The 51994-nt window shown below is 66.6% G+C and carries 46 protein-coding genes and 1 pseudogene; 26 read left to right on the top strand and 21 right to left on the bottom strand.

The genetic code is table 11. From position 1 onward, the window contains the following. The first annotated feature begins 316 nt into the window (after nucleotides 1-316). From lpxD to AC5P7S_RS14980, 8 genes are all read left to right on the top strand, one after another. Complete coding sequence (gene lpxD, locus AC5P7S_RS15015; protein WP_095378988.1) at nucleotides 317-1339, top strand: UDP-3-O-(3-hydroxymyristoyl)glucosamine N-acyltransferase; 1023 nt, start codon at nucleotides 317-319, stop codon at nucleotides 1337-1339. Beyond that, nucleotides 1336-1794: a 3-hydroxyacyl-ACP dehydratase FabZ gene (gene fabZ / locus AC5P7S_RS15010; RefSeq protein ID WP_005415845.1), complete on the top strand. Its 459-nt coding sequence runs from the start codon at nucleotides 1336-1338 to the stop codon at nucleotides 1792-1794. The genes lpxD and fabZ overlap by 4 nt, the downstream gene beginning before the upstream one ends. Nucleotides 1795-1810: 16 nt before the next feature. Beyond that, nucleotides 1811-2602 carry an acyl-ACP--UDP-N-acetylglucosamine O-acyltransferase gene (gene lpxA / locus AC5P7S_RS15005; protein WP_005415844.1) on the top strand — a complete coding sequence of 264 codons (792 nt, stop codon included), beginning with the start codon at nucleotides 1811-1813 and terminating at the stop codon, nucleotides 2600-2602. A gap of 53 nt (nucleotides 2603-2655) precedes the next feature. Further along, on the top strand, nucleotides 2656-3858 hold the full coding sequence (gene lpxB / locus AC5P7S_RS15000; RefSeq protein WP_231109109.1) for a lipid-A-disaccharide synthase: 1203 nt from the start codon (nucleotides 2656-2658) through the stop codon (nucleotides 3856-3858). Further along, the gene (gene rnhB, locus AC5P7S_RS14995) at nucleotides 3855-4514 is read left to right on the top strand and encodes a ribonuclease HII (RefSeq protein WP_005415842.1); all 660 of its coding nucleotides are present in this window, start codon (nucleotides 3855-3857) and stop codon (nucleotides 4512-4514) included. The genes lpxB and rnhB overlap by 4 nt, the downstream gene beginning before the upstream one ends. A gap of 237 nt (nucleotides 4515-4751) precedes the next feature. Next, a complete protein-coding gene (gene dnaE, locus AC5P7S_RS14990) occupies nucleotides 4752-8339 on the top strand; it encodes a DNA polymerase III subunit alpha (RefSeq protein ID WP_095378990.1) in 3588 nt (1195 codons plus the stop codon). A gap of 56 nt (nucleotides 8340-8395) precedes the next feature. Further along, the gene (locus AC5P7S_RS14985) at nucleotides 8396-9265 is read left to right on the top strand and encodes a YajG family lipoprotein (RefSeq protein WP_095378992.1); all 870 of its coding nucleotides are present in this window, start codon (nucleotides 8396-8398) and stop codon (nucleotides 9263-9265) included. A gap of 113 nt (nucleotides 9266-9378) precedes the next feature. Then, entirely contained in the window at nucleotides 9379-10338 is a 960-nt protein-coding gene (locus AC5P7S_RS14980) for an acetyl-CoA carboxylase carboxyltransferase subunit alpha (RefSeq protein ID WP_019659134.1), read from the top strand. A 275-nt stretch (nucleotides 10339-10613) separates the two neighbouring features. Here the strand turns inward: AC5P7S_RS14980 and AC5P7S_RS14975 are convergent, their stop codons facing one another. After that, nucleotides 10614-11069 carry a CopD family protein gene (locus AC5P7S_RS14975; RefSeq protein ID WP_053497082.1) on the bottom strand — a complete coding sequence of 152 codons (456 nt, stop codon included), beginning with the start codon at nucleotides 11067-11069 and terminating at the stop codon, nucleotides 10614-10616. A gap of 187 nt (nucleotides 11070-11256) precedes the next feature. On the opposite strand from AC5P7S_RS14975, the gene AC5P7S_RS14970 reads away from it, so the two are divergent. Further along, nucleotides 11257-11847: a class I SAM-dependent DNA methyltransferase gene (locus AC5P7S_RS14970; protein ID WP_095378995.1), complete on the top strand. Its 591-nt coding sequence runs from the start codon at nucleotides 11257-11259 to the stop codon at nucleotides 11845-11847. Nucleotides 11848-11940: 93 nt separating this feature from the next. Continuing rightward, a complete protein-coding gene (locus AC5P7S_RS14965; protein ID WP_053497077.1) occupies nucleotides 11941-13248 on the top strand; it encodes a polyhydroxyalkanoate depolymerase in 1308 nt (435 codons plus the stop codon). Between the two features lie 109 nt (nucleotides 13249-13357). Here AC5P7S_RS14965 and AC5P7S_RS14960 read toward each other — a convergent pair whose 3' ends face one another. After that, nucleotides 13358-14347, bottom strand: coding sequence for a sensor domain-containing protein (locus AC5P7S_RS14960; RefSeq protein ID WP_005415835.1), 990 nt, complete (start codon nucleotides 14345-14347; stop codon nucleotides 13358-13360). Further along, the gene (locus AC5P7S_RS14955; RefSeq protein WP_021203665.1) at nucleotides 14344-14709 is read right to left on the bottom strand and encodes a PadR family transcriptional regulator; all 366 of its coding nucleotides are present in this window, start codon (nucleotides 14707-14709) and stop codon (nucleotides 14344-14346) included. Before AC5P7S_RS14955 ends, AC5P7S_RS14960 begins: the two co-directional genes overlap by 4 nt. A gap of 136 nt (nucleotides 14710-14845) precedes the next feature. On the opposite strand from AC5P7S_RS14955, the gene AC5P7S_RS14950 reads away from it, so the two are divergent. Then, nucleotides 14846-15748 carry a peptidylprolyl isomerase gene (locus AC5P7S_RS14950; protein ID WP_095378998.1) on the top strand — a complete coding sequence of 301 codons (903 nt, stop codon included), beginning with the start codon at nucleotides 14846-14848 and terminating at the stop codon, nucleotides 15746-15748. Nucleotides 15749-16329: 581 nt separating this feature from the next. Here the strand turns inward: AC5P7S_RS14950 and AC5P7S_RS14945 are convergent. Then, nucleotides 16330-17202, bottom strand: a complete 873-nt coding sequence (locus AC5P7S_RS14945; protein ID WP_095379002.1) for a DMT family transporter — start codon at nucleotides 17200-17202, stop codon at nucleotides 16330-16332. A 115-nt stretch (nucleotides 17203-17317) separates the two neighbouring features. Here AC5P7S_RS14945 and AC5P7S_RS14940 point away from each other — a divergent pair, with 115 nt between their 5' ends. Both AC5P7S_RS14940 and AC5P7S_RS14935 read left to right on the top strand, forming a co-directional pair. Next, nucleotides 17318-18262 carry a LysR substrate-binding domain-containing protein gene (locus AC5P7S_RS14940; RefSeq protein WP_005415832.1) on the top strand — a complete coding sequence of 315 codons (945 nt, stop codon included), beginning with the start codon at nucleotides 17318-17320 and terminating at the stop codon, nucleotides 18260-18262. 68 nt (nucleotides 18263-18330) lie between these two features. After that, nucleotides 18331-18624, top strand: a complete 294-nt coding sequence (locus AC5P7S_RS14935) for a hypothetical protein (protein WP_005415831.1) — start codon at nucleotides 18331-18333, stop codon at nucleotides 18622-18624. A gap of 31 nt (nucleotides 18625-18655) precedes the next feature. On the opposite strand, the gene AC5P7S_RS14930 is transcribed toward AC5P7S_RS14935, so the two are convergent. Both AC5P7S_RS14930 and AC5P7S_RS14925 read right to left on the bottom strand, forming a co-directional pair. Then, the gene (locus tag AC5P7S_RS14930) at nucleotides 18656-19471 is read right to left on the bottom strand and encodes a DUF4349 domain-containing protein (RefSeq protein ID WP_005415830.1); all 816 of its coding nucleotides are present in this window, start codon (nucleotides 19469-19471) and stop codon (nucleotides 18656-18658) included. Further along, nucleotides 19468-19824 (bottom strand): GFA family protein, encoded by a 357-nt coding sequence (locus AC5P7S_RS14925; RefSeq protein ID WP_053497067.1) that lies wholly within the window; start codon nucleotides 19822-19824, stop codon nucleotides 19468-19470. Before AC5P7S_RS14925 ends, AC5P7S_RS14930 begins: the two co-directional genes overlap by 4 nt. A 112-nt stretch (nucleotides 19825-19936) precedes the next feature. On the opposite strand from AC5P7S_RS14925, the gene AC5P7S_RS14920 reads away from it, so the two are divergent. Both AC5P7S_RS14920 and AC5P7S_RS14915 read left to right on the top strand, forming a co-directional pair. Further along, nucleotides 19937-21745, top strand: a complete 1809-nt coding sequence (locus AC5P7S_RS14920; protein WP_095379004.1) for a DUF885 domain-containing protein — start codon at nucleotides 19937-19939, stop codon at nucleotides 21743-21745. A 144-nt stretch (nucleotides 21746-21889) separates the two neighbouring features. Then, nucleotides 21890-22888 carry a polysaccharide lyase gene (locus AC5P7S_RS14915; RefSeq protein ID WP_095379007.1) on the top strand — a complete coding sequence of 333 codons (999 nt, stop codon included), beginning with the start codon at nucleotides 21890-21892 and terminating at the stop codon, nucleotides 22886-22888. Nucleotides 22889-22897: 9 nt separating this feature from the next. On the opposite strand, the gene agp is transcribed toward AC5P7S_RS14915, so the two are convergent. After that, nucleotides 22898-24166 carry a bifunctional glucose-1-phosphatase/inositol phosphatase gene (gene agp / locus AC5P7S_RS14910; RefSeq protein WP_242441389.1) on the bottom strand — a complete coding sequence of 423 codons (1269 nt, stop codon included), beginning with the start codon at nucleotides 24164-24166 and terminating at the stop codon, nucleotides 22898-22900. Between the two features lie 502 nt (nucleotides 24167-24668). Between agp and AC5P7S_RS14905 the strand changes: the two genes are divergently transcribed. The 4 genes from AC5P7S_RS14905 to AC5P7S_RS14890 all read left to right on the top strand — a co-directional run bounded on the left by AC5P7S_RS14905 (nucleotide 24669) and on the right by AC5P7S_RS14890 (nucleotide 27642). Beyond that, nucleotides 24669-24842 (top strand): hypothetical protein, encoded by a 174-nt coding sequence (locus AC5P7S_RS14905; protein WP_170944953.1) that lies wholly within the window; start codon nucleotides 24669-24671, stop codon nucleotides 24840-24842. A gap of 85 nt (nucleotides 24843-24927) precedes the next feature. Continuing rightward, nucleotides 24928-25629: a hypothetical protein gene (locus AC5P7S_RS14900; protein ID WP_141239394.1), complete on the top strand. Its 702-nt coding sequence runs from the start codon at nucleotides 24928-24930 to the stop codon at nucleotides 25627-25629. After that, nucleotides 25607-26584, top strand: coding sequence for an LpxL/LpxP family acyltransferase (locus AC5P7S_RS14895; RefSeq protein WP_095379010.1), 978 nt, complete (start codon nucleotides 25607-25609; stop codon nucleotides 26582-26584). The genes AC5P7S_RS14900 and AC5P7S_RS14895 overlap by 23 nt, the downstream gene beginning before the upstream one ends. Beyond that, nucleotides 26518-27642, top strand: a complete 1125-nt coding sequence (locus tag AC5P7S_RS14890) for a TraB/GumN family protein (protein WP_095379013.1) — start codon at nucleotides 26518-26520, stop codon at nucleotides 27640-27642. Before AC5P7S_RS14895 ends, AC5P7S_RS14890 begins: the two co-directional genes overlap by 67 nt. 58 nt (nucleotides 27643-27700) lie before the next feature. Here AC5P7S_RS14890 and smrA read toward each other — a convergent pair whose 3' ends face one another. Together smrA and AC5P7S_RS14880 are read right to left on the bottom strand one after the other, a co-directional pair. Next, nucleotides 27701-29533 carry a multidrug efflux ABC transporter SmrA gene (gene smrA, locus AC5P7S_RS14885; RefSeq protein WP_095379015.1) on the bottom strand — a complete coding sequence of 611 codons (1833 nt, stop codon included), beginning with the start codon at nucleotides 29531-29533 and terminating at the stop codon, nucleotides 27701-27703. A gap of 155 nt (nucleotides 29534-29688) precedes the next feature. Then, on the bottom strand, nucleotides 29689-31251 hold the full coding sequence (locus AC5P7S_RS14880) for a serine hydrolase (RefSeq protein ID WP_065177449.1): 1563 nt from the start codon (nucleotides 31249-31251) through the stop codon (nucleotides 29689-29691). Nucleotides 31252-31361: 110 nt separating this feature from the next. Between AC5P7S_RS14880 and AC5P7S_RS14875 the strand changes: the two genes are divergently transcribed. Together AC5P7S_RS14875 and AC5P7S_RS14870 are read left to right on the top strand one after the other, a co-directional pair. Then, the gene (locus tag AC5P7S_RS14875; protein WP_049417273.1) at nucleotides 31362-31805 is read left to right on the top strand and encodes a VOC family protein; all 444 of its coding nucleotides are present in this window, start codon (nucleotides 31362-31364) and stop codon (nucleotides 31803-31805) included. After that, on the top strand, nucleotides 31802-32674 hold the full coding sequence (locus AC5P7S_RS14870; RefSeq protein ID WP_095379018.1) for a DUF72 domain-containing protein: 873 nt from the start codon (nucleotides 31802-31804) through the stop codon (nucleotides 32672-32674). Before AC5P7S_RS14875 ends, AC5P7S_RS14870 begins: the two co-directional genes overlap by 4 nt. Here the strand turns inward: AC5P7S_RS14870 and AC5P7S_RS14865 are convergent. Beyond that, a complete protein-coding gene (locus AC5P7S_RS14865; RefSeq protein ID WP_095379021.1) occupies nucleotides 32595-33209 on the bottom strand; it encodes a Pr6Pr family membrane protein in 615 nt (204 codons plus the stop codon). The genes AC5P7S_RS14870 and AC5P7S_RS14865 overlap by 80 nt on opposite strands. 79 nt (nucleotides 33210-33288) lie before the next feature. Between AC5P7S_RS14865 and AC5P7S_RS14860 the strand changes: the two genes are divergently transcribed. Next, nucleotides 33289-34236, top strand: a complete 948-nt coding sequence (locus AC5P7S_RS14860) for a DMT family transporter (RefSeq protein WP_005415820.1) — start codon at nucleotides 33289-33291, stop codon at nucleotides 34234-34236. Nucleotides 34237-34266: 30 nt separating this feature from the next. Here AC5P7S_RS14860 and AC5P7S_RS14855 read toward each other — a convergent pair whose 3' ends face one another. The 6 genes from AC5P7S_RS14855 to AC5P7S_RS14830 form a co-directional block, all read right to left on the bottom strand. Beyond that, a complete protein-coding gene (locus AC5P7S_RS14855; RefSeq protein WP_095379023.1) occupies nucleotides 34267-35427 on the bottom strand; it encodes an AAA family ATPase in 1161 nt (386 codons plus the stop codon). A gap of 117 nt (nucleotides 35428-35544) precedes the next feature. Beyond that, the gene (locus AC5P7S_RS14850; RefSeq protein WP_069138010.1) at nucleotides 35545-36615 is read right to left on the bottom strand and encodes a GGDEF domain-containing protein; all 1071 of its coding nucleotides are present in this window, start codon (nucleotides 36613-36615) and stop codon (nucleotides 35545-35547) included. 133 nt (nucleotides 36616-36748) lie between these two features. After that, nucleotides 36749-37471 (bottom strand): pseudouridine synthase, encoded by a 723-nt coding sequence (locus tag AC5P7S_RS14845; RefSeq protein WP_005408708.1) that lies wholly within the window; start codon nucleotides 37469-37471, stop codon nucleotides 36749-36751. Between the two features lie 34 nt (nucleotides 37472-37505). Beyond that, entirely contained in the window at nucleotides 37506-39170 is a 1665-nt protein-coding gene (locus tag AC5P7S_RS14840; protein ID WP_095379025.1) for a sensor domain-containing diguanylate cyclase, read from the bottom strand. 108 nt (nucleotides 39171-39278) lie between these two features. Next, nucleotides 39279-41702, bottom strand: a complete 2424-nt coding sequence (locus AC5P7S_RS14835) for a putative bifunctional diguanylate cyclase/phosphodiesterase (protein ID WP_095379027.1) — start codon at nucleotides 41700-41702, stop codon at nucleotides 39279-39281. A gap of 218 nt (nucleotides 41703-41920) precedes the next feature. Further along, nucleotides 41921-43867 (bottom strand): DEAD/DEAH box helicase, encoded by a 1947-nt coding sequence (locus AC5P7S_RS14830; RefSeq protein WP_095379030.1) that lies wholly within the window; start codon nucleotides 43865-43867, stop codon nucleotides 41921-41923. 269 nt (nucleotides 43868-44136) lie between these two features. On the opposite strand from AC5P7S_RS14830, the gene AC5P7S_RS14825 reads away from it, so the two are divergent. Continuing rightward, nucleotides 44137-44358, top strand: a complete 222-nt coding sequence (locus AC5P7S_RS14825) for an RNA-binding S4 domain-containing protein (RefSeq protein WP_014036469.1) — start codon at nucleotides 44137-44139, stop codon at nucleotides 44356-44358. 11 nt (nucleotides 44359-44369) lie between these two features. On the opposite strand, the gene ubiM is transcribed toward AC5P7S_RS14825, so the two are convergent. The 4 genes from ubiM to AC5P7S_RS14805 all read right to left on the bottom strand — a co-directional run bounded on the left by ubiM (nucleotide 44370) and on the right by AC5P7S_RS14805 (nucleotide 47811). After that, nucleotides 44370-45548 carry a 5-demethoxyubiquinol-8 5-hydroxylase UbiM gene (ubiM, locus tag AC5P7S_RS14820; protein ID WP_095379032.1) on the bottom strand — a complete coding sequence of 393 codons (1179 nt, stop codon included), beginning with the start codon at nucleotides 45546-45548 and terminating at the stop codon, nucleotides 44370-44372. Nucleotides 45549-45627: 79 nt separating this feature from the next. Continuing rightward, the gene (locus AC5P7S_RS14815) at nucleotides 45628-46017 is read right to left on the bottom strand and encodes an MAPEG family protein (protein WP_095379034.1); all 390 of its coding nucleotides are present in this window, start codon (nucleotides 46015-46017) and stop codon (nucleotides 45628-45630) included. An 11-nt stretch (nucleotides 46018-46028) separates the two neighbouring features. Beyond that, nucleotides 46029-46589 carry a DUF4019 domain-containing protein gene (locus tag AC5P7S_RS14810; protein WP_095379036.1) on the bottom strand — a complete coding sequence of 187 codons (561 nt, stop codon included), beginning with the start codon at nucleotides 46587-46589 and terminating at the stop codon, nucleotides 46029-46031. A 58-nt stretch (nucleotides 46590-46647) separates the two neighbouring features. Beyond that, nucleotides 46648-47811 carry a COG3904 family protein gene (locus AC5P7S_RS14805; RefSeq protein WP_065177460.1) on the bottom strand — a complete coding sequence of 388 codons (1164 nt, stop codon included), beginning with the start codon at nucleotides 47809-47811 and terminating at the stop codon, nucleotides 46648-46650. A gap of 422 nt (nucleotides 47812-48233) precedes the next feature. Here AC5P7S_RS14805 and AC5P7S_RS14800 point away from each other — a divergent pair, with 422 nt between their 5' ends. From AC5P7S_RS14800 to AC5P7S_RS14790, 3 genes are all read left to right on the top strand, one after another. Then, complete coding sequence (locus AC5P7S_RS14800; RefSeq protein WP_095379038.1) at nucleotides 48234-49712, top strand: DNA-3-methyladenine glycosylase 2; 1479 nt, start codon at nucleotides 48234-48236, stop codon at nucleotides 49710-49712. Then, nucleotides 49709-50200, top strand: a complete 492-nt coding sequence (locus AC5P7S_RS14795; RefSeq protein ID WP_095379041.1) for a methylated-DNA--[protein]-cysteine S-methyltransferase — start codon at nucleotides 49709-49711, stop codon at nucleotides 50198-50200. The genes AC5P7S_RS14800 and AC5P7S_RS14795 overlap by 4 nt, the downstream gene beginning before the upstream one ends. A 398-nt stretch (nucleotides 50201-50598) precedes the next feature. Continuing rightward, a complete protein-coding gene (locus AC5P7S_RS14790) occupies nucleotides 50599-51849 on the top strand; it encodes an alkaline phosphatase family protein (RefSeq protein WP_065197076.1) in 1251 nt (416 codons plus the stop codon). A 29-nt stretch (nucleotides 51850-51878) separates the two neighbouring features. On the opposite strand, the pseudogene AC5P7S_RS14785 reads toward AC5P7S_RS14790, so the two are convergent. Further along, nucleotides 51879-51994, bottom strand: a pseudogene (locus tag AC5P7S_RS14785) (IS110-like element ISStma4 family transposase); the annotation flags it as partial.

The following is a 51994-nucleotide window of genomic DNA, read 5'->3' as shown; positions in this document are numbered from 1 at the left end:
GCCCGAGCGACTCGGCCAACTCCACGGCTTGGTGCTTGAACTCATCGGTATAGCTACGACGGGTGATACGGGACATAAGGGACCTCCAAGTGCGATCAAAGTATCGCTTCTTGGCGTCCGCTGACGGGGGGCCAGATCAGTGAGCCGCATGGATGCGGCGACCAAGGCTACATGGACGTACTTGCGCCGCCCCCCGCAGCCCCGCCCCGTCCGACCCAGCCCATGACACTGGCTCTGCCGGCCGTGAGGGGCCCTGCCGTTGGCTGCATATGCCCCACCGCATGACCGAAATGGCGCCACACGTTAAACTCCCGCCGTGAATACTCCCACCTACACCGCCCAGCAACTCGCCGAGCAGTTCGGCCTGCAGGTCCATGGCGATCCCGCTACCGCCATCCATGGCGTGGCTACCCTCGCACATGCCGGTCCTGGCCAGCTGACCTTCCTTGCCAACCCCCGCTATCGCGTCCAGCTGGCCGACAGCCGGGCTTCGCTGGTGGTCCTGCGTGCCGATGACGTCGACGCCGCCCCCGGCGCCGCGCTCGTCGCCAAGGACCCGTACACCGCATTCGCCAAGATTGCCGCGCTGTTCGACATCGCGCCGACCCGCCCGCCGGGCATCCATCCCAGCGCAGTGATCGATCCCAGCGCCCAGGTCGCCGCCAGCGCCCATATCGGCCCGTTCGTCTCGGTCGGTGCGCGCAGCGTCGTCGGTGAGAACTGCATCATCGGCACCGGCAGCGTGATCGGCGAGGACTGCAGCCTGGATACCGGCTGTGAGCTGATCGCCCGCGTGACCCTGGTCACCCGGGTCACGCTGGGCAAGCGCGTGCGCGTGCATCCCGGTGCCGTACTCGGCGCCGATGGCTTCGGCCTGGCGATGGACGCCGGCAAGTGGATCAAGGTGCCGCAGCTCGGCGGCGTCCGCATCGGCGATGACTGCGAGATCGGCGCCAACACCTGCGTCGACCGTGGTGCGCTGGAAGACACCGTGCTGGACGAAGACGTGCGCCTGGACAACCTGGTGCAGATCGCGCACAACGTGCAGATCGGCGCGCACTCGGCCATTGCCGGCTGCACCGGCATCGCCGGCAGCGCCAAGATCGGCCGCTACTGCCTCCTCGGCGGCCACGTTGGCGTGGTCGGCCACCTCGAGATCTGCGACAAGGTCGTGATCACCGGCAAGTCGGTGGTCCGCAACTCCATCCATGAGCCGGGCGAGTATTCGTCCGGCACCCCATTGACCGACAACCGCACGTGGCGCAAGAACGCCGCGCGCTTCAAGCAGCTGGACGCATTGGCTCGCCGCGTTCTGGCTGCTGGCAAGGAGAAAGAATGAACGATTCGCTGCAGCTTCCGATCGACGTCTGCCAGATCCAGGAACTGCTTCCGCACCGCTACCCGTTCCTGCTGGTGGACCGGGTGCTTGAACTCGACGTCGAGGCCAAGCGGATCCTGGCGCAGAAGAACGTCAGCATCAACGAGCCGTTCTTCCAGGGCCACTTCCCGGGCCGCCCGATCATGCCCGGGGTGCTGATCATCGAAGCGCTGGCGCAGGCTGGCGGCGTCATGACCCAGCTCACGCTCGGCCGCGATGCGCAGTCCAAGCTGTTCTACATGGTCAAGGTGGAAAACGCCCGCTTCAACAAGCAGGTCGTGCCCGGTGACGTGCTGATGCTGGACGTGCAGATGAAGCGCCTGATCCGCAACATGGGCTGGTACTACGGCGAAGCCAAGGTCAACGGCGAAGTCGTCGCGTCGGCCGAGGTCATGTGTGCCGGCGCCAAGGGCTGATCCACTGGAGGCAGCAATGACTGACAACGCACCGCGGATCCACCCTACCGCCGTCATCGACCCGGCCGCACGCCTGGCTGACGATGTTCAGGTGGGCGCCTTCACCCTGATCGGCCCCGACGTTGAAATCGGTGCCGGCACGGTGGTGGGCCCCCATTGCAGCATCCACGGCCCGACCCGGATCGGCCGCGACAACCGCTTCGTCGGCCATGCCGCGATCGGTGGCGAGCCGCAGGACAAGAAGTTCGGCGGCGAGCGCACCGAACTGGTGATCGGCGATCGCAACGTGTTCCGCGAGTTCGTCACGCTCAACCGTGGCACCGGCGGCGGCGGCGGCATCACCACCATCGGCAACGACAACTGGATGCTGGCCTACACGCACGTGGCACACGACTGCCATGTCGGCAACTTCTGCGTGTTCTCCAACAACACCACTCTGGCTGGCCACGTGACCGTGGGCGACTACGTGATCATCAGCGGCTTCGCCGGTGCCCACCAGTTCTGCCGCATCGGCGCGCATGCCTTCCTCGGCATGGGCGCGCTGACCAATGGTGACGTACCGCCGTTCACCATGGTCGGCACCGATTCGCTGGGACGCCCGCGTGGCATCAACAGCGAAGGCCTGAAGCGGCGCGGCTTTGACGCTGACCGCATTTCGGCCATCAAGCGTGCGTACCGCACGCTGTACGTCGCGGGCCTGCCGCTGGCAGAGGCCAAGGTGCAGCTGACCGAACAGGCGCGTGACAGCGACGACGTGAAGGCGATGCTGGACTTCATCGAGCACGCCGAGAGGCCCCTGCTGCGATGAGCAGCTCGACCGGCCAGGCGCCGGCCGGCGCCGCGGTGATCCCGCTGGCCTCGATGGCCGGCAGCGTTCCCGCGCAGCGGGTGCTCAGCGAGCGCCCGTTGCGGATCGCGCTGGTTGCCGGCGAAGCCTCCGGCGACCTGCTCGGTGCGGGCCTGGTGCGTGAACTGAAGGCACGCTTCCCGAATGCCGAGTTCGCCGGTATCGGCGGCGATGCCATGCGCAGCGCCGGCTGCCAGACCTGGCACGATGCCAGCGAGCTGGCGGTGATGGGCCTGACCGAAGTGCTGCGCCACCTGCCGCGCCTGCTCAAGCTGCGCTCGGCGTTCCGCCAGCGTGCGCTGGACTGGCAGCCGGACGTGTTCATCGGCATCGACGCCCCCGACTTCAACCTGGGCATCGAGCGCTGGCTGAAGCAGCGTGGCGTGCGCACCGTGCATTACGTCAGCCCGTCGGTCTGGGCCTGGCGCGAAAAGCGCGCCGAGAAAATCGGCAGCAGCGCCGACCTGGTGCTGTGCCTGTTCCCGATGGAGCCGCCGATCTATGCCCGGCACGGCATCGACGCGCGCTTCGTCGGCCACCCGATGGCCGATGACATTCCGCTGCAGGGCAACCGCGAGGAAGCACGCGCCGCGCTCGGCCTGCCGGCCTCGGCCAAGGTGCTGGCGGTGTTGCCGGGCAGCCGCCTCGGCGAGATCTCGCGCCTGGGCGAACCGTTCTTCGAAGCCGCCTGGCAGGTCTCCGAACGCATTCCGGGCCTGCATGTGGTGGTGCCTGCCGCCAACCCGGCCTGCAGGCAGCTGATCGAAGAACAGCTGTCGCGCTCGGCGCTGCCGGTGGCCTACTCGCACGTGCTTGACGGCCAGGCGCGCAACGCGATGATCGCCGCCGACGTGGTGGTGCTGGCCTCCGGCACCGCGACCCTGGAAGCCATGCTGGTGAAGCGGCCGATGGTGGTCGGTTACCGCGTCAACGAACTGACCTATCGACTGGTCAAGGCGCTTGGCCTGATCAAGGTCGACCGCTTCGCCCTGCCCAACATCCTGGCCGGCCAGGACCTGGCACCAGAGCTGATGCAGCATGACTGCACGCCGGACAGGCTGGCCGCGGCCATCCAGCAGTGGTTCGACCACCCGCAGCGGGTGATCGACCTGCAGGACACTTATGTGCGCCTGCACGAGCGACTGCGACGCAACGCCTCGGCGCGTGCCGCCGATGCCGTCGGCGAGCTGCTGATGCGCGACCAGGCGCAGGCATGAGCCGCCGCCACGCCGCAGCAGCAAGCCTGGCCCTGTTCGACGGTACGGCAGTGGTCGAGCCGGAGCGCCTGGTCGCCGGTGTCGACGAGGCCGGGCGTGGCCCGCTGGCCGGGCCGGTGGCGGTGGCGGCGGTGGTATTCGATCCGTCACGGCCACGGATCAACGGCCTGGATGATTCCAAGCAGTTGACCGCTGCCCGCCGCGAGCAGCTGCATGACCGCATCGTCGAGCGCGCCCTGGCCTGGCATGTGGTGCTGGTGGACGTGGACACCATCGACCGCCTGAACATCTACCAGGCCACCCTGCAGGGTATGCGTGACGTCGTTGCAGCGGTCGCCCACGTGGCCGGCTTCGCCCGCATCGACGGCAACGTGGTGCCCAAGGGCCTGGTACTGCCGGCGCAGGCGCTGGTCGGCGGCGATGGCATCGACCGCGCGATCATGGCCGCCTCGATCCTGGCCAAGGTCTCGCGCGATCGCTACATGCAGGACGTGCACGCCCGCCACCCCCAGTATGGGTTCGAGCAGCACAAGGGCTATGGCACTCCGGCCCACCTGGCCGCCCTGCGCGAGCACGGCCCCTGCGTGGAGCACCGGCGCAGCTTCGCCCCGGTGCGCGAGTGCCTGGAAGCGCCGGCTGTCGCGGCCATCGCCTGAGCCTGCTGGCGTTGTAGCGCCGAGCTCATGCTCGGCAGCTGTGGACAGCCGAGCATGGGCTCGGCGCTACAGAAGGCGGCCTCCCGCACGCCTGAATCCGGCGCCACGCCGTGCCCCTGTCAAGCCTTGTGGCAACCCCCTGCCCTCGCTACCCTGACCGGGCATTCCAGCGCTTCCCGACCCCGGCGACGAACCTCCGTCAGCACCCGGGGCCCGCGCGCTCCAACCTGGTCCGGCATGTCCAACTCCCGCTTCGTACATCTCCACGTCCACACCGAGTTCTCGCTGGCGGACTCGACCATCCGCGTGCCGGCCAAGCCGGACCAGGCGGACCCGAAGAAGGCCAAGCAGGCCAACCTGCTGTCGCGCTCGGTGGAGCTCGGCCTGCCCGCGCTGGCGGTGACCGATCTCAACAACCTGTTCGCCCTGGTCAAGTTCTACAAGGCCGCCGAAGGCGTGGGCATCAAGCCGATCGCCGGTGCCGACGTGCTGATCGCCGAGGAAGGCCAGGACCCGTGGCGGATGACCCTGCTGTGCCGCGACCGCGAGGGCTACCTGAGCCTGTCGCGGTTGCTGACCCGCGCCTGGATGGAAGGCCATCGCCCGGAAGGCGGTGTGGCCATCCACCCGGACTGGCTGAAGGCCGGCAACGCCAACCTGTTCGCGCTGGCCGGACGGCAGAGCCTGGCCGGGCGCCTGGCACTGGACGGCAAGCATGAACTGGCCGAGCAGCAGCTGGCCGACTGGCAGCGCGTGTTCGGCGATGGCCTGCACCTGGAGCTGACCCGTACCGGCCGCGAGGGCGAGGAAACCTTCAACCAGTTCGCGCTGATGGCCGCTGGCCAGCGCGGCCTGCCGGTGGTGGCCAGCAACGACGTGCGCTTCCTGTCGCCGTCGGATTTCAGCGCGCACGAAGCGCGCGTGTGCATTTCCACCGGCCGCGTGCTGGACGATCCCAAGCGCCCGCGCGAGTACAGCGACCAGCAGTACCTGAAGTCGGCCGAGGAGATGTGCGCGCTGTTCGCCGACATCCCCGATGCGATCGACAACACGCTGGCGCTGGCCGAGCGCTGCAACATCGAGATGCGGCTGGGCACCTACTTCCTGCCCAACTACCCGGTGCCCGACGACGAGACCCTGGACACCTGGATCCAGAAGATGTCGCGCGATGGCCTGGAAGAGCGCCTGGAGAAGAATCCGCTGGCGCCGGGCAAGACCCGTGAGGAGTACTTCGAGCGCCTGGAGTTCGAGCTCAACACCATCATCAAGATGGGCTTCCCCGGCTACTTCCTGATCGTGGCCGACTTCATCCAGTGGGGCAAGAACCAGGGCATCCCGATCGGTCCCGGCCGTGGTTCGGGTGCCGGCTCGCTGGTGGCGTGGGCGCTGAAGATCACCGACCTGGACCCGCTGCCGTACAACCTGCTGTTCGAGCGATTCCTGAACCCGGAACGCGTGTCGATGCCCGACTTCGACATCGACTTCTGCATGGACCGCCGCGACGAGGTGATCGACTACGTCGCGCGCAAGTACGGGCGCGAGCGCGTCAGCCAGATCATCACCTACGGCACCATGGCCGCAAAGGCGGTGGTGCGCGACTCCGGCCGCGTGCTCGGCTTCCCGTATGGCCTGGTCGACGGTGTTTCCAAGCTGATTCCCAACATCCTGGGCATCCACCTGAAGGATGCGCTGGGCAAGGGCAAGGAAGGCCCCAGTTCGGAAATGGCGTCGCCGGAACTGATCCAGCGCTATGAGACCGAGGACGATGTCCGCGACCTGATCGACCTGGCGCTGCAGCTGGAAGACCTGACCCGCAACGCCGGCAAGCACGCCGGTGGCGTGGTGATCGGGCCCGAGCCGTTGAGCGAGTTCTGCCCGCTGTACGCCGAACACGACGAAAATGGGCTCGGCAAGAATCCGGTCACCCAGTTCGACAAGAACGACGTGGAAGAAGTGGGCCTGGTGAAGTTCGACTTCCTCGGCCTGCGCACGCTGACCATCATCGACTGGGCGGTGAAGGCGATCAACAAGCGCCACGAACGCGCGGGCATTCCGCCGGTCGACATTGCCGCGATCCCGCTCGACGATGCGCCCACCTACAAGGACATCTTCGCCAACGGCAACACCGGCGCGGTGTTCCAGTTCGAATCCTCGGGCATGCGCCGCCTGCTGAAGGACGCGCGCCCCGACCGCTTCGAAGACCTGATCGCGCTGGTGTCGCTGTATCGCCCCGGCCCGATGGACCTGATTCCCTCCTTCAACGCGCGCAAGCACGGCCAGGAAGAGATCATCTATCCCGATCCGCGCACCGAAGCGATCCTGAAGGACACCTACGGCATCATGGTGTATCAGGAGCAGGTGATGCAGATGGCGCAGATCGTCGGCGGCTACTCGCTGGGCGGCGCTGACCTGCTGCGACGCGCGATGGGCAAGAAGGTGCCGGCGGAAATGGCCAAGCACCGCGAGATCTTCCGCGAAGGTGCAGCCAAGGGCGGCGTCGATGGCCCCAAGGCCGACGAAATCTTCGACCTGATGGAGAAGTTCGCCGGCTATGGCTTCAACAAGTCGCACGCCGCTGCATACGCACTGGTCAGCTACCAGACCGCCTGGCTGAAGCGCCATTACCCGGCCGAGTTCATGGCGGCCACGCTGTCTTCGGACCTGGACAACACCGACAAGGTGGTCGGCTTCCTCGACGAGGTGCGCAACCTCGGCCTGACCGTGCTGCCGCCGAAGGTGAACCAGTCGGCCTTCATGTTCGAAGCGGTCACACCGGACACGATCCAGTACGGTCTGGGCGCGATCAAGGGCGTCGGCCAGGGCGCCTGCGAAGCGGTGGTCGAGGAACGACTGAAGGGCGGACCGTTCAAGGATCTGCTGGACTTCTGCACCCGCGTCGGCTCGGCCAAGCTCAACCGGCGCACGCTGGAAGCGATGATCAACTGTGGCGCGCTCGATGAGCTCGGCCGCAACCGTGCCTCGCTGATGCTGCAGCTGCCGGAAGTGATCAAGGCCACCGACCAGATGGCACGCGAGCGTGCGTCCGGGCAGAATTCGCTGTTTGGCGGGCCCGATCCGAGCACCGTTTCGATCCAGCTGGACCTGCCGGAAGCCGAAGAATGGCCGCTGCTGCAGCGCCTCAACGGCGAGCGCGATACGCTGGGCTTCTACCTCAGCGGCCACCCGTTCGATCCCTGGCGCGACGATGTGCGCGATCTGGTAGGCAACGACCTGGGTTCGGTGGAGAAAATCTGGAGCGCCAACAGCGGCGGCGGTGGCGGCGAGAAGCGCTGGCGCCCGGAAGTGCAGACCGTGCTGGCCGGCCAGGTGGTCGGCGTGCGCCGCAAGGGCGAAAGCCAGATTTTCATCCAGCTGGAGGACGGTCGCGGCCGGGTGGAGTGCAGCGCGTTCTCCGATGCGATGGCCGAGTTCGGCCACCTGATGACCAAGGACCGCATCCTGGTGGTGAAGGGTGGCCTGCGTGAGGACGAATTCAACGGCGGCTTCGCGTTGCGCATCCGCCAGTGCTGGGACTTCGACGAAGTGTGCGCCAACTACGCCACGCGGCTGTCGCTGCGCCTGGACCTGCGCCAGCAGCGCCCGGTCTGGGAGCGCATCAATGCCCTGCTCGACCGCCATCGCCCGGGGCGCACGCCGCTGCGCCTGGACCTGCTGCTGAAGGGCCCGCACGGCGGTGTCGCCGGCATGCTGGATGTCTCCGGGCAGAGCGCAGTGCGCATCGATTCCAAGCTGATGGAGGCGCTGCGCGCCGACCCGGCCGTACGTACGCTGAAGGTGCGCTACAGCCCGCCGTGGGCCAGCTGATGCTGGCTGCTTCGTGTTCCTGTTTTTCCCGTTCCAGTCATCAAGGACGATCGCCAATGAAGACCCTGCTGTTCCCGTTCGTTGCCGCACTGGCGCTGGCCGCCTGCTCGCCGTCGAAGATCGAGTTCCAGATCGACAACCCGACCGACACGCCGCTGGCGCTGAGCATCGACGGCCAGGACCTGCCGGTGGCCGCGCACGGCTCACGCCCGGTTTCGCTGGCTGTGGGCGAGCATCGCCTGCACACCGACACGCTCGGCGATGTGCGCTTCATCGTCTACGTCGATGGCCGCGGCGGCCTGATCAACCCAACCCTGAGCGAGTACGTGATCGCTCGCGAGGTCTATGTCACCGACGAGAGCAAGCTGAAGAACTTCGGCACCGGCAAGGCTGGCATCGAGCTGGGCGGCGTCGACTTCGAGGGCCCCTTCGAGAAGCACCACGAACTGTTCATCGACAAGACCTGGACCTACGGCGTGCGCGAACCGTTCCCGAAGGAAAAGGTGGTCGCCCACGTCGATTCCAGTGGTGGCCAGATCGTCGCCAAGGTGTTCACGGCACCGGATTTCATCGCCTACGTCGAGGAAGGCATGGGCGAGCCGGGCGCGTTCAAGCGCGAACAGCCGGCCGGCTACGTGGCCCCGGCATACAGCCTTGAACCGGCACCGGCCAGCCTGCCGGCGCTGGCACCGGCCTTCGAGGCGCATGCCGCGCCGCTTCGCGAGGTCTACGCGCGATGGCTGAAGGCCACCACCGCCGATGAACAGAAGGCCCTGCGCAAGCAGGACTTCGCTGCGCAGATGGCCTTCACCTCGGCCACTGCCACCCTGGGCAGCGGCCTGGGCCGGGAGGCCAACGAGGCCTACAACGACTTCGTTTCCCAGCGCAGCCAGTTGATGGGCCGCAGCGCCCTGGTGGTGCCCTGAGCTGACTGGCGCCGCCTGCCCGGCTGCGCTACCGTCGCCTTCCAGACGAAGGCGTACGGGTGGTTTGCACGCATTCGGCTAGAATTGCCCCCTTCTTTACACGACGGCTTCCGATGAATCCGAACTACCTCGACTTCGAGCAACCCATCGCCGACCTGGAAGCCAAGATCCAGGAACTGCGCAACGCCAGTGCCGGGCCGGCGGTCAATGTCGAGGCGGAAGTGCACGCGCTGCAGGACAAGCTGCGCATGCGCACCGCGCAGATCTTCCGCAACCTGACCTCGTGGCAGGTGCTGCAGCTGGCCCGCCACCCGTCGCGTCCGTACACCGCCGACTACATCCGCGTCATGTTCGATGAGTTCCAGGAGCTGGCCGGTGACCGCGCCTTCGCCGACGACAAGGCGATCATGGGCGGCCTGGCCCGCATCAATGGCCGCGCGGTAATGGTGATCGGCCACCAGAAGGGTCGCGACACCAAGGAAAAGATCAAGCGCAACTTCGGCATGCCCAAGCCGGAGGGCTACCGCAAGGCGCTGCGCCTGATGAAGATGGCCGAGCGCTTCGGCCTGCCGGTGCTGACCCTGATCGACACCGCCGGTGCCTGGCCGGGTATCGACGCCGAATCGCGCGGCCAGTCCGAAGCGATCGCGCGCAACCTGATCGAGATGGCCGAGCTGAAGGTGCCGATCATCTGCACCGTGATCGGTGAAGGCGGCTCCGGCGGCGCGCTGGCGCTGGGCGTGGGCGACCGCACCGTGATGCTGGAATACGCGGTGTACTCGACCATCACCCCGGAAGGCTGCGCCTCGATCCTGTGGAAGGACGCCGGCAAGGCCAAGGAAGCCGCCGAGCAGCTGGGCCTGACCGCGCCGCGCCTGAAGAGCCTGGGCCTGGTCGACAAGGTCGTGCGCGAGCCCACCGGCGGCGCCCACCGCAATCCGACCCAGATGGCCAAGCGCCTGAAGGCCGTGCTGCTGAACGAACTGGACGCGCTGGACAAGCTGTCCACCGAACAGCTGCTGGAGCAGCGCTACACCCGCCTGCGCAGCTACGGCACGTACGAAGCGGCCTGATTCATCGGCTTGTTACTTTCTTGCTCGTGCAAGAAAGTAACCAAAGAACACGCCGCCGAACGCGAGCCGGTGCTATGCACCGGTTCCCTGCGCTTCTCGGTGAATCAGGGGACGGCGCCGAACTCGCTGCGCTCAGACATCGGCGCCTCTTCGCCCCTGTTTCACCTGCGATGCTCGGCTCGCTCATGGCGGACCTGAACATCAAAAGCCACAGCTGCACCCAGTAGATCCACGCCATGCGTGGATGCATCTGTGCGATGCGCTGCGCGCCCCGTTCAGAACGGCTTGGCCAGCACCAGCCACACGATCGGAATGAACGCCAGCAGCGGGATCTCGTTGATCCAGCGCAGCGCGCGCGACGACGGCAGCGCCCTGCCCTTGGCCACGCCCTTCAACAGACGGCCGATCCAGCTGAAATACACCAGCAGCACCACCACCAGGCCCAGCTTGGCGTGCAGCCAGCCAGCGCCGCCCGGCGCGACCATGGTCGGGAAATCCGGGATGACCTTGTAGCCCAGCCACAGCACCAGGCCCAGCACAAAGGCCAGGCCGAACATCGAGTGGCCGAAACGGTACAGGCGCAGGCCCATCAGCTGCAGGCGCTCGGTCACCGCCGGCTGGCCTGCGGTCTCGGCCAGGTTGACCAGGATGCGCGGCAGGTAGAACACCGTGGCCATCCACGCCACCACGAACACGATGTGGAAGGTCTTGACCCAGTAGTAGCTCTGCATGCGCTCGCTCCGGCGGCTGGCGTAGATGGGCGCCTATTGTCGCAGTAGAGCCACCTCATGGGTGGCTGCCGCGTCCAATCGCCGCATCAGGACAGCCATGCATGGCGTGGCTCTACTGCGGGTCCGCCACACCCGGGGGCGCAACGCCGTACGATAGGCGCCGTTTCCCCCGACCGCGCACCGCCCCATGGACAAGACCTACGACGCCGCCTACTTCCAACGCTGGTACCGCCGCGCCGACATCGGCGGCAGCGCCCGCCTGGCGCGCAAGGTCGCGTTGGCCGTGGCCAGTGCCGAGTACTACCTGGAACGACCGATCCGCAGTGTGCTGGACATCGGCTGCGGCGAAGGCGCCTGGCGCGCACCGCTGCTGAAGCTGCGTCCGAAGGTCGAATACCTGGGCTTCGACAGCAGCGAGTACGCTGTGCGCCGCTACGGCCGCACCCGCAACCTGCACCTGGCCAGCTTCGGCGACTTCGCCTGGCTGCGGCCCTGCGCCCCGGTCGACCTGCTGGTGTGTTCGGACGTGATGCACTACGTGCCCGACCGCGAGCTGCGCGCCGGCCTGGCCGGCGTGGCCGAGCTGACCGGCGGTGTGGCCTTCCTGGAGACGTTCGCCGCCGAGGACGCGTTCGAAGGCGACCACGACGGCTTCCAGGCCCGCCCAGCACGCTGGTATCGGCGGACGCTGGCCCGGCACCGCCTGCAGCCGGTAGGGTCGCACTGCTGGCTCGGCCCCGCCCTGGCAGGCGATGCCGCCGCGCTGGAACGGATGTGAATCCGGATTCATTATTTTCAGCCAACTTAACCTGCGGGACACCCGGATGGGATATGCTGCGCGGCAACATATGACCATACATATTCGGTCGTCATGCTCTATCAACTGCACGAACTGACCCGCAACCTGCTCGCCCCCTGGGTGCACCAGGCCCAGGCCAACGCCAAATTCTTCGCCAACCCGGGCCACTGGTGGTCGCAGATGCCCGGCGCTGATCGCCTGGCGGCGGTCAATGAGCTGTTCCACCGCATCGGCAAGGATTACGAGAAGCCCGAGTGGGGCATCAACGAAATCGAGGTCGACGGCGAGCGCGTGCCGATCGTCGTGCACGAGGAAGTGAGCAAGCCGTTCTGCAAGCTGCTGCGCTTCAAGCGCCACAGCAATGAAGCCGACCAGCTGCACACCATGCTCAACCAGCCGTTCGTGCTGGTGGTGGCACCGCTGTCCGGGCACCACGCCACGCTGCTGCGCGATACGGTGCGCACGCTGCTGCGCGACCACCGTGTGTACGTCACCGACTGGGTGGACGCGCGCATGGTGCCGGCCAACGAAGGCGAGTTCGGCCTGGACGACTACATCGCCTACATCCAGGAGTTCATCCGCCATCTGGGCGTCGAACGCCTGCACGTGGTCAGCGTGTGCCAGCCGACGGTACCGGTGCTGGCCGCGGTTTCACTGATGGCCAGCCGTGGCGAGCCGACTCCGCGCACCCTGGTGATGATGGGCGGCCCGATCGATGCGCGCTGCAGCCCGACCGCGGTGAACAACCTGGCCACGCAGAACCCGCTGTCGTGGTTCGAGAACAACGTCATCCACACCGTGCCGGCCAGCTATCCCGGCGCCGGCCGCCGCGTGTATCCGGGCTTCCTGCAGCACGCCGGCTTCCTGTCGATGAACCCCAGCCGCCACTTCAGTTCGCACTGGGATTTCTACACCGACCTGGTCAAGGGCGACCTGGAAGACGCCGACGCGCACCGTCGCTTCTACGACGAGTACAACGCGGTGCTGGACATGCCGGCCAAGTACTACCTGGATACCATCCGCGTGGTGTTCCAGGACTTCCTGCTGCCGCGTGGCGAGTGGGTGGTCAACGGCGAGAAGGTCGACCCGTCGGCGATCCGCGATACCGCGCTGCTGAGCATCGAGGGCGAACTGGACGATATCGCCGGCCTTGGCCAGACCGAAGCAGCGCAGGCGCTGTGCACCGGCATTGCTACTGACCGCCGCGAGCATTTCATCGTCGAAGGCGCCGGCCACTACGGCATCTTCAGCGGCCGTCGCTGGCGCGAGGTGGTGTATCCGAAGGTGCGCGACTTCTTCGCCGCGCATGCCGAAGCACCTGCGGCGAAGGCCACGAAGAAGAAGAGCAACGTCACTCCGTTGCGGCGAAAGGCGGGGTAACTCCCCGCCGTGGGGTCGGATCCCTTTCCAACGGAAAGGGCTCTGACCCAGCATGATGGGATCCGGGGTCAGAGCCCTGTTCTCCGAACAGGGATCCGACCCCTGACCATTACAACCGCACCAGCAGGTTCTTGGCGATCAGCCCGTGCAGCTTGCCGATGCCGCGTGCCAGGTGCATCGTCAGCAGCAGCAGCAGCGCGCCCGCCGCGGCAACCGCGATCGCCACCAGCGGCGAGGCCGCCATCGGCAGTACATTCACGTCGTTGATGTACACACCCGGGATGTCGCCACTGAAGATCGCCGCAACCGGCGCCCAGATCAGGCTCAGCGACAGCGACAGCAGCGTCACCGCGATGGTGAAGTAGATCACGCCCAGCGGCAGCATCAGCACGAAGTACAGCAGGGTCAGCCAGGTACGGCCATCGGTGAACATGTCGCCGATGCGCTGCAGCCACGTGCGGCTGCGGTCGGTGTAGCGCGGACGGCGCGGCATGCGCTCGCCCAGCAATGCTTCCACCAGCCGCCCTTCCAGCAGCGCCAGCCCGCGCACCGAGCCGAAGAACAGCACGGTCAGCGGAATGCCGACGATCAGGATCAACAGGCCGAGCGAGAGCGACAGGCCGGTCACCACCCAGGTGAAGAAGAAAATGCCGGTGGCCAGCGACAGCAGCATGTAGAACAGCGCGCCATAGGTATGCGGATCGGCCACCACGCCGAAGAAGCGCGCCAGCAGCGAGCGTTGCACCGGCGCCGGCGGCGGCGCGGCCGGTTCGACGCCACTGGCTTCCGCCGCCGCACGCAGCACCGGCGCGGTATCCGCACGCGGCGTGCGCAGCGCGCGGTTCACTGTCACTTCGGTCTCGCGGTAGATGTCGGCCACTTCGTCCGGCGCGCCATAGCTGCCGGCCACATCGGCGATCACCTCGGCCTCGCTGCGGCCGGGCTGCGCGGCCAGCTCCGAGCGCAGGTATTCCTCGGCGTCGTACAACGCGTCCTGCACCATCGCCGGATCGGCACCTTCCAGCGCAGCGCGCAGCTGCGCCAGGTACTGCGGAATGGTGGTCGGCAGGGCGCGGCCTGCCAGGCTCGGGTCGTTCATTGCGGTACCCCCTCCAACACGGAATCGACGGAATCACGGGTGGCCTGCCACGCCTGGCGCCACTGCGCCAGGACCTCGCGGCCACGTTCATTGATGCGGTAGTAGCGCCGCGGCGGCCCGCTGCTGGACGGCTCCACATGGCTTTCCAGCAGGCCGGCGCCCTCCAGGTTGCGCAGCACCGGGTACAGCGCGCTCTGCTTGCCGCTCAGCACGCCCTCGCCCACCCGCTCCAGCTCCTTGGCAATGAGATAGCCGTACAGCGGCTCCCCGGCCCGGGCCAGCACCGCCAGCAGGGCCAGCGACACGGTTCCGGCGCTGAGCTCCTTCTGGAACTTCTTCAGGTGGACATCGTCTTCGACCATGACCTGCCCTCCACTACGTTGAAGTCCACAGTAGTGCGAAGTTCGGTATAGCGAATGTGTCGTTAGTCACTCTGCCGGTTGGCGTGACCGGATTGCTCGCGCAGAATCGAACCCTCGTTCATGTTCCGGGGTTCCCATGCCGCACCGCCGTCGCCTTGCACTGACCACCCTCGCCCTGGCCTGCCTGCTGCCCTCGCTGGCCAGCGCTGCCGCCCCGTACCGCAGCCCGCAGCAGATCCTCGATGCCTCGGCGGCCAGCGACTGGCGCACGCCGGACCCGGCCAACCTGCTGTACATGGACCTGCCCGCCGGGCGCGTGATCATCGAGCTGGCACCGCAGTTCGCCCCGCGGCATGTGGCCAACATCCAGACCTTCGCCCACGAGCACTTCTGGGACGGCACCAGCATCTACCGCTCTCAGGACAACTTCGTGGTGCAGTTCGGCGATGCCGACGCCGATAACGCGGCCAAGGCCAAGCCGTTCGGCAGCGCCGCGCGCAAGCTGCCGGCTGAATTCGAGCGCGCCAGCGCTGGCCTGAAGGTCAGCGTGCTGCCGGATCGCGATGGCTGGGCCGCGCAGACCGGTTTCGTCGACGGCTTCCCGGTCGGCCAGGACCCGCAGGCCGGCAAGGCCTGGCTGGCACATTGCTACGGCATGCTGGGCGCCGGCCGCAGCAACGAGGAAGACAGCAGCATCGGTGCCGAACTCTACGTGGTGACCGGCCAGTCACCGCGCCAGCTCGACCGCAACATCACCCTGGTCGGCCGCGTGCTGAAGGGCATGGAACTGCTCAGCGCGACCCCGCGCGGACCGGCGCCGATGGGCTTCTACACCGACCCGAAGCTGCGCACGCCGATCGTGTCGATCCGCCGTGCCAGCGACGTGCCGGCGGCCGAGCGCACGCCGATCCAGGTACTGCGCACCGATTCGAAGACCTTCGCCGATACGGTGGAGGCGCGGCGCAACCGCGTGGATGATTTCTACAAGCGCCCGGCGGGGCATATCGATCTCTGCAATATTCCGGTGCCGGTGCGGTAGGAGCCTGGCTTGCTGCGCGTTGCGCGTGCTGAAGGTACGTCACTGTTCATGGGCGTTACTTTTCTTTGTACGCAAAGAAAAGTAACCAAAAGAAACGTTCCGCCGGTCGCGAGCCGGCGCTGCGCGCCGGTACCCTGCGCTCCTCGGCCCGTCGAGGGACGGCGCGGGAACTCGCTGCGCTCAGACACCCGCGCCTCTTCGCCCTCGCCGGACCTGCGGTGCTCGGCTCGCTCAAGGCGGATCCAAGATCAAAGGCAGAAGCGGTCGCTTCGCTCGCCGGGCCCGGCCCGGCACTACCAAGCATCGTCGTGCAGCTGTGGCTCTTGACCTTGGGTCCGCCTTGAGCGAGCCGAGCATCGCAGGGGAATCAGGGGCGAAGAGGTGCCGATGTCTGAGCGCAGCGAGTTCGGCACCGTCCCCTGATTCACCGAGAAGCGCAGGGGACCGACGTGCGAAGCGCGGCGGCTCGCGACCTGGCGGCGCGTTTCTTTTGGTTACTTTTCTTTTCGCGCGAAAAGAAAAGTGACGCCCATGAACAATGAAGCACCTTCAGCACGCGCCACGCGCAAAACGCCAACGCCTCAGCCCTTCTGACTCACCGCCACGCTCCCCAGAATCAACGCCCCCGCCACCAACATCTGTATCGTCACCGCCTCGCCCAGGAACAACCACGCAAACGCCGCACCGAACAACGGAATCAGGTAGGTCACCGTCGACGCCCGCGACGGGCCGATACGACCGATCAGGCGATAGAACATCAGGAATGCCAGGCCGGTGCAGGCCACGCCCAAGGCGATCGCTGCACCCCAGGCCTTCAGCGGAATGGCGGCCTGTGGCCAGTGCGTCACCGCCATCGGCAGCATCCACAGCGAGGCACACGACAGCGTGGCTGCCGCCGCCGCGGCCGATGGCAGGCCGGTCATGTGCCGCTTCACCAGGTTCACGCCCAGCCCGTACAGCAACGACGCCGCAGCGCCGGCGATCACTGCGGTACCAATACTCAGGCCGGACACCTTGGCGGTGGCCAGCACCACCACGCCGGCGAAACCAACCAGCAAGGCGCCGGCGCGGCGCATGCCTATCTTCTCGCCGAAGAACAGGAACGCGATCAGCGCAGCGAACAGCACCGTCATCGCATTGCAGATCGCACCGATCGCGGCCGGCGCCTGCTCGGCGGCATAGGCAAACAGCACGAACGGCAGCGCTGAGTTGATCAGGCCGATCGGTGCCAACCACAGCCAGCGCCGCGGCGGGAACTGCGCGCGGGCGCGCCACAGGAACGGCAGCAGCACCAGCGCGCCCAGCACCAGCCGTACCTCGACCAGCGCGAATGGGCCGAACGACGGCACCGCCACCCGCATGAACAGGAACGAGCAGCCCCAGATGGCGCCCAGCAGGGTCAATTCCAGCGGCGTGCGCCAGTCGCGCTCGGCCGCCTGTGGGATCGCATTCATGTCCTGCCTCCGTCCATCGTCTGTTCCTCGCCAAGGCAGACAGGATCAGGCGCAGACGCCCGCCGCACAAGCGCGTAGTATCGCTGTCAGCCACAAATATGGTTTGAGGCTCGACATGCTGCTCCGTCCTTCCCTGCTCCCCGCACTGGCCGTGTTCGCGGTCGCCGCACGCCACCAGAATTTCGCCCAGGCCGCGCAGGAGCTGCACCTGACCGCCAGCGCGGTCAGTCACCACGTGCGCCGCCTGGAAGAAGTACTTGAAGTTCGCCTGTTCCTGCGCCACGCCCGCGGCGTGCGCCTGACCGCCGAGGGTCGGCAGCTGGCCGACGCCGCCAGCGCCGCCTTCACCGATGTCGCGGCGGTGGCCCATCACCTGCAACCGGATGCCGACAGCGTGCCGCTGCGGATCACCACGCTGCGCTCGCTCTCGTACTGCTGGCTGCTGCCGCGACTGCCACGCTTCACCCAGGCCTATCCACACATCCGCATCGAGCTGCACACCGGCAGCGGGCTGGATCGCTACGACGACAACGGACCGGAAGTCGGCATCCGCTACGGGCTGGGCCAATGGCCGGGCCTGCGTGCGCAGCACCTGATGGATGACTACCTGTTCCCGGTGGCCTCACCGGCACTGGCCGGGGTCGAAACGCTGGTCGATCCGGCGCGCATCGCCGAGCTGCCGCTGCTGACCGACCTGTCGCCGCAGGGCTGGCGCGACTGGTTCCGCCACGCCGGCGCGCGCCCGCCGTCGCCGATGCCGCCGATGCACACCTTCGCCGACAGCACCGACGCGATGCGTGCAGCGGTGTATGGCATGGGCGCGGTGCTGGCGCGCACCCACATCGCCCAGCCCTACCTGCAGCGCTACGAGGTGGTACGCCTGCCCGGCCCGGCATTGAAGGCGCGCTATGCCTATCACGTGGTGCACGCAGAAGGGCAACCGCCGAGCCCGGCCGCGCGCCTGTTCATCGACTGGTTGCTGGAACAGGCGCAGGACGAGCGCACGCCGATCCCGGCATTGCCGGACAGCCTGCTCGGGCGGCCGGCAACGCACGCCTGACTGCGCCCTCACCCGTTCTTTGCCTCACGCTGGCTAGGCTGCTGGCGAACCCACAACGTACCTATGCCATGGCCATGCTGCGACTGCGCATCACCGGAACCGAAGACGACGCCCGCGCCATCAGCGACCTGCTGCTCGGCCTGGACGGCATCGAACATGTCGAAGAAACCGACGACCTGATGCCGCACATGGACGACGACGATTCCAGTTCGGCCGGGCTGTCCGATGACATCGGCCCGGGCATCCACGAGCTGGAAGTGGAAGTCGGCAATGAAAGCACCGCGCAGAAGGTGCGCGATGCGGTGCAGGAACTGGCGCTGGAGCTCGATGTGTTCGTCGAGTACGAGACCGACGAGGGCTGATGCCGGCTGACGGCCGGCATCGGCCTTCATCTCAGGGGTTGGGCGGTAGCTTGCGACGGCGGCGACGCCACCATGCCCGCACACCCCAGGCCGCGATCAAGGCCAGCACCGCCACCGGCAGCAGCGCGGCAGCAGCGCGGATCAGGAACGCAATGCTGGTGCTGAGGATGCTGCCCGACTCGCTCAGCGCCTCGCCGATCTCGCTGCGGCTGCGCTGGCCAGAGGTGGTGTCGAAGTGGATCGCCACCAGCTGGGTATCGATGCGCCGACGCTGCTGCGCGGCGTCCTTGTTGGCCTGCTCGACACCCGCCTCGATCTCCGACAGGCGCGTGGTGATCGCCATCAGGTCTTCGACCTTCAGGTCCTTGCGGTCCTGGTAGGACAGCAGGCGGGCGTGCTCCTTTTCAAGCCGCGCCTTGGTCAATGCCGTGTCGGCCACCGCCTGCGCGAGATCCTCGGCGCGCGTATTGCGGGACTGCAGCTTGCCGCCTTCACCAGCCATCGCGATCAGCGGCTCGGTGCCCTTCGGGGCGATGCGCACCTTCACTTCACCGCTGGGCTGCTCGCCGCCGTGCTGCTCGACCTGCAACACTGCACAGTCACCGAACTTCGCGCTCTGGCAGGCCTGAGCGATCTGCTGGATGCGCGGTGCGATCTGCGCCGCTTCCAGCTGCACCTGCACGTCATGTTCGTAGGCCAGGAAGGCGCCTTCCGGCGAAGCGATGGCCGCCTCCGCGGCCGTGGCGCCCGCATCCCCCACCATGTCGCCCTGCTTGGCGCAGGCGCCCAGCGCCAGCAGCAGTACCGGCAGCGCCGCCCTGCGCGTCCACGCTCGCACCGGCCTCACAGTGCCGCTCCGTCGTAGGAGGTCACCGAAAGGCCAGCCAGATCCACCTGCGGCACGCAGCGCACGTTCACCGCCACCATCGGTGTGCCGGTGCGAGGGTCGACCGCTTCGCTGTAGGGAGCGATACCACACTGGCGGCAGTGGTGGTGGTCGATGTGGGCCTTGTTGAAGTGGTAGGTGGCCACGTCAGCCGGATCGGTGGCCAGCTGGAACGCCGCACGCGGGGCGAACCACAGCAGGCTGCCGCGACGCCGGCACATCGAACAGTTGCAGTCGATGACGTCGCTGATCGGCGCCTCGGCCTGTACGGTGAATGCGATCCTGCCGCAATGACAGCTTCCTTGGTATTCCATGTCCTGCGCTCCTTTGGAGGGTCCTTGAATCCGCTCATGGTAATCCTATGGCACGGGGACAAAGCAGCGACGGGGCCCTATGCTCAGGGTTTGACCCCGTACAGGAATGCCGATGCGCCCGCATCTTCTTGCCCTCGCCCTGGTCGCCGCGCTGGCCGGTTGCCAGCCGGCCGACGCCCCGACCAATGCTTCCACCCCGGCCGCCAGCCAGCAGGCCGGTGACGCGGCGGTCGACGCCGCCTTCGCCGATCTGTCCAAGCGCGCGCTGGACACCTGGATGCAGCTGTCGCCAGTCAGCGCCACCCAGATCGGTGACCACCGCTACGACAGCGAGCTGGACGACCTGAGTGCCGCCGGCCAGCAGAAGACCGTGGCCGCCTACAAGGCGCTGCTGGGCGAGCTGGACAAGATCGCGGTGGCCAAGCTGGGCCGTGAGAACCAGGTGGACGCAGCGATCCTGCGCAACCAGCTGCAGTCGGAAATCTGGAACGCCGAAGTGCTGCAGTCCGGCAAGTGGGACCCGCAGCTGTACAACGGCGTCGCCGGCAGCGCGATCTACGGCCTGATGGCGCGCGAGTTCGCACCGCTGCCGGAGCGCCTGAAGGCGGCCACCGCGCGCATGGAGAAGCTGCCGGCGATCTTCGCCCAGGCCCGCGAGAACCTGGACCCGGCCCGCGTGCCGAAGATCCACGCCGAGACCGTTGCCAAGCAGAACAAGGGCATCCTCAGCATCGTCGATACCTTCATCACCCCGCACATCGGCGAACTGCCGCAGGCCGACCAGCAGCGTCTGCAAGCGGCCATCGACGGCCTGAAGAAGGCCGTGGACGAGCAGCAGACCTGGCTGGACAAGACCCTGGTACCGAACGCCAAGGGCGACTTCCGCATCGGTGCGGAGAAATACGACCAGAAGCTGAAATTCGCGCTGAGCTCCTCGCTGACGCGCCAGGAGATCGGTGAGCGTGCGCGCGCCGAACTCAAGCGCGTGCGCGAGGACATGTACGGCATCGCGCAGACCGTGTTGAAGGACAAGCCGGGTGCACCTGAGATGCCGGCCCAGCCGACCGACGAGCAGCAGCAGAAGGCGATCGAGGCCGCGCTGGAACTGGCCTACGCCGACAAGCCGGCACGCGACAAGGTGGTCGACGATGCCAAGGCCGCGCTGGAGCAGTCCACCGCGTTCGTACGCGAGCACGATCTGATGACGCTGCCCGATGCGCCGGTGGACATCATCCTGATGCCGGAATTCCAGCGTGGCGTGGCCGTGGCCTACTGCGATTCGCCGGGCCCGCTGGACAAGAACCTGAAGACCTTCTACGCCGTGTCGCCGATTCCGGACGACTGGAACGAGAAACAGGTCGACTCGTTCCTGCGTGAGTACAACTCGCGCATGATCCACCTGCTCAGCATCCATGAAGGTACTCCGGGCCATTACCTGGAAGGCTGGCACTCGGCCAAGTTCCCCTCGACCCTGCGTGCGGTGCTGCGTTCAGGCCTGTTCGCCGAAGGCTGGGCGGTCTACACCGAGCGCATGATGCAGGAGCAGGGTTACCTCAACAACGATCCGCTGTTCCACCTGGTGCAGCTGAAGTTCTACCTGCGCACCATCTCCAACGCGATCCTCGACCAGGGCGTGCACGTGGACAACTGGGATCGCGAAAAGGCGATGCACCTGATGACCCACGACGCGTTCCAGCAGGAAAGCGAAGCGGCCGGCAAGTGGGTGCGCGCGCAGCTGACGTCGGCACAGCTGCCGACCTACTTCGTCGGTGCGCAGGAACACTTCGACACCCGCAAGGCAGTGCAGGAGAAGCTGGGCGACAAGTTCAACCTGAAGGCGTACCACGACCAGGTGCTGTCCTACGGCGCACCGCCGGTGCGTTTCGCCCGCCAGCTGATGCTGGACCAGCCGATCGAGTGATCGCGCAGGTGTGAGTTGAACGAGAGCGGCCCGGGCAAACCCGGGCCGTTCCGTTTGCACAGGATCGCCACGCCATCGCCGCATCACATGCCGGCAACGGAGCCAGGCGCATCGTTCGCCGGGCTTCCCCTTCCACCGGCATCCATGTCTCTCCCTCTGCTCCGCCTTGCACTGCTGCCCGCACTGCTGGCCAGCGCCTGTGCCTTTGCTGCGTGCCCTGCGCCACCCGCTGGCCAGCCCGACATCCGTGCCCTGGGCTACTACACCGACAAGGCCGGCTCGGTGATCGACCCGGCACTGCACCAGCAGAACAAGGATGCCACCGCGCCGCTGGACCGCTATGCCGCCGACGTGGCGCACATGAGCGACGACTATCTGCGCAGCGGTGACCCGGCAGCGGCGCAGTGCACGTTGAACTGGCTGGGTGCGTGGGCCGACGAGGGCGCCATGCTCGGGCAGATGATCCGGGTCAACAACGATCAGTCGTTCTACATGCGGCAGTGGATGCTCGATGCGGTGGCCATGGCCTACCTGAAAGTGCATGACCAGGCCGACCCGCAGCAGCGCGCGCGCATCGATCCGTGGCTGCAGCAGCTGGCAAGGGCCAACCTGGCCTACTGGGACAACCCGAAACGGCGCCGTAACAATCACTACTACTGGGGCGGCCTGGGCGTGCTGGCCACCGGCCTGGTCACCGATGACCAGACCCTGTGGCAGGCTGGTCATGCAGCCTTCCAGAAGGGCATCGATGACATCCAGGACGATGGCAGCCTGCCGCTGGAAATGGCGCGCGGGCAACGTGCCCTGCACTACCACGACTACGCGCTGACGCCGCTGGTGATGATGGCGGAGCTGGCGCGGCTGCGCGGTCAGGACTGGTACGCCAGACGCAATCACGCCATCGACCGCCTGGCGCGTCGCGTCATCGAAGGCAGCAAGGACCCAGCGTGGTTCAACCAGCAGACCGGTGTTGCACAACTGCCCCTGCAGGCCAGCGGATGGGTCGAGTTCTACCGGTTGCGCTCACCCAATGGCGGCCTGTTCGATGCCGCGCATGCACGCGGACCGTTCCATTCGCCGCGGTTGGGCGGTGACCTTACCCTGATGGCCACGCACGGCATCGTGCGCACGCCGCCGCGATAGCCCCCTGTTTCAGCGACGGGCCCGCTGTAGCAGCTGCTGGAACTGCGCACGGCTGCAGCCCTGCCGGTCACAGCCCGGCAAGGGCAGTGCGACGCGTCCCGGCGGCTGCGCCTCGGTCAGCGGCAATGCATCGCGCAGCTGCGCGGTGGTCGGATAGACGTAGGCCAGGCGGAACCGCTCGCCACCGCTCTGGCGGTCACGCCAACGCTCGAACTGCAGCAGGCCACCGATCGGCGTCTTCTCGAACTGGCCTGGCAGGCTGTAGTCACCGATTCCTATCGCCGCCAGCACCGAACCGATATTGGAATCATGGCCGACCAGCAGGATCACCTTCGGCGACGCCGGATCACCGAACAACGCATCCACGCGCGCCAACAGCGGAGCGGCCAAGTCACGCGCCACCGCGGGTGTTCCGAACAGGATGTTCTGGTAGCGGTTGCGGATTTGCGCCAACGCCAGCCATTGGCCTTCCGTGTTCAAGCGGCCCCAACCTTCGCGCGGAACGCCACTTCCCTGGTAATGCTCCATCAGCAGGGCATCGACCAGACCGCTGGCCAGTGCCAGTGAACCCGAAGCGCGTGGCTCCTTGCCCGGCTCCGCATTGAAGGTCGTGTCGCCCAGCACCAGATGACAGTCGCTGCGCCCCGTACAGGCCGCCGACTGCGGGTAACGGGTGATTTCCTCCACCACGGACAGTGCGGGTGCCAGATCCGATGCTGTCAGCGCCTGCTGCATTGCCGCCAGCGCGCGCTTGCGGAATGCCGCGTCATCGTTGTGGATCACCGGGTCGAACAGCGGATCCATCGTCCCCAGCGCCATGCGCTGTTCGACCGCAACATGGCAGCCCGGAAACGCACCGGCAATGAAGAACTGCGCGGTGGCCTGGGTACGCTGCAGGCTGTTGGCATGGGCGTGGAAGTCAGCCGGCTGCGGGCAACCCGACGCCGGCAACAATTGCGCCTGGCGCAGCCACTGGCCGATGTAGCGCCCCATGTAGACTTCCAGCACGCCGCCCTTGGTGGTCAGCTCGCCGGGGCCTACGTCCCAGCGTGGCCAGCGCTCCGGCGTGGCATGGGCAAGGGCGCCCGACGCCACCACCGGCGCGCGCAGGTTGTGGCGGCTGAGCAGGACGACCTGCTCGAGCTGGTCATTACCTACACCGTCCGCCGCTCCACTCGCTACCATGCCCGGTGCAGCCATGACCAGCATCATCACCAGCGGTAGACGACGCAATAGGCGGAAATACATCGCGGTGACCTGGAACGGATGAGCCTGCATTATCCACTTCTCCGGTGCGAAGGGTATCGCAGATCCTGCGGATGCATCCCTGCATTGTGCACCTCCATGGCGATGTCCAGCCGCTCGGCAGCGCCACCAAGCGGCAGTCTCAAGAGAGTCGAACTGTTCCGACTTCAACCGCACGCGGAGGTCTTTTGTCGTGAAAAGCCCACCGTGCCCCCAAGTATCTGGGCGCACCAGGTTCCAGCACCTCCAACTACTTCCGGTCGCAAGCATCACCAAACGTTGCGCGAATCTGACGACTACACGCCATGCCCCGCCTCTACCTGTGTCCAGATCGCCCTCCGGCATTGATCAATCCACGAGTTCGAAACGTCGAGCGGCAGATCATCTGCTTGGCCCACACGAAGTTCCGAGTGAAAGTCCTACGGCACAGGACTGCGGTTACCGACAGCCAAGTGCCACGCGTACGGCACATGCTTGATGTCGACCGAGAAATAGCTCCCGGTCTTCCACTTATCTTCGACAAAGGAACTACGTCATGAATGTATCCGCCACCCTCTCGGATCCAAAAACCGTCGCAACGTGGATGAAATTCTCCGGCGCAAACGCAAACGCGCTGGACACCATCTTTGAAGTCGAATTTGATGACATCAAAGTTGCGGCATTCAGCAGCGACTGCTGCGGGTCCAACAATTACGAAGATCCGCGATAAGGAAGGTGATGGCACACGGCTCGTACGTGTGCCATCAACCCAACCTGCCGGATTCAGGCTCAAGATCACACGCAACTGAAATAAAATGAGCACCAGAGCATCAACACCCCAGCAGCCCAATATCCCATGCGATGCGATATTCCCGTACCCAACGGATAACACATCGTCGACCGCCATCATTGTGGCGACGACCCGTTCCAGCATCGACCGTGCCATTGACCTATCAAACAGAGGAATGGTCACCGGGATCATTGGTGCTGACTCGGCATACTCGATAGCCCCATCCGAGTCTCTTCACAAGCTGGAGCGCAAACCGGGACGCCACATCATCGTTGTGTTCAGCGACCAACTTACATCCAGCGTTGACGCGCCGGTCCTGACATCACGCCAAGGTCAGCAGCGTTTCCTATCCTTGGTCGAGGCGATTCTGAACAACCTTCACGGATTTCGCCTCATTGCATGCACGCATGAAGGCGCAATATCGTTACCTCCCGGTTCCCCTCTTGTTTCCGTGCTACGCGTCCTTTCGGACCATCTGGATGCCAATCGCCGAATAGGCAGCAACTGGCTCGCAGAAGCAGCACAGATCCAGCGGCGGCCGGGCACACGACTTTCCGAAAGCAGAATCCGCCAGCGCGTCTTCCACTCCGCCATGATGCACATGTACTGGAAGCATCCAGACTTCAATCCCATGAAATTTGACCAGATCCACGGAGAACTGAAGAGTTTTTACCGTGCATCGGAACCACGAAAGGAACCCGGCGATGCGCAACAGCCAGGTCTGTGAGATTGATCAGTACGCCCCGATTGTGACCATTCGACACGATATCCAGACAGAGCAGCAGCTTGGCCTGCATCTCTCCGACAGCGAAAGGGTTGCTATCCACTCAGCATGCAGAATGAGCGGACTCGATCTGGACTCATACTATCGATGGTATCAACAGAAAAGCACCATCAGCTCCCAACTGGCACAGCTTGACCGCAATTCACTTCTCGAAGCCATCGGTTGCATTGATCGCTCCGACTATTCGTCAATCAATGAAAGGCTCCCGAGCGACAGAGGAGTTGTGATCGCACTTCCGCATCATGGCCACTACATCCTGTCTGCCATCCGCCTGATGGAGAGCATTCGCCACCATCGTGATGTTTACATCTTCTACGGTGATCCAACTAACCACTCCGGCAACGAGCTATTCGACGATCTCTATCGACGACTGTTCGATCGCGCCGGATGTCGCGCTGGCATTGTCCACTCGAATGCAAAAGGAATCGCTACAGCACTTCGCGCCCTGAAGAACGGGGCAGCTGTCATCATGATGCCCGACGTTCACCGCCTACGCGAAGAAGCCTTTTGTATTCCATTTCTTGGCCGCCGCCTGGACGTCATGCTAGGCACCGCCGCTATGGCGCGAAGAACCGAGAGTTGCGTCCTGCCGGTCGTATCCCTCGTTGATCACGATTTTCAGGCAACCGCTGTTCTCGGAGACCTGATCAATCCGAGCTACACGCCAGCGCCTGTTCCATCAGACGTTTCTGACTACTGGACCACATTGGAGATTTTCCGCTTTCTAGAACGCGAGATGGGTCCTCAGATCATCTATTGGCAGTACATCCGACAGCATCTCCTGCAGAGATCGAGGTTCCCGCACTTTCACCCCGACACAGTTGATGCGGCATGGAGCATGTTTTCGAAAGACCAGCGAACCCATCCGCGTCCCATGTTCACAGCATGCCTGGATTGAACATGGATAGACTACGCACCTCGTCAATCGGATTGATAGGCCTTGTTCTCATTGCGCTTTCTTCCGCCGATGGATACGCCAGAGATCAAGAAGAGCCCAGCATTACTCCCCTTCGCACCGTCCATGCGACCCCTCCAAGGCCAGGGCCACGCATCTGGAAGTTCACGAAGGGATATTCAACCGTGCTGGTCCTGGGCACGGTTCAACCTCTCAGGAAGGGCCTATTCATAGATACCCGCAGCGTGGAGGCCGCAATTTCAGCATCCGACGTGGTTCTAAGCCCGCCAGGGGTGACACTCGAACACGATGGCGGATTTTTTGGCGGCCTCTTGCTGTGGCCCTCCATCCGCAAACTCAAGTTCCTCGACGGCGACAGAACGCTGCGTGACGCACTTACGGGCGCCGAGTATGCGAGATGGAACGAGCTCAAGCATCGCTATAATCTGCGCGACACCAGCATTGAGAGAATGCGCCCGATGTACGCGGCCTGGAAGGCTCATGACACCGCACTGAGGGCCAGCGGAATGAGGACCGGCAGCCATCTTTCCAAGGCTATCCTCCAGACAGCCCGAAGGCACCGGAAGCCTATCGTCGACGCTCGCTTCTCTGTGCCGGTAAAGGCCGCCAAACAGACGATTCAGAATTTCCACATTGATCCTGCGCTCGACCGCAGGTGCTTCGCAGATGCCACTTCAAGCCTGCAGCCTTGGCTCGATCGAGTCGACGAAATCGGTCGTGCATGGGCGGATGGAGACATTGAAGCAGACGTACTTCTGCACGCTCCATCATCACCCTCTCGGTGTTGGGTCCGCCTGACCAATGATGCAATCGCAAACACGATGAACCTGAACCTTGATGTCGAGAGCCGAACTCACTGGCTCGAAGCGCTTCGCTCCACCACTTCCCGTCACAACATCGTTTTCACCACCCTGCCATTGGAGGACCTTCTCCATTCAAAAGGCATGGCCGCCGCGCTTATGGAAGAAGGATACACTTCCGATGCAGGAGCAATCGCTGGCGATCAGCCATCTCCAAGCTATCCGACCAGCGTGAACTGATGTTCGGCCAGACCCATGGAAGTGGACTGTGACACGTCGCGATACACACCCCTGGGGATTACTGCTCCGCAGCCACGAATCCCCCGGTCTGTCGCGCCCACAGGCGCGCGTACAGGCCACCGGCCGCAATCAGTTCGGCATGGCTGCCGGTCTCGACGATGCGGCCCTGGTCCATCACCACCAGCCGGTCCATGCGCGCGATGGTCGAGAGCCGGTGCGCGATCGCGATCACCGTCTTGCCGCCCATCAGCTCATCCAGGCTGTCCTGGATCGCCGCTTCCACTTCCGAGTCCAGCGCCGAGGTCGCTTCGTCCAGCACCAGGATCGGCGCGTCCTTCAGCAGCACGCGGGCAATGGCGATGCGCTGGCGCTGGCCACCGGACAGCTTCACCCCGCGCTCGCCGACATGCGCGTCGTAGCCACGACGCCCCTGCCCGTCCACCAGCGTATCGATGAAGGCTTCGGCACGCGCCTTGGCTACGGCAGCACGCAGCTGCTCCTCGGTCGCATCGGGGCGGCCGTACAGCAGGTTGTCGCGGATCGAGCGATGCAGCAGCGAGGTGTCCTGGGTGACCACGCCGATCTGCTGGCGCAGGCTTTCCTGGGTGACGCAGGCGATGTCCTGGCCGTCGATCAGGATGCGGCCACTCTCCAGGTCGTACAGGCGCAGCAGCACGTTCACCAGGGTCGACTTGCCGGCACCGGAAGGACCGACCAGGCCGATCTTCTCGCCCGGCTTCACCACCAGGTCGAGGCCGGCGATCACGCCGCCCTTCTTGCCGTAATGGAAGTGGATGTCCTGGAACTGCACGCCACCGCGGGTCACCTGCAGCGGCACCGCGTCCCCGCGGTCCTGCACGGTCAGCGGCTGGGCGATGGTGGTGATGCCATCCTGCACCGTGCCGATGTCCTCGAAGATGCCGTTGATGGTCCACATGATCCAGCCGGACATGTTGTGGATGCGGATCACCAGGCCGGTCGCCAGCGTGATCGCGCCCACGGTGATATGGCCGCCATTCCACAGCCACAGCGCGAGCCCACAGGTGCCGGCAATCAGGAAACCGTTGACGATGGCGATGGTCAGGTCCATGCCGGTGGTTACCCGGGTCTGCGCGCGGTGCTTGACCGCCAGTTCCTGGATCGACTCGGCCACGTAGGCCTGTTCGCGCCCGCCATGGGCGAACAGTTTCAGCGTGGGAATGTTGGTGTAGCCATCGACGATGCGGCCCATCGCCTTGGAGCGCGCTTCGGACGCAATCCAGGCCCGTTCCTTCGCGCGCGGCACGAAGTAGACCATGATCACCGCGTAGGCCAGCAGCCACAGGACCAGCGGCACCATCAACCGCCAGTCCGCCTGCGCGAACAGGTACAGCGCCGTGCCGGTATAGACCACGATGTACCAGAGCGAATCGACCATCTGTACCGCCGACTCGCGCAGCGAGGTACCGGTCTGCATCACCCGGTTGGCGACGCTGCCGGCGAAGTCGTTCTGGAAGAAGCTCAGGCTCTGCCGTACCACGTAGTTGTGCATCAGCCAGCGCGAGCGGTTGCTCAGGCCGGGCACGATCGCCTGGTTGACCAGCAGGTTGTGCAGGCCCACCAGGATCGGCCGCGCGATGACCGTGATGAACAGCATCCAGCCCAGTTCATTGGCATGGCGCTTGAAGAAATCGGCACCGGGCTGCTCGGCGACCATGTCGACGATACGGCCCAGGTAGTCGAACATGGCCACTTCCACCAGCGCCAGCAGCAGGCCGGCAATCAGGGTCGCCAGCAGCACCGGCCAGACCGGGCGCAGGTAGTGCAGGTAGAACGGCAGCACCTTGCGCGGTGGCATGCGCCCATCCACGGGCGGGAAAACCGGGATCAGGGATTCAAACCAACGGAACATCGCATTCCCTCGCCATCAATAGCCGGCGGAGTATCCCACGCCGGATGTGTACGCCGGCCGACGATGCCGCGGCGCCGGTAGTGCCGGCCGCTGGCCGGCAACCTCGCGACGTTTCCAGGGATCATGAGGTTGCCGGCCAGCGGCCGGCACGACCCTCATTCTTTGACCGGGGTGAACAGCAGGTCCTGGAAATCGAAACTGAAATCGGTCAGGTCGGAAATCGGCTGCATGCGCACCTCGCGCACCTTGCCATCCGGGTCCAGGCTGAAGTTCACGAACGCATCGGCGTTGAGCGAACGGTCGTCCCAGCGCACGATGAAGGTGTCGTGCTGCCAGTGCTCCAGGCGCCCGCTCAGCTGCGCGGTCTTCGCAAAGCGCAGGCGCAGGCCCTTGCCTTCGGCGCTGATCTGCATGTCGCCATACCAGCGGTCACGGAAGCTGCCGGTGTAGCCGGCCAGCGCCAGCGATGGCCTGCTGCCCTTGTCGCGTGCGCTCTGGTGCTTGGCCCAGGCCTCGTCGGCCTTGTCCTGCCCCTTGGCCACGGCCTTGGCATAGGCATCCACCCAATCGTGCTTTTCTCCGCCCAGGTAAGCGTCAAGCACGCTCAGGGTGATCGCATTGAACGCCGCGCCCACTTCCTGGTTGGTCAGCACCACCACGCCCAGCTTCTCGCCGGGCACCAGGGTCAACCGCGAGACCATGCCCGGCCAGCCACCGGTGTGCCAGACCAGCTTCTGCCCGCGGTAGTCGCTCAGGCTCCAGCCTTCGCCATAGCCGGCGAAGTTGGCCCGCGCCGGTGCCAGCTCCGGCACGCTCGGCGCCGGGATCGACTGCGGGGTGATCATCCGCCACATCTGCTGCTGGCTCTTTTCACTGAACAGCACCGTGCCATCGGCGAGCTTGCCTCCGGCCAGCTGCACCTGCATCCAGCGCGCCATGTCGTGCGCGCTGGAATAGATGCCACCGGCGCCGGCATTGTTCGACCAGGTCAGCGGTGCAACGGTGCGCAGGTCCTTGAAATCGTACTTGGCGTGGCCGACCGCCGCCTTGTCACCTGGCTTCAGGTGGTCGGCGTTGTAGCGCGTGCCGGCCATCCCCACCTTGTCGAAGATGCGCGTCTGCAGGAACTGCTGGTAGCTCATGCCGGACACGCGCTCGATCACCTGTTGGGCGACCGCGTACAGGATGTTGTCGTAGGCATAGCTCTCGCGGAAGCCGCCCTTCAGCGGCACCCTGCCCAGTCGCTCCACCACTTCGGCGTTGCTGTAGGAGGTGGCCGGCCAGAACAGCAGGTCACCGGCGCCCAGGCTCAGCCCGCTGCGATGCGACAGCAGGTCGCGGATCGTCATCTGCCCGGTCACGAACGGATCGGACATGCGGAACGACGGCAGGTGATCGATCACCTTGTCATCCATCTTCAGCTTGCCGTCCTCAGCCAGCAGGTTCAGCGAGGTGGCGGTGAACGCCTTGGTATTGGAAGCGATGGCAAACAGGGTGTCGGCCTGCACCGGTTCCGGCTTGCCCTGCTCGCGCACGCCCCAGCCACGTTCCAGCACCACCTGGCCATCCTTGACTACGGCCACGGCGATGCCGGGCACGTCGAACTGCGTGCGCACGCGCTCGACGGTCGCATCCAGGTCCTGCAGCTGCTGCGGGGTCGCCGCATTGGCCATGGTCGTGCACGCCAGCAGCACGGCTCCTCCGATCCAGGTTTTCATCCAGCACCATCTCCGAACAGGGGTCGCGGCCATGTGCAGGCCGTCACCGGGGTTTCGCAGGATGGTAACGGTCGCCGATGCACCCTGCCCCGTGCCATAGGAGGGGTGTCATGGGCGGGAACGGCCAACCAAGCAACGGCTCCACGATCATTCCGTGCCTGCGCTACCGCGACGCGCTGGCCGCCATCGACTGGCTGCAGCGGGCCTTCGGCTTCCATGCCCAGGCCGTGTATGCCGATGGCGATACGGTTTTCCATGCCCAGCTCACCTTCGGCAACGGCATGATCATGCTCGGCTCGGCCAACAACCAGAGCGCGTGGAGCGAACACGCGGTCCTGCCCGGAGAAGTCGGCGGCCGCCAGACCCAGAGCGCCTGCGTGATCGTCACCGATGTCGATGCGCACTATGCGCGGGCCAAGGCGGCTGGGGCACGCATCGTCATCGACATTGCCGACCAGGACTACGGCGGCCGCGGCTATGCCTGTGCCGATCCTGAAGGCTACCTGTGGTGGTTCGGCAGCTACGACCCCTGGCGCGAGGACCACAGCCAGTGACCGCTGCCGGCCGGATGGCGATCCGCTGCGGTATCGGCGGCTGGGTGTTTCCCGAGTGGCGCGGCGGCATGTTCTATCCGGTGGGACTGCCGCAGCGCGAGGAACTGGCCCATGCCAGCCGCGCCCTGCGCTGCATCGAGATCAACGGCACCTTCTACCGCACGCCGACTGCGGCCCAGTGCGCGCAGTGGGCCGCGCAGACGCCGGAAGGCTTCCGTTTCTCGATGAAGGCGCCACGCTACCTGGTGCAGCGCCGCGACCTGGCCAGCACCGTGGAAGCGGCCACGCCATTCCTGCAGGCGGCACTTGCGCTCGGTGACCGGCTCGGCCCGCTGCTGTGGCAGTTCGATCCGCACCATCCGGCCGACGCCGATGCATTGGAAGCGCTGATGGCGCAGCTGCCGAAGCAGCTCGAGGGCGTGCCGTTGCAGCACGCTCTGGAAGTGCGCAACGCCAAGGCACATGGACCGGCTCTGGTCGCCGCCGCGCGCCGCCACGGCGTGGCGCTGGTGATCGAGGACAGCGACGAGGCGCCATTGCATGGCGATGTCAGTGCTGGCTTCGTCTACGCGCGGATCAAGCGCAGCCAGGCCCGCTTGAACGAGGGCCTGCCTGCACCCGTGCAGCAGCGCTGGGCTGAACGCGCGCGACGCTGGTCACGCGGCGAGCCGGTGGACGACCTGCCCTGCCTGGCCGGGTCCGCCCCGGAAACCCCGCGCGAGGTCTACCTGCTGTGCATCGGTGCCGGCAAGGCCCGCAACCCGGCCGCAGCGATGGCCCTGCAGCGCCTCATCGACGGCGCCAGCGGTCCAGCCCCCACAGCAGGGTCCACCCCACCACGAACACGCCCGCAACGCGCAGCACGTTGAGCAGGAAGGCCGCCAGACCCAGGCGTTGCAGTTCGAGGAATGGATACGGCGCCTGTCCGGTCATTGCAGCGACCAGCATCGCCCAGCCAAGGTAGACCAGCGGTACCAGCAGCACGCCGCCCAGCGCGCGCCAGCGCAGCGCCCCATGTGGCAGCAGCCACCACCACCCGAGCAGGTACAGCGCCGGCACAGCGTAGTGCAAACCGGCATCGACCCACCATTGCAGCCCGGTGGGCTGCCACAGCCCCTGCAACGCCAGCATGTAGATGCACGCGGTCACCCCGATGCACAACGCGATCGCCGCGGCGACAGTCGTGTCCAGCACACCCGCACGGATCAGCCTGACGCATCCCAGGCACACCGCCAGGTTGCTGAGAATCGTGAAGTAACCAACGAAGCGCAGTGTCGCCATGCCGACCCCGGCAGCCGCCCCGGGGCCGCGTAGCAGCAACAGGTATTGCAGCAGCAACGCGGTGGCGGCCACCAGTGCAGTCAGTGCTGCCCATGCACGCAGGGCGGAGCGGTTGGCAGCCATTGCAGGGTTCCCCTGAGGAGTTTCCGCGAGCATGCCACAGGCGTCGCCGGCGACCGTACGATTGCCTCACAATAGGCCGATGAGCACACCCGACACCCGCAAAGCGCTGTGGCAGATCCATTTCTGTGTCCTGCTGTGGGGCATCACGGCCATCCTCGGCAAGCTGATCACCCTGCCCGCACTGCCGCTGGTGTGGTGGCGCATGCTGCTGGTGACGGCGATGCTGGCCCTGCTGCCGCGGGTCTGGCGCGGGTTGCGCACCCTGCCCCCGCGGCTGGTCGCCGGCTACGCCGGTATCGGCGCGCTGGTCGCCCTGCACTGGCTGACGTTCTACGGCGCGGTGAAGCTGGCCAATGCCTCGGTGGCTGCCACCTGCATCGCACTGGCACCGGTGTTCACCTCGATCATCGAGCCGTGGGTGGCCAAGCGGCCGTTCCAGCTGCGTGAGCTGGCGTTCGGCCTGGCGGTGCTGCCGGGTGTTGCGCTGGTGGTCGGTGGCGTGCCCGATGGCATGCGCCTGGGTGTGTTGATCGGCGCGATCTCGGCGCTGCTGGTGGCGGTGTTCGGTTCGCTCAACAAGCGCATGGTCAGCCATGCCGATCCGCTCACGGTCACCGCGCTGGAGCTGGGTGCCGGCACCCTCACACTGACCCTGCTGGCGCCGCTGATGCCCTATCTGCTGCCGGCGCTGGCCAGCCCGCTGTGGGTGGTCCCGAATCTGCACGACGGGATCCTGCTGCTGGTGCTGGCCGGATTCTGCACGCTGCTGCCGTTCGCCCTGGCCCTGGTCGCACTACGCCACCTGAGCGCCTACACGGTGCAGCTGGTGACCAACCTGGAGCCGGTCTATGCGGTGGTACTGGCCGTGGTGCTGCTGCGCGAGCAGCACGAAGTCACCCCGTGGTTCTACCTGGGCGTGGCAATCATCGTCGGCGCGGTGTTCCTGCATCCGCTGCTGAACCGCCGCAAGCCGGTGCAGCATCCGGAAATCCTCGGCACGGCCGAAGCGCGCAACATCGCCGATTGAGTGCATCCACGCATGGCGTGGATGGCCGCATCAGCGCTGCGGCCAATGCCAGGCCGGCGCATCCAGCAGGCCCTGCCCGCTCAACAGCGTGCGGCCCTGTTCCTTGTACAGATGCAGCGAATGGCACCCTGGCGCCTGTTCCAACGCCGCGATCAGCCGGCTGGCGTGCGACACCACCCATACCTGGCTGCGCGCACTGGCTGCGATGATGAGCCGCGCCAGCGCCGGCAGCAGGTCCGGGTGCAGGCTGGTCTCCGGTTCGTTGAGCACCATCAGCGGCGGTGGGCGTGGCGTGTGCAGCGCTGCGGCCAGCAGCAGGAAACGCAGCGTGCCGTCGGAAAGCTCGGCCATCGACAATGGCCGCAGCAACCCGGGTTGGTGGAAGCGCAGTGCCAGGCGTCCATCCAGCGCCTCGAAATCGACCGTAGCGCCCGGGAACGCGTCGTCGACGCTGCGTGCCAACGCAACCGGGTCGCCGATCTCGACGATGGTCACCCAGGCCGCCGCCAGGTCCCGGCCATCGTGATGCAGCACCGGCGTGCGCGTGGCCATCGTCGGTTGCCGCGCCGGGGCATCGCCATCGCTGCGGAAATGGTCGTAGAAGCGCCAGCAACGGATGTACTCACGCAGGGTGATCGTTTCGGGCATGCGCTGCGGATCGCCGACCTGGGTGAACAGGCTGTCGAACAGCGACAACCGGTCATCCACCAGATCCCAACCGCGCGCATGGCGCTGCCGCACCATCGCCCCGCGACGATCGACCAGCTGGTTGGCGCTGCGCAGGAACGGCCCCGCCCAGACCGCCTCGGCCTTGATCTGCGGATCCAGCGCAAACGGCGAACGGCTGGGCGGCGGATAGCCGAGATCGATGGCATAGCCCAACTCTTCGGTAGTGAAACCCAGCTTCAGCCCCACCGACGCCTGCCGGAGCCCGCCCTGCAGCGGAATCTCGCCGGCCGCAACCCTGCGATCGATGGATTCGGGACCTGCCCACAGCGCCGAACCAAGCCCACCTTCGCGGGCCAGCACCGCCGCGACTCCGCCCTGTGCGGTCTCCGCCAGCAGGCGCAGCGCGCGGTACAGGCTGGACTTGCCACTGCCATTGTCGCCGGTCACCACATTCAACTGCTGCAGCGGCAATACCAACCCGTGCAGCGAGCGATAGTGGGCGATGGCCAGGGTCTGCAGCATGGTCGGCGTCCGGGAAGACAGAGCGTCATGCTGCCCGCTCTTGATCGCAGGCGCTGCGACGCGATGTGAATCGGGAAGAGCATCCACGCATGGCGTGGATCTACCGGGCGGGGCGCTTCAGCCCGCTACTTCCACCTGGTTGCGGCCATTGCCCTTGGCCCGGTACAGCGCCTTGTCGGCACGTGCCAGCGTGTCGTCCACGCTTTCACCGGGCTGGTGCTGGGCGATGCCGATACTGATCGTGACCGGGAAGCCCAGTGGCAGGTCGGCCACGGCCAGGCGCAGGAACTCGCACTGAAGTTCGGCGGTGCGCAGGTCGGTTGCGGGCATCACTGCCACGAACTCCTCGCCGCCATAGCGCGCCGCCATGCCACGGCCGGCAAAGTGCGACCGCAGCAGCGCGCCCAGTTCGGCCAGCACGCGGTCGCCGGTGGCGTGGCCCTGGAAGTCGTTGATGTGCTTGAAATGATCGATGTCCAGCAGCGCGACGCAGGCCTCAGCGGGCTGCTCCCCGGTCATCGCCACGGCCTCGTCCAGCGCCGCTGCCATCGCGCGGCGGTTCGGCAGGCCGGTCAGCGCATCAGTGCGGCTCTGCTCGGCCAGGTCGGCGTTCTGCGCCAGCAGCACGTCGTGGTACTCCGACAGCAGGCGCTCATAATCATCGCGTTCCAGCATGTGGTTCTGGATGTCGAGCGCGAAACGGCGCAACTCCATCACCAGCATCACCTGCCGCGACAGTGCGGCCAGCGCCTCGGCCTTGTCGCTGGCCAGGTGTTGCGGCTGTGCGTCGAACACGCACAGCGTACCCAGCGGCAAGCCGTCGGAGCTGATCAGCGGCGCGCCGGCATAGAAGCGGATGTGCGGATCGCCGACCACCACCGGATTGTCGTGGAAGCGCGCATCCTGCAGCGCATCCTCGACCACCATGATCTGCTGCGGCTGCAGGATGGCATGGCCACACATCGATTCGCTGCGCAGGTTTTCCGCCGCATCGATGCCCTGGATCGACTTGAACCATTGCCGTTCGACATCGATCAGGGTCACCGCCGCCATCGAGGTGCCGCAGACCGCCTTGGCGATCACCACCAGGTCGTCGAAGGATTTTTCTCGCTCCGAATCGAGGATGCGGTAGCGATACAGCGCCTCGAGCCGAAGGGCTTCGTTGGCGGGCTTGTCGGGCTTGATCATGCAACGTCACGTTCCGGCAGGTCACCGCGAAGTCTAGCGGAAGCCGGTGAGCAATCCGCATGGCGGTGGTGCCGGCCGTTGGCCGGCATCCCGGATACATCGCGCGCCCATTGCAGCCGGCCAGCGGCCGGCACTACCAGTCCAGCTGCTTCGGCAGCAGGCCCTGCAGCTCCTGCTCGGTCAGGTTGCGCCACTGGCCCGGCTTCAGCGCACCAATCTTGATGTTGTCGATGCGCACGCGGCGCAGCTGGGTCACGCGATAGCCGAACTCGGCGGCCATCAGGCGGATCTGCCGGTTCAGGCCCTGCTGCAGGGTGATGCGGAAACCGAACTTGGCGATGCGCGAAGTCTTGCATGGCAGCGTCATCTGGTCGTGGATGCGAACACCACGCGCCATGCCGCGCAGGAACTCATCGGTGACCGGCTTGTTCACCGCCACCAGGTATTCCTTCTGGTGGCCGTTCTCGGCCCGCAGGATCTGATTGACGATGTCGCCGTTGCTGGTCATCAGGATCAGGCCTTCGGACTCCTTGTCGAGGCGGCCGATCGGGAAGATGCGCTGTTCATGCCCGACGAAGTCGACGATGTTGCCCTTGACCGACGTCTCGGTCGTGCAGGTGACGCCGACCGGCTTGTTCAGCGCGATGTAGACGTGGCGGCGGGCGCCGGGCTTGCGGGCCACGCGCGCGCGCAGTGGCTGGCCATCCACCAGCACCTGGTCTTCCTCGCCCACCACCGCGCCGGTGCCGGCCGGATGGCCGTTGACGGTGACCCGGCGGGCGGCGATCAGGCGATCGGCCTCGCGGCGGGAGCAGAAGCCGGTGTCGGCGATGTGTTTGTTGAGTCGGGTGGTCATCGCCCTATTATCCGGCATCGCCGCCCGCCGCGCTTCATGCCAGGCCGGGTGGATCGAGTTCTTCGCCGTCGAACACCCGGTTGCGGCCGGCACGCTTGGCCACGTACATGGCATGGTCGGCCCGGCGCAGCAGCGCGGCGAGATCGTCCTCGCCCGGCCGCCACTGCGCCAGGCCGATGCTGGCGGTGACCTCCAGGCCGGGCACCTGCAGCGCCCGGGCCGCCTCCGTGATGCGTTGGCGCAGGCGATCCAGGCGCGCCGACGCCGCCTCGCGGGGCATGCCCGGCATCAGCAGCAGGAATTCTTCGCCGCCCATCCGCACTACCTGGTCCTGGCTGCGTACCGCGGCACGCAATGCACGCGCCACCGCCACCAGCACCAGGTCACCCACGGCGTGGCCATGGCGGTCATTGATGTCCTTGAACAGGTCGATATCGAGGAAGCCGATCACCAGCGGGCCACGCTCGCGGTCAACCCGCTCCAGGTGGCGGGCCAACTGCTGCAGGCCGGCACGGCGGTTGGGCAGGCCGGTCAGGCCATCGGTCTCGGCCAGCTGGCGCAGTTCATCGCGCTGCTGGCGCAGGCGGCCCAGCCGCTGGTTCAGTGCGTAGGCGGCCATCATCAGCAGCCAGGTCACCGCCAGCTGCAGGGCCTCCACGCGGTATTCCAGCAACCACGCCGCGCGGCAGGCGTCGGCCAGGATCAACACCAGCATCGGCGCCAGCGCCGCCAGCCCCGCCTGCGCCCAGCGGTCACCGCGCAGCCGTGCCCACACCCCGGCCATCAACGCCAGGCCACAGCCCAGCAGATAGGACACCTGCAGGCCCTGCGCCACCCAGGCCAGGCTGTCCCATGGCAGCCAGGGCACCAGTGCAGCCAACGCCAGCAATCCCCAAAGCGCCACCAGCTGGAACGGACGCGAACGCGGCAACAGGCGATCACCGCCATTCAGCCGCCACAGCGCCGGCAGCACCAAGGCCTGCGTGGCCGCAGTCAACACCAGCAGCCACCAGGCACCGCGCTCGCCCACCGGCAACCAGGGTTCCGGATAGCCGCTGAGGCCACCGAGGATGGCCTGCCAAAGCACCAGCACGGTGGTACCGGCGATGTAGACCAGGAAACTGCGGTCGCGGGTGGTGAGGAAGGCCATCAGTGCCGACAACGCCAGTGCGATCGCCACGGCGATGCAGGCCGCGCGCACCAGCAGGCGGGCGGTATCGTTCTGCTGCACGGGACTGGGCGCGCCCAGCCGAAGGGTGGGTACCCAACGCGCCTTCAACGGCGTCTGCCACGACACCAGGAATGGATCGTGACTGCCCGCTGGCGGCACCGCCACCAGCCCGATGCCTGCGCGGAAGCGTGAGTCTCGGGTACGGGCATCGTGCATGTTGCCGCAGATCTCGCGATCGCCATACTGCACGCGGACTTCGCCAGCGAACACATTGAACACGTCCAGGGCCTGCGGTTGCCCCGACCAGCCGCCCGGCGGCGCAGGCACCTGCACCTGCTGCCGGTGACCGGTCAGCATGTCCGGCGTGCATGCGCGATGTGGAGTGGGTTCATCGGTGGCTGCGCCGACCAGCAGGTAATCGCGGCCGGCTTCGACGGCAGCGGCCCACAGTGGCCACGGCGTGGCCAACCACACCAGCAGCACGACCAGCACCGCCCCTGTTCCGTACTGCCACTGCCTGCCGCCCACGCCACGTCCTGTTCCTGCTTACGCCCGCGCCCACTGCGCGTCGCCCCTGGCAGGCATTATCGCAGCCGCGGCTGCAACGCATGTGTAGACCAAAGTCGCCGACGGCGTTCAACCTGCGGCAGGCGGGCCCTGCACCGCCACCAGGCGCACCGGCCGCAGGTCGGCCAGGGTCATCCGTTCCAGTGGCTGCGGTCGCTCGACCGCATAGCCCTGCAGGCCCTGCACCCCAAGCCGGGTCAGCGCGGCGGCGACTTCGGCGGTCTCTACCCATTCGGCCACCACCTCCATCTGCAGCTCGCGCCCCAGTTCACTGATCGCGCGCACGGTGGCGTGGCTGACCGGATCGGTATCCATGTCGCGCACGAAGGCCCCGTCGATCTTCAGGATGTCGGCCGGCAGCTGGCGCAGGTAGCCGAACGAGGACAGCCCGGAGCCAAAATCGTCCAGCGCCATCCGGCAGCCGCGCGCCTTCACCGCATCGATGAACGCGCGCGCCTGGCTGAGGTTGCTGATCGCTGCGGTCTCGGTGATCTCGAAGCACAGCTTGGAGGCCAGCGCGCGATTGCGCTCCAGCAGGTCGCAGACGAAGGCGAGGAAGCCGGGTTCGGCGATCGACTGCGCCGACACGTTGACGTTGCACAGTCCCAGCTGCCGCACATGCGCCGGGCACACCTGCAGGTGCCGGAACAGCAGGCCGAGCACGTGCCGGTCCAGCGCCACGGCCATGCCATAGCGCTCCACCGCCGGCATGAACTGGCCCGGCAGGTGCAGGCTGCCATCGCTGCCGCGCATGCGTACCAGCACCTCGTAGTGCAGGTAGGTGGGATCGCCGACGCGGGCGATGCGCTGCGCATACAGCACCATGCGGTTCTCGGCCATGGCCAGGCTGACGCCCTGCAGCCGCTCGGCTTCCCGGCGCCGTTCCTCCAACGCCATGCGGTTCTCGTTGAAGCAGTGCACGCGGTTGCGCCCGGCCTGCTTGGCCGCATAGCAGGCACTGTCGGCGGCGCTCATCAACCAGTTCACATCCGGTGCATCGGCGCTGACCTCGACCACGCCGATGCTGCAGCTCAACTGCGGGCTGCCCTCGCTCACCGGGAACGTCGCCTGCCCCAGATTGCGGATCACCCGCTGCAGCACGCGCTTGGCCTCGTCCTGCCCGGCATGGGCGAGGAACACCGCGAACTCGTCCGCACCCAGCCGGCCCACCCAGTCACCATCGCGCACCGCCGCCACCAGGTAATCGGCGAAGCTGCGCAGCATCTGGTCGCCGGCGGCATGGCCGAAGCTGTCATTGACCAGCTTGAAATGGTCCAGGTTGATGTAGCACAGCGCGTGCGTACCACCTTCGCTGCGCACCTGCAGCAGCGCGCGTTCGAGCAGGCGTTCGATCTCGCGCCGGTTGATCAGGCCGGTCAGCGGGTCATGGCTGGCGTGGTGCTCGATCTCGCGCGCCAGTGCATGGTTCTGGCTGACGTCTTCGATGATCGCGAACACCGACAGGGCGCCGCCGGCGCTGCGCACACCGGTGCCGCTCCAGCGGCCCCAGACCAGGCTGCCATCACGACGGCGGAAGCGCAGCTCGCTCGGGCGCAGCTGGCGGTCCCAATCGATGCGCCCCACCCCGTCAATGACCAGCTCGCCGTCCATCAGCAGGTCAGCCAGCGACAGCTGCAGCAGCACGTCGCGGCGATGATCGAGGATGTCGGCCATCGCCTGGTTGGCCTCGATCACCTTGCCTTCGGTATCGAGCTTGAGCATGCCGACGTTGGCCTGGTAGAACGCTGCGCGGAAGCGGCTCTCGTGTTCGGTCAGGTCCTTGCCGACGCGGCGCGCCAGGGCCACCGCCATCAGGCTGATCGCCAGCACCGACAGGCCCGCGACCATCAACGTGGCCAGCCTCACCAGCGTCGCCATCCGCAGCAGCGCCTGCGAGAACGCCTGGCTCTGCACCTTCATCCGCTGGTCCAGATCGCGCAGCTGCTGCAGGTAGTGGTCACGCATGGCTGCCACTACGGGGCCACCCTCGTGCCGCCGCTGCAACTCATCGACCAGGCGCTGCAGCGCCATCAGGTCCCCGTCGGTCTGCCGCCATAACGCGGTCGCTTCGCGGAAGGCACCGATATCCCGCGCGTAGCGGAACGAAAACACCAGGCGCGGAATGTCGGCGTGCGCGTTGCCCCCCTGCAGGAAGCCCTGCCGGGCCTTCTCTTCGTCAGGCTCCGCCTGTTCCAGCGCCAACCGCGCCTGCAGATCGCCCAACGGCACCTGCAGGGCCTGGCGTGCATCGTCCAGGTCCTGGGCATCACCGCGCGCCAGGTAGCGACTGAGCGCGGCGGTCGCATCCTGCTGACCGCGCGACCAGTATCCCTGGCCGGCGATCCAGGCGGTGGAGGCCGCCTGCAGTTCCTGGATCAACGCCGACAGTGCGACCAGTCCGATCGCCATGCCGGTCAACAACGCAAATCGCAGTCCCAGCCCCCGGGTCATCGGCACCCGCCGGCTCTTTTGGTCCGTGCCACTCCTACCCATCCCGGATCCCCCCGAATGTGCCGCGGTGACAACCTCCTTTGGAACCGGCCCAGCCTATGACCGGCAATGTGTTGACCATGCGAAAAAGGGGACGGAGGGGATTAAGTCGTTTTCGGCATAAGCGCATGGCCTGCCATATACGACTTAATCCCCTCCGTCCCCTTTTCCTGTACGCCAGCCCGGGGGCTGGCGTTGCTCTGGACGGCTGCGGGTGCGGCTTAGAAGCTGCGCGGGCCGCGCGGCTTGAAGCCATCACGACGTGGCGGGCGGCTGTCGCGGTCACCGCCGCGGTCGCCCCCATGGCCACCCGGACCACCCGGGCCGCCACGACGCGGGCCACCCGGGCCGCCCGGACCACGCTTGTCGAAGCGCGGCTTGAACGGGCGCGGGGCCGGGTTGGTGTCTTCACCCGGAGCCAGCGCACGCATCTGCAGCTGCTGGCCGGACACCCACACCTTCTGCAGGTGCGACAGCACGTCCGGCGGCATCTGTGCCGGCAGGTCCAGCAGCGAGAAGTCGTCGTGGATGTCGATGCGGCCGATGAAGCGGCTTTCCAGGCCGGCTTCGTTGGCAATCGCGCCGACGATGTTGGCGGGCTTCACGCCATGCTGGTGGCCGACCGAAATACGGTAGGTCTCCATGCCCTGCTCCGGTGCACCACGCGGCGGAACCTCACGGCGCGGACGCGGCTCGAAACCACCTTCGGCGTCGTCACGGCGCGGGCCACGCTCGAAGCGCGGACCCCGCTCGTTGCGGTCGAAGCGATCGCCACGCTCCGGGCGGTCGCCACGGTCGAAGCGCTCGCGCGGCGCGCGCTCTTCACGCGGGGCACGCACCGGCGGCTGCAGCAGGAACGGGGTATCGCCCTGCAGCATCCTGGCCAGCGCGGCGGCGATCTCGATGGCCGGCACGTTCTGCTCGTTCTCGAAGCGCTCCAGCAGCTGGCGGTAGAAGTCCAGGCCGCCGGCGCCGAGGGTTTCGCTGATGCGCGAGGTGAACTTGTTGATGCGGGTGTCGTTGACCGCTTCCACGCTCGGCAGCTGCATCTCTTCGATCGGCTGGCGGGTGGCGCGCTCGATCTGGCGCAGCATGCCCTTCTCGCGCGGGGTCGCGAACAGGATCGCCTCGCCGCTGCGGCCGGCACGGCCGGTACGGCCGATGCGGTGCACGTAGCTCTCGGTGTCGTACGGGATGTCGTAGTTCAGCACGTGGCTGATGCGCTCCACGTCCAGGCCGCGGGCGGCCACGTCGGTGGCGACCAGGATGTCCAGCTTGCCTTCCTTCAGCATGGCAATGGTCCGCTCGCGCTGGGCCTGCTGCATGTCACCGTTGATGGCGGCAGCGGCCAGGCCACGCGCCTGCAGCTTGCTGGCCAGTTCTTCGGTGCCGGCCTTGGTGCGCGCGAAGATGATCATCGCGTCGAACGGCTCGACTTCCAGGATGCGGGTCAGCGCGTCCAGCTTGTGCATGCCGCTCACCCACCAGTAGCGCTGGCGGATGTTGGCCGAGGTGGTGGTCTTGGCCGCGATGGTCACTTCCACCGGGTCCTGCAGGTAGGTCTGCGCGATGCGACGGATCTGCGGCGGCATGGTGGCCGAGAACAGGGCCACCTGGCGCTGCTCCGGCAGCTTCTTCAGCACCGCTTCGACATCGTCGATGAAGCCCATGCGCAGCATTTCATCGGCTTCGTCCAGCACCAGGGTCTTCAGCTCGGACAGGTCCAGGGTGCTGCGGTCCAGGTGATCGATCACGCGGCCAGGGGTACCGACCACGATATGCACGCCACGGCGCAGCGCCGACAGCTGCTGGCCGTAGGGCTGGCCGCCGTACACCGGCAGCACGCGGAAGCCCGGGATCTTCGACGAATAGGACTGGAACGCCTCGGCAACCTGGATGGCCAGTTCGCGGGTCGGCGCCAGGATCAGGGCCTGGGGCTTGATCTGCTGCAGGTCGATGTTGGACAGTACCGGCAGTGCGAACGCAGCGGTCTTGCCGGTACCGGTCTGGGCCTGGCCCAGCACGTCGCGGCCTTCCAGCATCGCCGGGATGGTAGCGGCCTGGATCGGCGACGGGGTTTCGTAGCCGATGGCGGTGACCGCCTGCATCACGGGCTCGGACAGGCCGAGCTGCGCGAACTGCAGCGGCGCTTGGGAATCTTGGGACATGGGGAACTCCGAAGGCACTGCCGTCTTCCTGGCAGTGCGATAAAAAGGGTGATGGTCCGCGCTTTGGGCGCCCTTCTTATCGCGTGCCCTGGCGCTGCTCGGTCGGAGGAGATTTCACTCGCTCAGAGCGGAATGATACCGCATTGATCCTGAACGAGGCGTACAGTTTTCCATGCGCGTGCCGTCATGCCCCGTGCTGGCGCACAATACGCGCCCTTCTTTCCGGCCCGGCCGCTGGCCTGCGCCCTCTTTCCAGGACCCCTCGCTCCATGCAGATTCTCGAATTCGACCTCGACGGCGACTACGTCGAACTCAAGCAGCTGTTGAAGCTGGCCGACCTGGTCACCAGCGGCGGCGAGGCCAAGATGGTCATCAGCGAGGGCCAGGTGCGGGTCGATGGTGAGGTCGAACTGCGCAAGGCCTGCAAGATCCGCGCAGGCCAGGTGGTCGAGTTCGCCGACAGCCAGATCCGCGTGCTGGCCGCTGGCTGATCCGAGAGTGTTCAGGCCACGCGCTGGGTCAGGTGCGAGGCAATCAGCTGTCTGAACGGTGCCACGCCCTGCGCCACGCGCAGGCCCGCGGCCCGCAGCAGGCGTGCCGGGCGGCGATCGTCGGTGTACAGGCTGGCGATCGCATTGGTGACCTCGTACAGCGGCCGCGACGCCAGTCGATGACCGCGCTGGTAGCTGGCCAGCATGCCGGCGGCGGCAATGTCGGCACCGCGCCGCTGCTGCGCGACGATGCCCTGTGCCAGCCGCTGTGCGCTGGCCAGTCCCAGATTGAAGCCGTGCGCGGTGACCGGGTGCATGCCCACCGCGGCATCGCCGATCAGCGCGGAACGCTCGCCGACGAAACGGTGCGCGTACACACCTACCAGCGGATACGCCTGCGGCGTGGCCACCGGCTGCATGCGGCCCAGCCGATGCTCAAAGCAGGCACTGATGGCATCGCCGAAGGCCACCTCGTCCATCGCCAGCAGTTCTTCGATCTGCCGCGGCGGCAGCGTGATCACCGCCGATGCCTGGCCCTCGTTGAGCGGCAGCAGCGCCATGGTGCGGCCGTAGCCGAACCACTCCCAGGCCGTGTGGTGATGGTCGCGCTCGACCTGCATGCGGCATACCAGCATCGACTTGCCGAAGTCGCGCATCTGCGCACCGATGCCGAGCATGCGGCGGGTGGCGGAGAAGCGGCTGTCAGCCGCGACCAGCAGTCGCGCGTGCAGTTGACTGCCGTCATCGAGTCTGACCACGTGGCCCTGCGCATCGGCCTGCACGCCCAGCACCTTGCGCCCATCGAACAGCTCCAGCGCATCCTGGCCCTGCACGGCATCCCAGGCGGCGCGGCGGATCAGGTGGTTGGGCACCAGCCAGCCCAGCGGCTGGCCATCAACCTGGCTGCTGGCGAAGGTCAACGCGAACGGCGAGCCGCCGTTCATCACCCTGGCATCGCGCAGCTCGGCGACTTCGGCCTGCGGCAGGCGCTGCCACAGCCCCAGTTGCTCCATGCTCTGCCGCGAGGCATGGGTCAGCGCGATCTCGCGGCCATCGAAGGCGGCTTCGGCCAGGGCCTGGCGCGGCTGCACTTCGACCAGCCCGACCTGCAGGCCACTGCCGGCCAGCGCACGCGCGAAGCACAGGCCCGCCGGTCCAGCGCCGACCACCACCACGTCCATCCTGCGCATGCGCGCCTCCTGCCGTTGATTCAGTCCGGGCCAGCATAGCGCCGCGCGCATGACTGGCCTTGATCTGGATCAGGCCCGGCTACAGCAGTGCGAACACCAGCGCCAGGATCGACAGCAGCGATACGAGCCAGACCAGGCTGCGCACGTAGGGCACGCCTGCGGCATACAGCGGCAGGTAGACCACACGCGCCCAGACGTAGGCCTGCGCAGCCAGCGCCGTGGTGTCGTTGCTGCGCCCGGCCACGACCACCGCGATCGCGGCAGCGGCGAAGAACGGGAACGTTTCCAGGAAGTTGGCCTGCGCACGCTGCAGGCGGCCGGCCAGCGCGCTGAGCGGCTTTGCATCGCCATCCCGTGCCGAGGCATTCCACTTCATCCCGCGCTCGCGGGTGACCACGGTGGAGGTGGCGAAGATGTAGACGAAGCCCAGCAGCACCGACCAGGCCAGCATCGTCAGCTCAGTTGCCATCGTTCATCTCCTCAGGGTGCCGACGCACGCAGGCTGTAACCGGCCAGGCGCCAGACCTGGTCTTCGTCGAAGCGGAACGAGACCAGCTCGCGCACCGGCTGCGCGCTGTTGGCGAAACGGGTCGGGAAGCTGACGTTGATGTACAGCCCTTCCGGCACTGCGGCGCCGGGGCTGTACTTGACCCGGGTGATGGTCGGCTGGCCACGCCCGGCCAGCGCACCCAGGCGCGTGCGCTCGGCGACCAACTGGCTGACGAAGGTGGCTTTCGGCACCGCACGGCGCGCGACGGCCGAAGCGCCATCCCACAATTCGCCGGCGCGGTTGGCATCGACCAGCTGCGCCGCCTTCAACGCAGCCGCGCCCATTTCCGCGTCCTGCTTCTGCACCTGGGCCTGCTGCGCAGCGGTCAACGCCGGGGCACCGGCAGTGGCGGGCTTCGCAGCCGCCGGCGATGCCGGGGCCGGGCGTGCCGGAGCCGGTGCAGGCGTGGCCGGTGCAGGCGTGGCCGGTGCAGGTGCCTGCGCCAACGCAGTCAGGGGCAGCAGGGACAGCAGCAGGAGCACGCGCTTCATGGACACCGCCGGTTTTCTGGAGAGAACCGCAGTCTACGCCAGCGCGGTGACTATGCTGTCAGCGTGCCGGGGCGTCGCCCTCCACCGCTGCCGCATCAGCCTGCGCGGCGGGCGCGGCGGCGTTCCCTGGCGCCTGTTCGGCCACCGGCGGGGGCTCCGGCGGCGCTGGTGGCAGCGTCGCCACATCGATCTCCGACAGCGGGCTTTCGTCGGGACAGACTGCGTCCGGGAAGCCGAAGCGCTGCTTCAACGCCTGGCCACAACTGTTGATCGACTCCATGTCGGCGCCTTCGCGCTTGCACTGCTGGTCGAAGGCGACCAGGAAGGCGTCTTTGCGCTGCACGAAATCGTCGCCGCAGGCACGCATCTGCTTGATCCGTTCCAGATCGTCCTGCACCGCATTGGTGCCATCCAGGCCGTACTGGCGCAGTTCGTCCGGGGTCAGCAGGCGCAGGCTGCGGTTGGGCACGGTCATCATCAGATCCGCCACACCGACCGCCACGCCGTTGCGCTGCAGGTAGTCCTTCACGTTGTCGTAGACCTCGTGCAGCTCGCGGTTGAGCTCGGCGCGCGAGGTGGCCTTGGAGCTGATGCGCATCATGCGGTGGATGCCGACCTTGCCCGACAGCAGGCGGTTGTCGCCGGCGGCCAGCACGAACACGCAGGCGCTGTGGCAGATCGAGCCTTCGCGCACCCAGATGGTCCAGCCCGATTCACCGATGCTGTCACCGGCGACGATCGCCGACTCCACCTGCCCGCCGCTGGAATCCAGATCAAGGATGCGCTTGTGGATCTTCTGCTGGTCGGCGACCACCGCCAGACGCCACATCATCTCGGCGAAGCCCGGATTGATCTTGCCGGCGTAGCGCACGCGCATCAGGCCACGCTCGGCGCACGGGGCCAGGGCCTGGGTGATCTGCTCGCGCTGCAGGCCTTCCAGCTCGACACCGTCGCCAGCCTCGCCGGCGTACTCGGTGCTGCAACTGATCCAGGCGCGTCCATTCTCCAGCTGCGCCTGCGGCCACGGCCGGTCCTCCCGGCTGCGCGGCGGTGCCGGCGGAGGCGGTGCGTCAGCCGCATTGATCGACACCATGTTCTCGCCATCGCTGGACGGCGCCCGCGCGGCCTTGTCGGCGGCAGTCACATTGCCCGGATTCTCCAGCTGGCTGCAGCCCGCCAGGGCCAGGCACAACAGGGGCAACCAGCGGAGTTTGGCGGACATCGGGCAACCGGTCTTCACGTGAGCAAGAGCCACAGTCTACCCGTCCAGGCCGCGCATTCAGTGCGTGGTGATGAACCCCTTCTGACCCTTGGGAAAGCGTGTCGACCAAGGTCGACACCTACCAGAGCGGGATGCCCTTCCGACAGATCGCAGGAACCTGTCGAAGGCGGGGTGGGTCCGGTTGCGGGAGTGTCCGCGGCATGGATGCCGCGGCCAAGCCCCCAAGGACGGGTTTACGGCGTCTCCCGCAACCGGGCCCACCCCGCCTCCCCACAGAAAACCAGCTTCTGCCGTTGCCGTTGCCGTTGCCGGCCAGCGGCCGGCACTACCGCGGGTGCAGGGCGCAGCCCAGCCTGACCCCCTTCAGCATCCATGTCCGAATGTGGCGAGTATCGCCGCCCGCGCGGGCCTAGACTGGCGCCATGGACTCCCCTCTCGCCCTCGACACCGCCGCCTGCGACCGCGCCCGCCTGGCCCGCGACGCACGCTTCGACGGCGTGTTCTTCACCGCCGTGCGCAGCACCGGCATCTATTGCCGCCCGGTGTGCCCGGCACCGCCGCCGAAGCCGCGCAACATCACCTACTTCCCCACCGCCGCGGCCGCCGCGGCCGCCGGGTACCGCCCCTGCCTGCGCTGCCGCCCGGAATTGGCACCGCAGGCCCAGCAGGCCCTGGCCGGACAGACCGTGCAGCGCGCACTGGCGCTGATCCACGGCGGCTTCCTGCAGGAGCAGCCGGTGGCCGATCTTGCAACGAAGCTCGGCCTCAGCGCGCGCCAACTGCAGCGCCTGTTCGTCGAACATCTCGGCGCAACGCCCGGGCAGATCCACGCAACCCATCGCCTGTTGCTGGCCAAACAGTTGCTGACCGAAACCACGCTGGCGGTGACCGACGTCGCGCTGGCTGCCGGCTACAACAGCCTGCGCCGCTTCAATACCGCATTCCTGCAGGGCTGTGGGATGGCGCCGACCGCCCTGCGTCGCCAGCATCAACCGTTGGCTGCAGATGATGGCGGCCTGGTGCTGCGCCTGGGCTACCGTCCACCACTGGACTTCCCACGCATGCTGGCCTTCCTGCGCAAACGCAGCCTGCCCGGCATCGAACTGATCGGTGAAGACAGCTACCAGCGCGTATTGGGCGCGCCGGAGCGCCCCACCCTGCTGCGCGTCACCGCCGATTCGAAGCGCCCGGAACTTCGCCTGCAATTGGGCGCGGTGGATCCGCGCTTGATCCCTGACATCGTGCGCCGCGTGCGTCGCGTGTTCGATCTGGATGCCGACCTGCAGCAGGTGCATGCCGCGCTCGGCGAGGAACCTCTGCTGGCGCGCGGGATCGCCGAGCGCCCCGGGCTGCGCGTGCCCGGCGGCTGGGATGGCTTCGAGGTGGGCGTACGCGCGGTGCTCGGGCAGCAGGTCAGCGTGGCCGCTGCCACCACCTTCGCGCGGCGCCTGGTCGACGCCTATGGCGCGCACCTGCCGGGCATGCCATCCGACTTCGATCGCCAGTTTCCAGCGCCCGAGGTACTGGCCGAGGCACCATTGGAATCCATCGGCCTGCCGCGCAGCCGCGCGGCCACCGTGCGCGCCCTGGCCGCCGCCTGCGCCAGCGGCCGGCTCGACTTCGGGCCCGGCCAGGCCTTGGAGGAATTCGTTGCGCGCTGCGTTGCACTGCCCGGCATCGGCCCCTGGACCGCGCAGTACATCGCCCTGCGTGGCCTCGGCCAGCCCGATGCCTTCCCGGCCGGCGATCTTGTACTGCAGCAGGTGCTCGGCCACGCGCAGGGCCAGCGCCTGAACGAACGCGCGACCGAAGCGCGCTCGCAACCCTGGCGCCCGTGGCGCGCCTACGCGGTGCTGCACCTGTGGCACCTGTCCGGCACGTTCGTTGGAGAACCGACATGACCCTGTTGTTCGATCGTTTCGACAGCCCGATCGGCGTATTGACCATCGCCGGTGACGAGCGTGGTCTTGCGCACGTGCTGTTTCCGGAGAACCGTCACCCCGCACGCGGGCGCGACGGCTGGCATTACGCACCGGATGCACTGCCGGAGGCACGCGAACAGCTGCTGCAGTTCCTGCACGGTGAACGCAGCCGGTTCGACCTGCAGCTGGCACCACGCGGCACGCCGTTCCAGCTGCGCGTGTGGCAGGCGCTGGCGTTGATTCCGTTCGGCCAGACCTGGAGCTATCTGCAGTTGGCGCAGCACCTGGACCAACCCAGCGCGACCCGCGCGGTGGGCGCGGCCAATGGCCGCAATCCATTGCCGATCATCCTGCCCTGCCACCGCGTGATCGGCAGCAACGGTGCACTGACCGGCTTCGGTGGCGGCCTGGAAACCAAGGCCGCGCTGCTGCGGCTGGAACAGCGCCAGGCCCCGCTGTTCGCCTGAGAGGGCCGGCCGGGCTGCGCCCGGCACCCGCAGAGGCAACGGCAAGGTCAAGAGCCAATACAGCTCCGATTTTCTACGCGTTGGGTGGGGCGGTATGGGTGGGCAGGACACGCCGTAAACCCATCCATGGGGGCTCGATGGCGCCATCCATGGCGCCAACGGTCCTGCCCACCCACACCGCCCCACCTTCGACAGATTCCCGCGGCGGTGGGTAGGTGTCGACCTTGGTCGACGCGGTAGATCCACGCCATGCGTGTATGGAAGCGTCTGTAAACTGTCTGGAGAAAAGCCCCCTTCTTGTTGAAGGGGGCGCGTCGACAGGCGCGGGGATAAGGAAAAAATGCGCGGACACCGCGCCGTGTCTTGGGCGCGTCATTACCTCGCACTATCATGCGCGGATGACTTCCGTACGCCTGACCTGTGCGCTGGCGCTGCTGCTGCCCCTGGCTGCCTGCACCACCGCGCCCCCCCCCTCCGCCTCCGTTCCCACTTCCATCGCTGCGGCGGCACCGCCGAAGCTGCTGCTGATCTCCATCGACGGCCTGCGCGCCGATGCGCTGGACCGCAGCCTGACCCCGAACCTGCAACGCCTGATCGATGGCGGCGTGCGCGCACGCTGGATGACCCCGTCCTATCCGTCGCTGACCTTCCCGAATCACTACACCCTCGTTACCGGCCTGCGCCCGGACCACCACGGCATCGTCAACAACAGCATGGACGATGAAGCACTGGGCCGGTTCGAGCTGAGCAATCGCGAAGCGGTTACCACCAGTGGCTGGTGGGGCGGCGAACCGATCTGGGTCGGCGCCGAGAATGCTGGCGTGCGTTCGGCCACCACGTCATGGCCGGGCAGTGAATCGGAGATCCGTGGCGTACGCCCCAGCCAGTGGCGCATCTACGACGGCAAGGAGCCGCTGGAACAGCGCGCCGGCATCGTGCTCGATTGGCTGTCACAGACCGACGCCGATGCCCCCCGCCTGACCACGCTGTACATGGAACACGTGGACAAGGCAGGTCACAACTACGGCCCCGAGTCGAAGCAGTACGCCGACGCCATCGTGCGCGCCGACCAGATCGTCGGCCAGGTGCTCGACGGACTCCAGCAACGTGGGCTGGCCGCAACCACCAATGTGATCGTGGTCTCCGACCATGGCATGGCCAGTGTCCCCGCTGGCCAGGTGATCGCCACCGAATCGATGGTCGACCCGGCGATTGCGCGCAATGTCAGCCAGGGCCAGTCGGTCGGCTTCGCACCGGTGGTCGGCCATGAAGCCGCCGCCGAACGCGCTCTGCTCGGCCGCCACGCGCACTACGAATGCTGGAAGAAAGAAAAACTGCCGGCGCGCCTGCACTACGGCACCCATCCGCGCATTCCCGCCATTGTCTGCATGATGGATGAAGGCTGGGATGCCCTGCATCAGGAAAAGATCGCCAAGCGCGAACAGCAGGACCGCGGCTCGCACGGCTACGACAACGCGCTGCCGTCCATGCGCGCCGTGTTCGTGGCCAGTGGCCCGTCGTTCCGCCAGGGCCTGGTGATCGATGGCTTCGACAATGTCGATGTCTATCCACTGCTGGCACACCTTCTGCAGGTACCGGCCGCGCCGAACGACGGCAACCCGGAAACGCTGAAGAAGACCCTGCGCTGATCCGGTTGTAGATACCGTGTTGCCCTTGCCTAGGCAAGGGCGCCGTCAGGCTCAAATGGGCGGCCGCTTTTCAGTACGCCCCAAACCAGATGGATGAGCTTGCGCATCACCGCACACATGACGACCTTGAAGGGCTTTCCTTTCG

Source organism: Stenotrophomonas sp. YJH_SMC_32 (assembly GCF_059369975.1).
This window is presented reverse-complemented; position numbering and strand designations above follow the sequence as displayed.

Excerpts from the sequence above, each read along its gene's own strand:
- AC5P7S_RS14835 (WP_095379027.1), bottom strand. The coding sequence starts at position 41,702 with ATGGGTAGGAGTGGCACGGACCAAAAGAGCCGGCGGGTGCCGATGACC.
- AC5P7S_RS14960 (WP_005415835.1), bottom strand. The coding sequence starts at position 14,347 with ATGAACGACCCGAGCCTGGCAGGCCGCGCCCTGCCGACCACCATTCCG.
- AC5P7S_RS14980 (WP_019659134.1), top strand. The coding sequence starts at position 9,379 with ATGAATCCGAACTACCTCGACTTCGAGCAACCCATCGCCGACCTGGAA.
- AC5P7S_RS14890 (WP_095379013.1), top strand. The coding sequence starts at position 26,518 with ATGGAGCATGTTTTCGAAAGACCAGCGAACCCATCCGCGTCCCATGTT.
- AC5P7S_RS14865 (WP_095379021.1), bottom strand. The coding sequence starts at position 33,209 with ATGGCTGCCAACCGCTCCGCCCTGCGTGCATGGGCAGCACTGACTGCA.
- AC5P7S_RS14895 (WP_095379010.1), top strand. The coding sequence starts at position 25,607 with ATGCGCAACAGCCAGGTCTGTGAGATTGATCAGTACGCCCCGATTGTG.
- AC5P7S_RS14985 (WP_095378992.1), top strand. The coding sequence starts at position 8,396 with ATGAAGACCCTGCTGTTCCCGTTCGTTGCCGCACTGGCGCTGGCCGCC.
- AC5P7S_RS14955 (WP_021203665.1), bottom strand. The coding sequence starts at position 14,709 with ATGGTCGAAGACGATGTCCACCTGAAGAAGTTCCAGAAGGAGCTCAGC.
- lpxB (WP_231109109.1), top strand. The coding sequence starts at position 2,656 with ATGGCCGGCAGCGTTCCCGCGCAGCGGGTGCTCAGCGAGCGCCCGTTG.
- AC5P7S_RS14925 (WP_053497067.1), bottom strand. The coding sequence starts at position 19,824 with ATGGAATACCAAGGAAGCTGTCATTGCGGCAGGATCGCATTCACCGTA.
- AC5P7S_RS14970 (WP_095378995.1), top strand. The coding sequence starts at position 11,257 with ATGGACAAGACCTACGACGCCGCCTACTTCCAACGCTGGTACCGCCGC.
- lpxA (WP_005415844.1), top strand. The coding sequence starts at position 1,811 with ATGACTGACAACGCACCGCGGATCCACCCTACCGCCGTCATCGACCCG.
- AC5P7S_RS14815 (WP_095379034.1), bottom strand. The coding sequence starts at position 46,017 with ATGGCAACTGAGCTGACGATGCTGGCCTGGTCGGTGCTGCTGGGCTTC.
- AC5P7S_RS14795 (WP_095379041.1), top strand. The coding sequence starts at position 49,709 with ATGACCCTGTTGTTCGATCGTTTCGACAGCCCGATCGGCGTATTGACC.
- AC5P7S_RS14855 (WP_095379023.1), bottom strand. The coding sequence starts at position 35,427 with ATGCTGCAGACCCTGGCCATCGCCCACTATCGCTCGCTGCACGGGTTG.
- agp (WP_242441389.1), bottom strand. The coding sequence starts at position 24,166 with ATGCAGGCTCATCCGTTCCAGGTCACCGCGATGTATTTCCGCCTATTG.
- AC5P7S_RS14805 (WP_065177460.1), bottom strand. The coding sequence starts at position 47,811 with ATGTCCGCCAAACTCCGCTGGTTGCCCCTGTTGTGCCTGGCCCTGGCG.
- AC5P7S_RS14830 (WP_095379030.1), bottom strand. The coding sequence starts at position 43,867 with ATGTCCCAAGATTCCCAAGCGCCGCTGCAGTTCGCGCAGCTCGGCCTG.
- AC5P7S_RS14965 (WP_053497077.1), top strand. The coding sequence starts at position 11,941 with ATGCTCTATCAACTGCACGAACTGACCCGCAACCTGCTCGCCCCCTGG.
- AC5P7S_RS14860 (WP_005415820.1), top strand. The coding sequence starts at position 33,289 with ATGAGCACACCCGACACCCGCAAAGCGCTGTGGCAGATCCATTTCTGT.
- AC5P7S_RS14945 (WP_095379002.1), bottom strand. The coding sequence starts at position 17,202 with ATGAATGCGATCCCACAGGCGGCCGAGCGCGACTGGCGCACGCCGCTG.
- AC5P7S_RS14940 (WP_005415832.1), top strand. The coding sequence starts at position 17,318 with ATGCTGCTCCGTCCTTCCCTGCTCCCCGCACTGGCCGTGTTCGCGGTC.
- AC5P7S_RS14845 (WP_005408708.1), bottom strand. The coding sequence starts at position 37,471 with ATGACCACCCGACTCAACAAACACATCGCCGACACCGGCTTCTGCTCC.
- AC5P7S_RS14810 (WP_095379036.1), bottom strand. The coding sequence starts at position 46,589 with ATGAAGCGCGTGCTCCTGCTGCTGTCCCTGCTGCCCCTGACTGCGTTG.
- AC5P7S_RS14800 (WP_095379038.1), top strand. The coding sequence starts at position 48,234 with ATGGACTCCCCTCTCGCCCTCGACACCGCCGCCTGCGACCGCGCCCGC.
- smrA (WP_095379015.1), bottom strand. The coding sequence starts at position 29,533 with ATGTTCCGTTGGTTTGAATCCCTGATCCCGGTTTTCCCGCCCGTGGAT.
- AC5P7S_RS14920 (WP_095379004.1), top strand. The coding sequence starts at position 19,937 with ATGCGCCCGCATCTTCTTGCCCTCGCCCTGGTCGCCGCGCTGGCCGGT.
- fabZ (WP_005415845.1), top strand. The coding sequence starts at position 1,336 with ATGAACGATTCGCTGCAGCTTCCGATCGACGTCTGCCAGATCCAGGAA.
- AC5P7S_RS14915 (WP_095379007.1), top strand. The coding sequence starts at position 21,890 with ATGTCTCTCCCTCTGCTCCGCCTTGCACTGCTGCCCGCACTGCTGGCC.
- AC5P7S_RS14875 (WP_049417273.1), top strand. The coding sequence starts at position 31,362 with ATGGGCGGGAACGGCCAACCAAGCAACGGCTCCACGATCATTCCGTGC.
- AC5P7S_RS14975 (WP_053497082.1), bottom strand. The coding sequence starts at position 11,069 with ATGCAGAGCTACTACTGGGTCAAGACCTTCCACATCGTGTTCGTGGTG.
- AC5P7S_RS14850 (WP_069138010.1), bottom strand. The coding sequence starts at position 36,615 with ATGATCAAGCCCGACAAGCCCGCCAACGAAGCCCTTCGGCTCGAGGCG.
- AC5P7S_RS14790 (WP_065197076.1), top strand. The coding sequence starts at position 50,599 with ATGACTTCCGTACGCCTGACCTGTGCGCTGGCGCTGCTGCTGCCCCTG.
- ubiM (WP_095379032.1), bottom strand. The coding sequence starts at position 45,548 with ATGCGCAGGATGGACGTGGTGGTGGTCGGCGCTGGACCGGCGGGCCTG.
- AC5P7S_RS14825 (WP_014036469.1), top strand. The coding sequence starts at position 44,137 with ATGCAGATTCTCGAATTCGACCTCGACGGCGACTACGTCGAACTCAAG.
- AC5P7S_RS14880 (WP_065177449.1), bottom strand. The coding sequence starts at position 31,251 with ATGAAAACCTGGATCGGAGGAGCCGTGCTGCTGGCGTGCACGACCATG.
- AC5P7S_RS14905 (WP_170944953.1), top strand. The coding sequence starts at position 24,669 with ATGAATGTATCCGCCACCCTCTCGGATCCAAAAACCGTCGCAACGTGG.
- rnhB (WP_005415842.1), top strand. The coding sequence starts at position 3,855 with ATGAGCCGCCGCCACGCCGCAGCAGCAAGCCTGGCCCTGTTCGACGGT.
- AC5P7S_RS14935 (WP_005415831.1), top strand. The coding sequence starts at position 18,331 with ATGGCCATGCTGCGACTGCGCATCACCGGAACCGAAGACGACGCCCGC.
- AC5P7S_RS14900 (WP_141239394.1), top strand. The coding sequence starts at position 24,928 with ATGAGCACCAGAGCATCAACACCCCAGCAGCCCAATATCCCATGCGAT.
- dnaE (WP_095378990.1), top strand. The coding sequence starts at position 4,752 with ATGTCCAACTCCCGCTTCGTACATCTCCACGTCCACACCGAGTTCTCG.
- AC5P7S_RS14950 (WP_095378998.1), top strand. The coding sequence starts at position 14,846 with ATGCCGCACCGCCGTCGCCTTGCACTGACCACCCTCGCCCTGGCCTGC.